General features: G+C 69.2%; 48 protein-coding genes and 1 pseudogene (1 of these 49 running past the window's edge). 29 read left to right on the forward strand and 20 right to left on the reverse strand.

Annotation, left to right across the window (positions count from 1 at the left end; genetic code table 11):
- Positions 1-291: 291 nt before the first annotated feature.
- The gene (locus ACBY01_RS10445; protein WP_416460769.1) at positions 292-1,359 is read right to left on the reverse strand and encodes an NAD(P)-dependent alcohol dehydrogenase; all 1,068 of its coding nucleotides are present in this window, start codon (positions 1,357-1,359) and stop codon (positions 292-294) included.
- A 174-nt stretch (positions 1,360-1,533) separates the two neighbouring features.
- Between ACBY01_RS10445 and thrS the strand changes: the two genes are divergently transcribed.
- Both thrS and infC read left to right on the forward strand, forming a co-directional pair.
- On the forward strand, positions 1,534-3,546 hold the full coding sequence (gene thrS, locus ACBY01_RS10450; protein ID WP_416460770.1) for a threonine--tRNA ligase: 2,013 nt from the start codon (positions 1,534-1,536) through the stop codon (positions 3,544-3,546).
- A gap of 161 nt (positions 3,547-3,707) precedes the next feature.
- Positions 3,708-4,241 carry a translation initiation factor IF-3 gene (infC, locus tag ACBY01_RS10455; RefSeq protein WP_229360573.1) on the forward strand — a complete coding sequence of 178 codons (534 nt, stop codon included), beginning with the start codon at positions 3,708-3,710 and terminating at the stop codon, positions 4,239-4,241.
- A gap of 250 nt (positions 4,242-4,491) precedes the next feature.
- Here the strand turns inward: infC and ACBY01_RS10460 are convergent, their stop codons facing one another.
- Positions 4,492-4,896, reverse strand: a complete 405-nt coding sequence (locus ACBY01_RS10460; RefSeq protein WP_416460771.1) for a winged helix-turn-helix transcriptional regulator — start codon at positions 4,894-4,896, stop codon at positions 4,492-4,494.
- A gap of 82 nt (positions 4,897-4,978) precedes the next feature.
- Here ACBY01_RS10460 and ACBY01_RS10465 point away from each other — a divergent pair, with 82 nt between their 5' ends.
- The gene (locus ACBY01_RS10465) at positions 4,979-5,713 is read left to right on the forward strand and encodes an SDR family NAD(P)-dependent oxidoreductase (RefSeq protein ID WP_416460772.1); all 735 of its coding nucleotides are present in this window, start codon (positions 4,979-4,981) and stop codon (positions 5,711-5,713) included.
- 130 nt (positions 5,714-5,843) lie between these two features.
- Here the strand turns inward: ACBY01_RS10465 and ACBY01_RS10470 are convergent, their stop codons facing one another.
- The 4 genes from ACBY01_RS10470 to ACBY01_RS10485 form a co-directional block, all read right to left on the reverse strand.
- Entirely contained in the window at positions 5,844-8,615 is a 2,772-nt protein-coding gene (locus ACBY01_RS10470; RefSeq protein WP_416460773.1) for a [protein-PII] uridylyltransferase, read from the reverse strand.
- Between the two features lie 23 nt (positions 8,616-8,638).
- On the reverse strand, positions 8,639-9,196 hold the full coding sequence (gene grpE, locus ACBY01_RS10475) for a nucleotide exchange factor GrpE (protein WP_416460774.1): 558 nt from the start codon (positions 9,194-9,196) through the stop codon (positions 8,639-8,641).
- A 15-nt stretch (positions 9,197-9,211) separates the two neighbouring features.
- A complete protein-coding gene (hrcA, locus tag ACBY01_RS10480; RefSeq protein WP_416460825.1) occupies positions 9,212-10,252 on the reverse strand; it encodes a heat-inducible transcriptional repressor HrcA in 1,041 nt (346 codons plus the stop codon).
- A 225-nt stretch (positions 10,253-10,477) separates the two neighbouring features.
- The gene (locus ACBY01_RS10485; protein WP_416460775.1) at positions 10,478-10,999 is read right to left on the reverse strand and encodes a DUF6438 domain-containing protein; all 522 of its coding nucleotides are present in this window, start codon (positions 10,997-10,999) and stop codon (positions 10,478-10,480) included.
- 85 nt (positions 11,000-11,084) lie between these two features.
- Here ACBY01_RS10485 and rph point away from each other — a divergent pair, with 85 nt between their 5' ends.
- The 3 genes from rph to ACBY01_RS10500 all read left to right on the forward strand — a co-directional run bounded on the left by rph (position 11,085) and on the right by ACBY01_RS10500 (position 13,481).
- Positions 11,085-11,801 carry a ribonuclease PH gene (rph, locus tag ACBY01_RS10490; protein WP_416460776.1) on the forward strand — a complete coding sequence of 239 codons (717 nt, stop codon included), beginning with the start codon at positions 11,085-11,087 and terminating at the stop codon, positions 11,799-11,801.
- Complete coding sequence (gene rdgB / locus ACBY01_RS10495) at positions 11,798-12,427, forward strand: RdgB/HAM1 family non-canonical purine NTP pyrophosphatase (protein WP_416460777.1); 630 nt, start codon at positions 11,798-11,800, stop codon at positions 12,425-12,427. Before rph ends, rdgB begins: the two co-directional genes overlap by 4 nt.
- A gap of 274 nt (positions 12,428-12,701) precedes the next feature.
- Positions 12,702-13,481 (forward strand): SDR family NAD(P)-dependent oxidoreductase, encoded by a 780-nt coding sequence (locus ACBY01_RS10500; RefSeq protein WP_416460778.1) that lies wholly within the window; start codon positions 12,702-12,704, stop codon positions 13,479-13,481.
- Between the two features lie 52 nt (positions 13,482-13,533).
- On the opposite strand, the gene ACBY01_RS10505 is transcribed toward ACBY01_RS10500, so the two are convergent.
- Positions 13,534-14,301 (reverse strand): penicillin-binding protein activator LpoB, encoded by a 768-nt coding sequence (locus tag ACBY01_RS10505; protein WP_416460779.1) that lies wholly within the window; start codon positions 14,299-14,301, stop codon positions 13,534-13,536.
- Positions 14,302-14,535: 234 nt separating this feature from the next.
- On the reverse strand, positions 14,536-15,075 hold the full coding sequence (locus ACBY01_RS10510) for a CAP domain-containing protein (RefSeq protein ID WP_416460780.1): 540 nt from the start codon (positions 15,073-15,075) through the stop codon (positions 14,536-14,538).
- Positions 15,076-15,119: 44 nt separating this feature from the next.
- Between ACBY01_RS10510 and hemW the strand changes: the two genes are divergently transcribed.
- Positions 15,120-16,283: a radical SAM family heme chaperone HemW gene (hemW, locus tag ACBY01_RS10515; protein WP_416460781.1), complete on the forward strand. Its 1,164-nt coding sequence runs from the start codon at positions 15,120-15,122 to the stop codon at positions 16,281-16,283.
- 127 nt (positions 16,284-16,410) lie between these two features.
- Here hemW and ACBY01_RS10520 read toward each other — a convergent pair whose 3' ends face one another.
- On the reverse strand, positions 16,411-17,610 hold the full coding sequence (locus ACBY01_RS10520) for a penicillin-binding protein activator (protein ID WP_416460782.1): 1,200 nt from the start codon (positions 17,608-17,610) through the stop codon (positions 16,411-16,413).
- 13 nt (positions 17,611-17,623) lie between these two features.
- Between ACBY01_RS10520 and rsmI the strand changes: the two genes are divergently transcribed.
- The 4 genes from rsmI (at position 17,624) to ACBY01_RS10540 (ending at position 20,671) form a co-directional block, all read left to right on the forward strand.
- Positions 17,624-18,460 (forward strand): 16S rRNA (cytidine(1402)-2'-O)-methyltransferase, encoded by an 837-nt coding sequence (gene rsmI / locus ACBY01_RS10525; RefSeq protein WP_416460783.1) that lies wholly within the window; start codon positions 17,624-17,626, stop codon positions 18,458-18,460.
- Positions 18,457-18,810 (forward strand): YraN family protein, encoded by a 354-nt coding sequence (locus ACBY01_RS10530; RefSeq protein WP_416460784.1) that lies wholly within the window; start codon positions 18,457-18,459, stop codon positions 18,808-18,810. The genes rsmI and ACBY01_RS10530 overlap by 4 nt, the downstream gene beginning before the upstream one ends.
- Before the next feature lie 262 nt (positions 18,811-19,072).
- Positions 19,073-20,029 (forward strand): glutathione synthase, encoded by a 957-nt coding sequence (gene gshB / locus ACBY01_RS10535; protein ID WP_416460785.1) that lies wholly within the window; start codon positions 19,073-19,075, stop codon positions 20,027-20,029.
- Positions 20,030-20,065: 36 nt separating this feature from the next.
- Complete coding sequence (locus ACBY01_RS10540) at positions 20,066-20,671, forward strand: DedA family protein (RefSeq protein WP_416460786.1); 606 nt, start codon at positions 20,066-20,068, stop codon at positions 20,669-20,671.
- 103 nt (positions 20,672-20,774) lie between these two features.
- Here ACBY01_RS10540 and ACBY01_RS10545 read toward each other — a convergent pair whose 3' ends face one another.
- The gene (locus ACBY01_RS10545) at positions 20,775-21,692 is read right to left on the reverse strand and encodes a tyrosine recombinase XerC (RefSeq protein WP_416460787.1); all 918 of its coding nucleotides are present in this window, start codon (positions 21,690-21,692) and stop codon (positions 20,775-20,777) included.
- A gap of 57 nt (positions 21,693-21,749) precedes the next feature.
- Between ACBY01_RS10545 and ACBY01_RS10550 the strand changes: the two genes are divergently transcribed.
- The 5 genes from ACBY01_RS10550 to ACBY01_RS10570 all read left to right on the forward strand — a co-directional run bounded on the left by ACBY01_RS10550 (position 21,750) and on the right by ACBY01_RS10570 (position 29,238).
- Positions 21,750-23,222 (forward strand): diguanylate cyclase domain-containing protein, encoded by a 1,473-nt coding sequence (locus tag ACBY01_RS10550; RefSeq protein WP_416460788.1) that lies wholly within the window; start codon positions 21,750-21,752, stop codon positions 23,220-23,222.
- A gap of 47 nt (positions 23,223-23,269) precedes the next feature.
- A complete protein-coding gene (locus tag ACBY01_RS10555; RefSeq protein ID WP_416460790.1) occupies positions 23,270-25,441 on the forward strand; it encodes a primosomal protein N' in 2,172 nt (723 codons plus the stop codon).
- Between the two features lie 236 nt (positions 25,442-25,677).
- On the forward strand, positions 25,678-27,189 hold the full coding sequence (locus ACBY01_RS10560; protein ID WP_416460791.1) for a S1C family serine protease: 1,512 nt from the start codon (positions 25,678-25,680) through the stop codon (positions 27,187-27,189).
- Entirely contained in the window at positions 27,189-28,757 is a 1,569-nt protein-coding gene (locus ACBY01_RS10565) for an alpha/beta hydrolase (RefSeq protein WP_416460792.1), read from the forward strand. Before ACBY01_RS10560 ends, ACBY01_RS10565 begins: the two co-directional genes overlap by 1 nt.
- Positions 28,744-29,238 carry a GNAT family N-acetyltransferase gene (locus ACBY01_RS10570; RefSeq protein WP_416460793.1) on the forward strand — a complete coding sequence of 165 codons (495 nt, stop codon included), beginning with the start codon at positions 28,744-28,746 and terminating at the stop codon, positions 29,236-29,238. The genes ACBY01_RS10565 and ACBY01_RS10570 overlap by 14 nt, the downstream gene beginning before the upstream one ends.
- Position 29,239: 1 nt before the next feature.
- On the opposite strand, the gene ACBY01_RS10575 is transcribed toward ACBY01_RS10570, so the two are convergent.
- On the reverse strand, positions 29,240-29,914 hold the full coding sequence (locus tag ACBY01_RS10575; RefSeq protein ID WP_416460795.1) for a dienelactone hydrolase family protein: 675 nt from the start codon (positions 29,912-29,914) through the stop codon (positions 29,240-29,242).
- 224 nt (positions 29,915-30,138) lie between these two features.
- Between ACBY01_RS10575 and ACBY01_RS10580 the strand changes: the two genes are divergently transcribed.
- The 7 genes from ACBY01_RS10580 to ACBY01_RS10610 all read left to right on the forward strand — a co-directional run bounded on the left by ACBY01_RS10580 (position 30,139) and on the right by ACBY01_RS10610 (position 38,083).
- Positions 30,139-30,708, forward strand: a complete 570-nt coding sequence (locus tag ACBY01_RS10580) for a F0F1 ATP synthase subunit delta (RefSeq protein ID WP_416460796.1) — start codon at positions 30,139-30,141, stop codon at positions 30,706-30,708.
- A gap of 2 nt (positions 30,709-30,710) precedes the next feature.
- Positions 30,711-32,240 (forward strand): F0F1 ATP synthase subunit alpha, encoded by a 1,530-nt coding sequence (gene atpA, locus ACBY01_RS10585; RefSeq protein ID WP_416460797.1) that lies wholly within the window; start codon positions 30,711-30,713, stop codon positions 32,238-32,240.
- A 138-nt stretch (positions 32,241-32,378) separates the two neighbouring features.
- A complete protein-coding gene (locus ACBY01_RS10590) occupies positions 32,379-33,260 on the forward strand; it encodes a F0F1 ATP synthase subunit gamma (RefSeq protein WP_416460798.1) in 882 nt (293 codons plus the stop codon).
- Positions 33,261-33,283: 23 nt separating this feature from the next.
- Complete coding sequence (atpD, locus tag ACBY01_RS10595; protein ID WP_416460799.1) at positions 33,284-34,756, forward strand: F0F1 ATP synthase subunit beta; 1,473 nt, start codon at positions 33,284-33,286, stop codon at positions 34,754-34,756.
- 48 nt (positions 34,757-34,804) lie between these two features.
- Complete coding sequence (locus ACBY01_RS10600; protein WP_416460800.1) at positions 34,805-35,056, forward strand: ATP synthase F1 subunit epsilon; 252 nt, start codon at positions 34,805-34,807, stop codon at positions 35,054-35,056.
- 247 nt (positions 35,057-35,303) lie between these two features.
- Positions 35,304-36,773: a TadA family conjugal transfer-associated ATPase gene (locus ACBY01_RS10605; protein ID WP_416460801.1), complete on the forward strand. Its 1,470-nt coding sequence runs from the start codon at positions 35,304-35,306 to the stop codon at positions 36,771-36,773.
- Positions 36,774-36,898: 125 nt separating this feature from the next.
- Positions 36,899-38,083, forward strand: coding sequence for a retropepsin-like aspartic protease (locus ACBY01_RS10610; RefSeq protein ID WP_416460802.1), 1,185 nt, complete (start codon positions 36,899-36,901; stop codon positions 38,081-38,083).
- A gap of 22 nt (positions 38,084-38,105) precedes the next feature.
- On the opposite strand, the gene ACBY01_RS10615 is transcribed toward ACBY01_RS10610, so the two are convergent.
- The gene (locus tag ACBY01_RS10615) at positions 38,106-38,978 is read right to left on the reverse strand and encodes a DUF4253 domain-containing protein (protein ID WP_416460803.1); all 873 of its coding nucleotides are present in this window, start codon (positions 38,976-38,978) and stop codon (positions 38,106-38,108) included.
- A gap of 107 nt (positions 38,979-39,085) precedes the next feature.
- Complete coding sequence (locus tag ACBY01_RS10620; RefSeq protein ID WP_416460804.1) at positions 39,086-39,271, reverse strand: hypothetical protein; 186 nt, start codon at positions 39,269-39,271, stop codon at positions 39,086-39,088.
- Positions 39,272-39,321: 50 nt separating this feature from the next.
- Here ACBY01_RS10620 and ACBY01_RS10625 point away from each other — a divergent pair, with 50 nt between their 5' ends.
- Positions 39,322-40,140 carry a class I SAM-dependent methyltransferase gene (locus tag ACBY01_RS10625; RefSeq protein ID WP_416460805.1) on the forward strand — a complete coding sequence of 273 codons (819 nt, stop codon included), beginning with the start codon at positions 39,322-39,324 and terminating at the stop codon, positions 40,138-40,140.
- Positions 40,141-40,346: 206 nt separating this feature from the next.
- On the opposite strand, the gene phaR is transcribed toward ACBY01_RS10625, so the two are convergent.
- Positions 40,347-40,910 carry a polyhydroxyalkanoate synthesis repressor PhaR gene (phaR, locus tag ACBY01_RS10630; RefSeq protein ID WP_416460806.1) on the reverse strand — a complete coding sequence of 188 codons (564 nt, stop codon included), beginning with the start codon at positions 40,908-40,910 and terminating at the stop codon, positions 40,347-40,349.
- Between the two features lie 13 nt (positions 40,911-40,923).
- On the opposite strand from phaR, the pseudogene ACBY01_RS10635 reads away from it, so the two are divergent.
- The 4 genes and pseudogenes from ACBY01_RS10635 to ACBY01_RS10650 all read left to right on the forward strand — a co-directional run.
- Positions 40,924-41,979 (forward strand): annotated as a pseudogene (locus tag ACBY01_RS10635) (alpha/beta fold hydrolase); the annotation flags it as partial.
- A gap of 63 nt (positions 41,980-42,042) precedes the next feature.
- Complete coding sequence (locus tag ACBY01_RS10640) at positions 42,043-43,218, forward strand: acetyl-CoA C-acetyltransferase (RefSeq protein ID WP_416460826.1); 1,176 nt, start codon at positions 42,043-42,045, stop codon at positions 43,216-43,218.
- Positions 43,219-43,388: 170 nt separating this feature from the next.
- On the forward strand, positions 43,389-46,445 hold the full coding sequence (locus tag ACBY01_RS10645) for a TonB-dependent receptor domain-containing protein (RefSeq protein WP_416460807.1): 3,057 nt from the start codon (positions 43,389-43,391) through the stop codon (positions 46,443-46,445).
- 67 nt (positions 46,446-46,512) lie between these two features.
- The gene (locus ACBY01_RS10650; protein WP_416460808.1) at positions 46,513-47,502 is read left to right on the forward strand and encodes a 2OG-Fe(II) oxygenase; all 990 of its coding nucleotides are present in this window, start codon (positions 46,513-46,515) and stop codon (positions 47,500-47,502) included.
- On the opposite strand, the gene alr is transcribed toward ACBY01_RS10650, so the two are convergent.
- Complete coding sequence (gene alr, locus ACBY01_RS10655) at positions 47,497-48,522, reverse strand: alanine racemase (RefSeq protein ID WP_416460809.1); 1,026 nt, start codon at positions 48,520-48,522, stop codon at positions 47,497-47,499. The two genes, ACBY01_RS10650 and alr, sit on opposite strands and share 6 nt — an antisense overlap.
- Before the next feature lie 170 nt (positions 48,523-48,692).
- Here alr and ACBY01_RS10660 point away from each other — a divergent pair, with 170 nt between their 5' ends.
- Positions 48,693-49,907, forward strand: coding sequence for an MFS transporter (locus ACBY01_RS10660; RefSeq protein ID WP_416460810.1), 1,215 nt, complete (start codon positions 48,693-48,695; stop codon positions 49,905-49,907).
- Between the two features lie 202 nt (positions 49,908-50,109).
- Here ACBY01_RS10660 and metH read toward each other — a convergent pair whose 3' ends face one another.
- The 5 genes from metH to ACBY01_RS10685 all read right to left on the reverse strand — a co-directional run.
- A complete protein-coding gene (metH, locus tag ACBY01_RS10665) occupies positions 50,110-52,782 on the reverse strand; it encodes a methionine synthase (protein ID WP_416460811.1) in 2,673 nt (890 codons plus the stop codon).
- A 22-nt stretch (positions 52,783-52,804) separates the two neighbouring features.
- Positions 52,805-53,329 (reverse strand): GNAT family N-acetyltransferase, encoded by a 525-nt coding sequence (locus ACBY01_RS10670; protein ID WP_416460812.1) that lies wholly within the window; start codon positions 53,327-53,329, stop codon positions 52,805-52,807.
- A complete protein-coding gene (locus ACBY01_RS10675; protein WP_416460827.1) occupies positions 53,326-54,387 on the reverse strand; it encodes a homocysteine S-methyltransferase family protein in 1,062 nt (353 codons plus the stop codon). The genes ACBY01_RS10670 and ACBY01_RS10675 overlap by 4 nt, the downstream gene beginning before the upstream one ends.
- 92 nt (positions 54,388-54,479) lie before the next feature.
- Positions 54,480-55,421, reverse strand: a complete 942-nt coding sequence (gene metF, locus ACBY01_RS10680) for a methylenetetrahydrofolate reductase (RefSeq protein WP_416460813.1) — start codon at positions 55,419-55,421, stop codon at positions 54,480-54,482.
- Positions 55,418-56,321, reverse strand: the 3' portion of a protein-coding gene (locus ACBY01_RS10685; RefSeq protein WP_416460814.1) for an ArsR/SmtB family transcription factor. 56 nt of this gene lie beyond the right edge of the window; the window shows 904 of its 960 coding nt (coding positions 57-960); the start codon falls outside the window, past its right edge — the gene reads right to left on this strand; the stop codon is at positions 55,418-55,420. The genes metF and ACBY01_RS10685 overlap by 4 nt, the downstream gene beginning before the upstream one ends.

Below are 56,321 nucleotides of genomic sequence, written 5' to 3' on the forward strand. Positions count from 1 at the left end.
CGCGCGCGCCTACAACAACACCCCCAGAAAGTGCCTCGGCTTCCGTACCCCCGCCGAGGCGTTCCAACTGTTGCACTTCGAATGTGAATCCACATGCTGACTTTCGTCAGCATGACGAGATTGGATGGGATCATGCAAAGATCCCGCGAAGGTCGTGGCCCACTTCATCGCCTGCGCCTGCGGCTTGGTGGATCCCGGCATGCGCCGGGATGACGGACGTCGAGCGGGTATCTGACGCCCGAAGAGAAAAGAAGAAGGGCGAGGCGCACTCGGCACCCCGCCCTCCCCGGATCACGCCGCCTGCTTGAGCGCCGCCATGTCGATCACGAAGCGGTACTTCACGTCGCTCTTCACCATCCGCTCGTACGCGGTCTCGATGTCCTGCATGTCGATCATCTCGATGTCGGCGGTCAGGCCGTGCTCGGCGCAGAAGTCGAGCATCTCCTGGGTCTCGGCGATGCCGCCGATCAGCGAGCCGGCGAGCGCGCGGCGGCGGAACACCAGGTTGCCGACCGCGGGCGACGGGTGCGGATCTTCCGGCACGCCGACCAGCGTCATGGTGCCGTCACGCTTCAACAGCGCCAGAAACTGGTCGAGGTCGTGGCTGGCGGCGACCGTGTTCAGGATGAAGTCGAAGCTGCCGGTGTGCTCGGCCATCGCGTCGGCGTCCTTGGACACGATCAGGTCCTTGGCACCCAGCCGCTTGGCGTCCTCGCGCTTGTTGGGCGAGGTGCTGAACACATGGACCTCGGCACCCATTGCCGCCGCGATCTTGACGCCCATGTGGCCGAGACCGCCCAGGCCGACGATGCCGACCTTCTGCCCCGGTCCCACCTTCCAGTGTTTGAGCGGCGAATAGGTGGTGATGCCCGCGCACAGCAGCGGCGCGACCGCGGCGAGATCGTCCGCCCGGTGGCCGACCTTGAGCACGAAGCCCTCGTCGACGACGATGTGGTCGGAATAGCCGCCGAAGGTGTGGCCGCCCAGCACCGGATCGGGGCCGTTGTAGGTGCCGACGAAGCCGGTGCCCTCGCAATACTGCTCCTCGCCTCCGCGGCAGGAGTGGCACTCGCCGCAGCTGTCGACCATGCAGCCGACGCCGGCGATATCGCCGACCTGGAACTTGGTGACGTCGCCGCCGACGGCGGTCACGCGGCCGACGATCTCATGGCCCGGAACGCAGGGGTAGAGCGTCCCTTCCCACTCGCCGCGCGCGGTGTGGAGGTCGGAATGGCAGACGCCGCAGAACAGGATGTCGATCGCGACGTCGCGCGGACCGGGATCGCGACGTTCGAACGAAAAGGGCGCGAGCGGGGTGTCGGGCGACAGCGCGGCAAAGGCGTTGGCGTTGCTGGGCATGGAGGATCCTTGCAGATTCGGAGATTGGGCACACGGAAAGCTACCGCGCGGTAGCGATATGGGTGCGCCGCAGCATCGTTTACACCCGCCGAGGGTGACCAACGCGCGCGACTTGTCTAAAGCAGCCCTGCCACGACATAGACCGCGGCCCCTCCAACCAGAGAAGTGATCCCCATGTCCGCAATGTTCCGCATCACGCTGCCCGACGGTTCCGTCCGCGAGGTAGCGCCGGGGACTACCCCCGCGGACATCGCGCAGGCGATCGGGCCGGGCCTGCGCAAGGCGGCGATCGCCGCACGCGTCGACGGCGAGGTGCGCGACCTGCAGCGCCCGTTCGAGGGCGACGCGCAGCTCGCCCTGCTGACGGGCAAGGACGAGGCCGACGCGCTGGAACTCGCGCGCCACGACTATGCGCACGTGCTGGCCGAAGCGGTGCAGAACCTGTTCCCGGGAACGCAGATCACCTTCGGTCCCGCGACCGAGGACGGCTTCTACTACGACTTCGCCCCCAAGGACCGGCCCTTCACCGAAGAGGACCTGCCGGCGATCGAGGAGGAGATGCGCCGCGTCATCGCCCAAAACGAGCCGCTGATCCGCGAGGTCTGGACCCGCGAGGCGCTGATCGCGCGCTGGCGCGACAAGGGCGAGACGTTCAAGGCCGAATGGGCCGCCGAGCTTTCCGACGACCAGGAGCTGACCGTCTATCGCGCCGGCAAGGCCGAGGACGCCTGGCTCGACATGTGCCGCGGTCCGCACCTGGAATCGACCGGCAAGCTCGATCCGCAGGCGTTCAAGCTCACCCGGGTTTCGGGCGCCTATTGGCGCGGCGACCAGAAGAACGCGATGCTGAGCCGCATCTACGGCACCGGCTGGCTCAACAAGAAGCAGCTTGCCGAGCACCTCACCCGGCTGGAGGAAGCGGCCAAGCGCGACCATCGCAAGATCGGCGCGGAAATGGACCTGTTCCACCTCCAGCCCGAGGCGCAGGGCTCGGTGTTCTGGCACCCCAAGGGCTACCTCATGTGGCGCCAGCTGGAGGCCTATATGCGCCGCCGACTCGATGGGGCGGGGTACGACGAGGTCAAGACGCCGCAGCTGATGGACGCGCGCCAGTGGGAGCAGTCCGGCCACTGGGGCAAGTATCGCGAGAACATGTTCGTCGTGCCCGACGAGGTGCCGAACACCGAGGACGAGGGTGCGGTGATCTCCGGCGACGCCGACCTGATGGCGCTGAAGCCGATGAACTGCCCGGCGCACGTGCTGATCTTCCGCCAGGGGATCAAGTCGTACCGCGACCTGCCCATCCGCATGGCCGAGTTCGGCTGCTGCCACCGCAACGAGCCGCACGGCGCGCTGCACGGCATCATGCGCGTGCGCCAGTTCACCCAGGACGATGCGCACATCTTCGTGCGCGAGGACCAACTGGTGGAGGAAGTGCGCCGTTTCTGCGAGCTGCTCGACAGCGTGTATCGCGACCTGGGTTTCGAGGACTATGCCGTGAAGCTGGCGCTGCGCCCCGAAAAGCGCTTCGGCAGCGATGCGATGTGGGACAAGGCCGAGCACGAGCTGCGCGAGGCGGTGCTCGCCTCCGACCTGCCCGAGGCGATCAAGGCCAACTTCGAGGAGCTGGAGGGCGAAGGCGCCTTCTATGCCCCCAAGCTGGAGTTCCACCTGACCGACGCGATCGGCCGCACCTGGCAGGTCGGCACCATCCAGTCGGACCGGGTGCTGCCCGAGCGGCTGGATGCGAGCTATGTCGGCGAGGACGGCAACCGCCACCGTCCCGTCATGCTCCACCGCGCGATCCTGGGCACGTTCGAGCGCTTCCTGGGCATCCTGATCGAGCATCACGCCGGCCGCTTCCCGCTGTGGCTGGCGCCGGTGCAGGCGGTGGTCGCGACGATCGTGTCGGACGCCGACGGCTATGCGCAGGAAGTCGCCGATAAGCTCAAGGCGGCGGGCCTGCGCGTCGAGACCGACCTTCGCAACGAGAAGATCAACTACAAGGTGCGCGAGCACAGCCTTGCCAAGGTTCCCAACCTGCTGGTGGTGGGCAAGCGCGAGGCGGAGGAAGGCACCGTCGCGCTGCGCCGGCTGGGCAGCCAGGGCCAGCAGATGCTGAGCCTGGACGAGGCGGTGGCGATGCTGGCGGGCGAGGCGGTGGCACCCGACCTTCGCCGCGACTGATCGTCCGGGCGGGGCGCCGAACGGCGTCCCGCCGGTGGCTTTCGGAAGAATTTCGGCCCCTTTCGGGTCGACTTCCGCGCGTCTGAACTTTTCATGGGCGCCTGCGTCCCCTACATAGAGACTCGAACCAACCTGAAGGAGCTACACCTATCCGTCCGCCCATGATGCGCCGTCCGATGGCGCCCCCGCCGATGAACGGCCCGCGTTTCAACGAATTCATCCAGTCGCCCAAGGTCCGCGTGATCGACCAGGACGGCGAGAATCTGGGTGTGATGTACACGCGCGAGGCGATCGAGCAGGCCGCGGAGGTCGGGCTCGACCTGGTCGAGGTGTCGCCCAACGCCGACCCGCCCGTCGCCAAGTTCCTGGACGTCGGCAAGTTCAAGTACGAGGCGCAGAAGAAGGCGAACATCGCCCGCAAGACCCAGAAGACGCAGGAGATCAAGGAGATCAAAATGCGTCCGAACATCGACGATCATGACTATGATACGAAGATGAAGAAGGTCCACGACTTTCTGGGCGAAGGCGACAAGGTCAAGATCACGCTGCGCTTCCGCGGCCGCGAGCTTTCGCACGGCCAGCTGGGCATGCAGCTGCTCCAGCGCGTCCAGCAGGACGTGCTCGAGATCGGCAAGGTCGAAGCCTATCCCCGCATGGAAGGCCGCCAGATGCTGATGGTGCTCGCACCGAAGTAAGCGCGGACTTTCCGGCAAGAACGGCCAAGCGGGCGGCGGTTTCGTCGCCCGTTTTCATTTGGGTATGTGGCCGGGTGGAGCAAGCGGACGCGCCTGCGGAAGGGCACCGCCCTCCTGACGAACCCGCCTGCCACGTCATACCCCCGCCTCGTGCAACGGCCATTCGACGTCAGCAAACTGCGGCTTCAAACTGTTTGAATCGGCACGCGCCACCGGGAAGCCGGGATGAGCGCGCCTGCCGAAGGGGTGGCTACGCGTCTTTTTTGCGACCCCAGCTATCACGCTGTGCGAAGATCTTCTGCATCTCCGCCATGTTCTCGGTACCCCAGCTACATAAGGGCTCTAGCGCCTGGGCGAGGCTCTCGCCGAGGGGCGTCAGCGTATAGTCGACCCGCGGTGGCACCTCCTTATAGTCGTTTCTGCGCAGCACGCCGTCCGTTTCCAGCTCCTTCAACTGCTGGATCAGCACCTTGTCGCTGACATCGCGCACGGCACGCTTGAGCTCGCCGTACCGCGTCGGGCCGCGCAGCAGGAAGTACAGGATGAGCGGCTTCCACTTGCCGGAGATGACCTTCAGCGTGGCGTCGAGCCCGCAGGTGAAACCGGGCGCGACTGCGACACCCTCTTGCGTAGCGGCTTCGGGCGGATCGGACATTTTAGGCACTTACCAAAAGGTGCATACTTGTTGCTAGGTAGGCGGCCGACCAGTTTCGTGCAACCAAGATTTGGAGGCACGTATGAACCGATTGGAAGGCAAGACCGCGATCATCACTGGCGGCGGCACCGGCATTGGCCTGGCGTCCGCGAAACGCTTCATCGAGGAAGGCGCATTCGTCTACATCTTCGGCCGCCGGCAGGAGAAACTGGCTGCCGCGGTGGCTGCGCTTGGCGGCAATGCCCGCGCAGTGGCGGGATCGGTGACGAACGCCGGCGATCTCGACCGGCTGTTCGATACCGTGGAGCAGGAGCGCGGCACGCTCGACATCCTGTTCGCCAATGCCGGGACCGGCGCGCTGGTGCCGCTGAGCGACATCTCGCCCGAACATTATGACGAGACCTTCGACATCAATGTGAAGGGCACGATCTTCACAGTGCAGAAGGGCCTGAAGCTCATGGGCAAAGGGGGTTCGATCATCCTCACCGGCTCGACCACGGGGGTGATGGGAACGCCTGCTTTCAGCATGTACAGCGCGTCGAAAGCGGCTGTTCGCAACCTCGCGCGCAGCTGGGCGCAGGATCTGCGCGGTACCGGCATCCGGGTGAATGTCCTGTCGCCGGGGCCGACGCTGACCGAACTCGCGGCCGAGGTCGTGGGTCGAGACGCGATGATCGAGATGGGGGCGACTACCCCGATCGGTCATGTCGGCGAGCCATCCGAAGTCGCGGCGGCGGTCGCGTTTCTCGCCTCGTCGGACAGCAGCTTCATGACCGGAAGCGAGTTGTTTACCGATGGCGGCTTCGCCCAGGTCTGAACGATCTCGCCGGGGGGCGCCCCTGCCCGCTGCCCCCCGGCGGGCGGGCGCGACGCCCTCATGTCCGGCCGGGTCCGCCTGAGCTGAAGGCGTCGCGCTCCATGCCTCGGTCTGGCCTGACGCGCGCTCCCTACGCCGCCGCCTCCGCCGCTCCCCCCGCCGCCTCCAGCAGCCGTGCCTCGAGTGCGCGGAGGCGGGCGGTGCCGGTGATGCGGTCGCCGGTCAGGTCGGTGAGGTAGAAGGTGTCGACCGCGCGCTCGCCGAAGGTGGCGACGTGCGCCGAATGGATCGTGACCTTCGACTGGAACAGCGCATGCGCGAGATGGTGGAGCAGCGCCGGACGGTCGCGCGCGTTGACCTCGACGACGGTGAATCGGTTCGAGGCCTGGTTGTCGATCAGCACGTTGGGGGTGATGGAGAAGGCACCGGCGCGCGGGTGCGGCAGCGGCTTGGCGGAGAGGCGTTCGGTCAGGCGCGCGCGGTTGGCGAGCGCGTCGGCGATGCCGGTGCGCAGCCGCTCGAGCTGCGCATCGTCGTCGAAGCGGCCGCCTTGCGGGTTCTGGACGAGGAAATTGTCGAGTGCCATGCCCGCGCGCGTGGTGTGAATGCGCGCGTCGATGATGTTGCCGCCCGCCGCATGGATCGCGCCGGCGATGCGATAGAACAGCCCGGGATGGTCGGCGGCGTGCACCGTCACCAGCGTCGCGTCGCGCTCGGGATCTGCGACCGTGTCGATCGCCAGCGGCGCGCCGCCCGCCCCGTCCACCAGCTGCGCGTTGCGCTCCAGAACGTCGCACGGCTCGGCCACCCAATAGGCTTCGGGCAGCTGGTCGACGAGGGCCGTCATCCGCTCGGGCGACCAGCCGAGCGCTTCCTGGAGCCGCTCCTGCTTGGCGGCGATCCGCTCGCCGCGGCCGCGCTGCTTGTGGCCCAGCCGCAGCACTTCCTCCGCCGAATCGAACAGCGTCGAGAGCAGCTGCCGCTTCCAGCCGTTCCAGATGCCCGGCCCCACCGCGCGGATATCGACGATGGTCAGCACCAGCAGCATGCGCAGCCGTTGCGGGCTCTGCACCATCTCGGCGAAGTCGAGGATCGTCTTGAAGTCCGACAGGTCGCGCTTGAACGCGGTCGCCGACATCAGCAGGTGGTGGCGCACCAGCCAGGCGACGGTATCGGTCTCGGCCGCGGTCAGCCCGAAGCGCGGCCCGAGCCGCTCGGCGACGGCGGCGCCCAGGATCGAATGGTCGCCGTCGCGCCCCTTGGCGATGTCGTGCAGGAACACGGCGACGTAGAGCGCGCGTCGCTGGACGATGCCCGGGAACAGCGCGGTCGAGAGCGGATGGTCCTGCGCCAGATCGCCGCGCTCGATGCCGTTGAGCAGCCCGATCGCACGGACGGTGTGCTCGTCCACCGTATAATGGTGGTACATGTCGAACTGCATCTGCGCGACGACGCGGCCGAAGTCGGGCACCAGCCGGCCGAGCACCCCCGCCTCGCTCATCCAGCGCAGCACCTTCTCCGGCGTCCGCGGGGAGGTCAGCACGTCGAGGAACAGCGCATTGGCACGCGGATCGCGGCGGTGATCGGTGATGAGGTGCGCGTCGCGCGCGACGACGCGCAGCGCCAGCGGGTGGATCTCGACGTCGTGAAGATCGGCGAGCGCGAAGATCTCCACCAGCCGGATCGGATCCTCGACGAAGAAGCGGTCGCTGGGCAGCGCCAGTCGCCCGCGATCGAGCATGAAGCCGTGGAGCTTGCTCGGCCGGCGGCGCAGCCGCGGCAGCCCGAAGCGCCGCCCGCGCGCGGCGAAGGTCTCGTCAAGATGCGCGAGGAACAGCCCGCTGAGATAGCCGACGCGCTTCGCCTGCAGGAAATAGAACTGCATGAAGCGCTCGACCTTCGACTTGCCGGGGCGGTCGGCGTAGCGCATCCGCTCGGCTATCTCGCGCTGGACGTCGAAGGTCAGCCGCTCCTCGGCGCGGCCGGCGATCAGGTGGAGGTGACACCGCACCGCCCACAGGAAATTCTCGGCGCGCTGGAACTGGCGATATTCCTGGCGCGTGAACAGCCCGCGCTCGACCAGCTCAGCGGCGCGGCGCACGCCATAGGCGAACTTGCCGATCCAGAAGAGCGCGTGGAGGTCGCGAAGCCCGCCCTTGCCCTCCTTGACGTTGGGTTCGACGACGTAGCGGCTGTCGCCCATCTTGACGTGGCGCGCCTCGCGCTCGGCGAGTTTCTCGGCGACGAACTGGCGGGCGCCGTCGGCCTGCACCTCGGCCATGAAGCGCGCCGCCGCCTCGTCGTAGAGCGCGGCGTCGCCCCACAGGAAACGCCCCTCCAGCAGCGCGGTGCGCACCGTATGGTCTGCCCGCGCCTGGCGGATCATCTCGTCGAGCGAACGGGACGAATGGCCGACCTTCAGCCCGATGTCCCACAAGGCGTAGAGCACGGATTCGATGACCTGCTCGCACCACGGCGTCTGCTTCCACGGCGTGAGGAAGCCGATGTCGACGTCCGAGAAGGGCGCCATCTCGCCGCGCCCGTAGCCGCCGACCGCGACCATCGCCATGCGCTCGGCAGCGGTCGGGTTGGCGTTGGGATGCAGCCGGGTGACGACGAAATCGAGCAGCAGCTGCAGGATGCGGTCGGTCAGGTACGCCCCGGCCGCTGCGGTCTGGAGCCCCTGAGTCGGTTTCTCGAAGAAGCGGCGCGCGATCTCCGCGCGGCCGCGGTCGAGCGCGTCGCGCAGCAGCGCGCTGGCGGCACGGCGCAGCGCACCGGTGTCGGGGGCATCGAGCGCGGCGAGCCGCTCCGCCACCACCGCACGATCGACGATCGCGCGACGGTTGGAGAGGTGCTCGAACCGCGGCAGGTTGAGCGCGCTGGGCGCACCCGGAGTCATCGGAACGGTGCCCCCGATGCGGATCAGGCCTCTGGCTTCTTGGCGACGCCGACCAGCGCCGGGCGGAGCAGCCGATCCTTGATCATGTAGCCGGTCTGGATTTCCTGCACGATCGTGCCGGGCTCGGCCTCGGCATGCGGCACTTCCAGCATCGCCTGGTGGCGGTTGGGGTCGAGCGTCTCGCCCTCGGCAACGATGCGCGAGATGCCGTGGCGGGCGAACACGCTGTCGAGCTCGCGACCGGTGGCCTCCAGGCCGGTGACCAGCCCCTTCATCTTCTCGTCCTCGCGCAGCTCGGCGGGGATCGCCGACAGCGCGCGCGAGAGATTGTCGGCGACCGACAGGATGTCGCGGGCGAAGCCGGTCGCGGCATAGGCGCGCGCGTCGCCGACTTCCTTCTCGGCGCGACGGCGGACGTTCTGGATGTCCGCACGCGCATAGAGCAGCTGCGCCTTGGTCTCGGCGAGCTCGGCCTCCAGCTCGGTGCTACGATCGTGCTCGGCCACTTCGGGCGCTTCCTGCGCGGTTTCCTCGCGCAGGTCTTCGGCGGTGTCGTTCGGCGTATTCTCTTGCTCGGTCATTCTCTCTCTCGGGCATCAGGCCAGCAGACGCGCCAGCGTCGTGGCAGTGAAGTCCACCATGGGCACGACTCGCGCGTAGTTCAACCGCACAGGGCCGATCACCCCCACCACGCCGACCACGCGGCCGTCGAGCGCGCGCACCGGTTTCGCGATCACGGAAGAGCCGGACAGCGCGAACAGCTTGTTCTCCGAACCGATGAAGATGCGCGCCGCGTCGCCCTCGCTCGCCGAGGCGAGCAGGCGGGCGATCTCCTCCTTGCCCTCCAGCTCCTCGAGCAGCTGGCGGACGCGATCGAGGTCGGCGGTGGCGGCGGGGTCGAGCAGCCGCGCCTGGCCGCGCACGATCAGCACCGGGCGGCGATCGCCGTCCTCGCTCCACAGCGCGAGGCCGCGCGACACCAGGGTGCGCGCCGCCTCGTCGAGCGCCGCGCGCTCGGCGCGGATCTCGTGCTCGATGCCGACGCGCGCCTCGGCCAGCGTCTGGCCGCTCAACCGTGCGGTGAGATAGTTGGACGCCTCGACCAGTGCCGAAGGAGTCATGCCCGGCGGCAGCTCGACGACGCGATTCTCGATCGAGCCGTCGGAGCCGACCAGCACGGCGAGCGCGCGATCGTGGCCGAGCGGGGCGAAGTGGAACTGGCGCATCACCACGTCGCGCTTGGGCACCATCACCATGCCCGCGCATGCCGACAGGCCGGACAGCGCGGCGGTGGTGCCGGCCAGCGCCTGTTCGATCGGACCGACGGTGCCCACCTGCGCCTCGATCGCGGCGCGTTCCTGCGCCGAGGGCTCCATCGCGTGCATCATGCCGTCGACGAACAGCCGCAGCCCCTGGTCGGTCGGCATCCGCCCGGCGCTCGTATGCGGCGCGGCGAGCAGCCCCGCCTCCTCCAGATCCTGCATCACGGTGCGGATCGACGCGGACGACAGGTTGAGGCCGGAGAGCTGCGCGATGGTGCGCGACCCCACGGGCATGCCGGAATCGAGATAGGATTCGACCACCAGGCGAAACACGTCGCGCGCGCGGTCGGTCAGCTCGGTGATCGGCGGGGTCATGGGCGTCATGTAGGGGCTGCCGCGCGACGGCTCCAGACGCGAATTGGCGCGCGGAGCCATGCCCTCCTCTTCGTACCCCGGCGGAGGCCGGGGGCCAGTTGGAAAGGTCCCTGAAAGGGACAGCGCCCCTCGCCCAAGACGCCGCAACTGGACCCCGGCCTTCGCCGGGGCACGAAGAAGAGACGGGCGCAGCGGCCCGCGCTTCAGCGTGGAGCGGAGCCTGCCTCAGCGTCCCGCGGCGCGCTCGCCGATGAACGCCCCGATCGGCAGCAGCTCGGGTGCGGTGCGCACCGCCGTGCGCATGTCCTGCCCCTCGCCCATCGCGCAGCCGTAATAATAATAGAGGTGGTGCGTTCCCTCGGCCCCGTCCGACCAGGTGACGTCGGCCGACGGCATGTCGGTGGCTGGATTGGGACACAGCGCCGAGCCGGGCTCGTAGCGCTGCTCGCCCTGCGCCGGGCGATAGGGCGCGAGCCGGTCGGCGAAGGCGCGATATTGCGCCGGTGTCAGCGTGAAATCGCGGCTGCCGGTGACGGCGGTGAACTGCTTGCCCTCGAAGCTGCCGGTGCCGTCGGGCCGCACCGTCACGCTGTAGACCGGGCAGGTGCCGAAGCAGCGGCCGGTCTCGTAGCGGATCGTCTCGCCCGCCATCGCCGCCTCGCTGCCCGCCGACGCGGTGCCGCCGCCGTTGGGGGTGCATGCCGCCAGCGCCAGTGCGGCGCCTGCCATCGTCATCAACCGGATCAAGCTGTATCTCCCTCTTGTCCTCGGACTGGCGGAACGCCCGTCGCCGGTCTAGGTGCCCGCAAAGATCTTGCAGGAGACTGAATTCATGCGCCCATCCGGCCGCGCCCCCGACGAGATGCGCACCATCTCGATCCAGCCCAACTTCACCCGCCACGCCGAAGGATCGGTGCTGGTCGCCTTCGGCGAGACCAAGGTGCTGGTCACCGCCTCGGTCGAGGAGCGCGTGCCGCCGTTCCTGCGCGGCAAGGGCGAAGGCTGGGTGACGGCGGAGTACGGCATGCTGCCGCGCGCCACCCACACCCGCGGCAGCCGTGAGGCCGCCAAGGGCAAGCAGTCCGGCCGCACGCAGGAAATCCAGCGGCTGATTGGCCGCTCCCTGCGCGCCGTCTGCGACCTCAAGGCGCTGGGCGAGCGCCAGATCACGATCGACTGCGACGTGATCCAAGCCGACGGCGGCACCCGCACCGCCTCGATCTCCGGCGCCTGGGTGGCGCTGCGCATCGCGGTGGACGGGCTGATCGCGGCGGGCAAGCTCGCCAACGACCCGATCAGCCGCCAGGTCGCGGCGGTCAGCTGCGGCATCTACGAAGGCACGCCGGTGCTCGACCTCGACTACCCCGAGGATTCGGCCGCCGACGCCGACGCGAACTTCGTGCTGACCAGCGACGGCAACATCGCCGAGGTGCAGGCGACCGCCGAGGGTGCCTGCTACGAGGAGGAAGCGCTGCTCCGCCTGCTGCGCCTCGCCCGCATCGGCTGCGGCGAGATCTTCGCTGCCCAGCTGAAGGCCGCCGGCCGGTGAGCGGCGAAGGCCTGGAGCCCCAGGCGATCCGCAAGCTCGCTCCCGGCAAGCTGGTGATCGCCAGCCACAACCCCGGCAAGGTGCGCGAAATCGCCGAGCTGCTCGGCCCCTATGGCATCGAGCCGATCTCGGCGGGCGCGCTCGACCTCCCCGAGCCCGAGGAGACCGGCACGACCTTTGTCGCCAATGCCGAGCTGAAGGCGCGCCAGGCGGCCGACCTGTCGGGGATGCCGGCGCTGGCCGACGACAGCGGGCTGTGCGTCGAGGCGCTCGGCGGCGAGCCGGGCATCTTCTCCGCGCGCTGGGGCGGCGAGGGCAAGGACTTCGACCTGGCGATGCGGCTGGTCGAGGAACGGCTGGCGACGCTGGGTCCGGACGTCAGCCGCGACGCGCATTTCGTCTGCGCGCTCGCGCTCGCCTGGCCCGACGGCCATGTCGAGTGGTTCGAGGGGCGCGTCGACGGCACGCTGGTGTGGCCGCCGCGCGGCGACCGCGGCTTCGGCTACGACCCGATGTTCGTCGCCAACGGCATGGACGAGAGCTTCGGCGAGATCGATCCGCAGCAGAAGCACGCGATGAGCCACCGCGCCGACGCGTTCCGCCAGTTGGTGGCGGCGGTTCTCTGACCCTCGACGGCGGTCGCTTGCAGGCGCGGCGACCGCCGCCTAGGCTCCGCGTGATCTCACAGGAGCGCACGATCATGGTCCGGCACCTCCGCTAAGGCGGACATTCGCGACATCCGCTTGTGCTCCCGCGAAGGCGGGAGCCCAGGGCGCCAAGCACTGCCGTTGCGCTGCTTGGCCCTGGGTCCCCGCTTCCGCGGGGACACGGCCATGAGTGTCCCGCAGGTTTCGCCTTGGCGCACCCGCCCGCGAACCCCACCGGACCAGAGGATCGAACATGCCCAGACTGCAGGGAAAGACGTGCGTCGTCACCGGCGCCGCACGCGGCATCGGCCGCGCCATCACCGAAGCCTTTCACACCGAAGGCGCCACCGTTTGCGTCACCGACCAGGACGCCGCAACCGGCGCCGCCACTGCTGCGGCGATCGGCTGCGCCTTTTTGCCCCTCGACGTCGCCAGCGAGGCGGATTGGGCGCGGCTCGCCGAGGAAGTCCCCACCGCCGACGTCGTGGTCAACAACGCCGGCATCACGGGCTTCGAGGAGGATGCCGGCCCGCACGATCCCGAGCATTGCACGCTCGACCGCTGGCGCGCGGTGCACCGGGTCAACCTCGACGGCACCTTCCTCGGCTGCCGCTACGCGATCGGCGCGATGAAGGCGCGCGACACCGGCTCGATCATCAACGTCTCGTCGCGCTCGGGACTGGTCGGCATCCCGCTCGCTGCCGGCTATGCGTCGTCGAAGGCGGCGATCCGCAACCACAGCAAGACGGTGGCGCTCTATTGCGCGCAGCAGGGCTGGTCGATCCGCTGCAACTCGATCCACCCCGCCGCGGTGCTCACCCCGATGTGGGAGCCGATGCTCGGCGCCGGTCCCGATCGCGACGCGCGCATGGCCGCGCTGGTCGCCGACACACCGCTGCGCCGCTTCGGCACGCCGCAGGAAGTCGCTGCGCTGGCGGTGCTGCTTGCCTCCGACGAGGCAGGGTACATCACCGGGTCCGAACTCAGCATCGACGGCGGGCTACTCGCGGGATCGGCGGCCGCACCCGGGTGATCCCGTGCCGCCCTGCGGCGACAGGAGGATCACTCGATTCCCTGCCGCTCGCCTATCGCGCCTGGGGCGCGGCCGCAGAGGCATTGGCCGGCAGGCCGCCCATCTCGGACACCAGCTTGGTGTACGCGTCGAGGTAGGCGAGCACGATCACTTGGCCGATCGCGGTGTTCGAATAGCCGCTGGCGCCTACTGCTGCGAAGCCGTCCCACCAGCTACCCGCGCCACTGCCCGCGAACGAGATGTCGGATTTGCGGTAATAGCCCTCCGCCATCGCCTGCTCCTCGGTCGTCCGCGAATTGACGAGACTGAGCGTGACGTTGGCTTCTTTCTTGTTGATGCTGACATTGCCCGCGGCGCGGCCGAAGCCGCCGAGCCGGTTGCCGAGCAGTCCGCCGATCGCTCCGCCGATGTTGTTCCCGCCCGAGCGCTTGTTGCCGGTGACGATGTCGGGCTGGAGGAAATAGTCCGCGGCACGGACCTGCCCCTTGCCCAGGTTGGCGTTGGCCTGGAGTTCGCCGTCGTCGGCCAGCGCCCGCTCCATGTTCCGGCTCGCCATCGACCGGCCGCGATTGACGATGGTGAAGCATCCGGAGCGCTGGACGAAGATCCTGAGGATCGCTTCGGGGCTGCCGAGGTTGAACTCGCGCCACCACGGCGTGTCGGGTTCAACGATCGCGACGCTGCCGAGATTGCGGGTGCAGCGCGGGATGTCCGCCTGCCCCTGCGCCTGTGCCTTGCGCCCCGACGACTGTGCCATCGCCGGCTCCGCGACCAGCGCCGCGAGCATGGTGAGACCTGCGACGATCGAACCGGATTTCATCTAAAGCCCTCCCGTTGTTTCCGCCATCCTGCCACAGGGCAGAGTAAGAAGGGAAGTCCGAGGGCGAATCTTATCCCACCGGGCCGAAGACAAGATTTGAATCTACGAGTTTACTTCGCGCGCCAGTGCACAAATCACTGATTCTTCAAAACTAATCCTCGCAGGACCTTCGGTCTGCGTCGGCCGGCTCAGCACGCGACGATCCGGTACGGACCTGCGAACGCGAGTCGCGGCTCAATACACCCGCTCGCCCATCAGATTGCCCGGCGGATCGTAGCGGCAGACCAGAAAATCGTCGCGTCGATTGCTCGCGAGTGCGCAGCCGTAGCGCAGCGTCCGCCGCGACACGATCTGCCCGTAATGCGCCACATCCTGCCATCGGCCGGTGCGCGAGAAATTGGGCACCGGCCGATGGAGATACTCGCGCCTCTCGGCCACCCAATGGCCGATCATCTCGTCGTAACGGTAAGCCCCGCGCGTGCCGGTCCACAGATTCTCGCCGACGCGGTGCAGCGCCTGCGACTCGGGCGAATGTGCGAACCGGCCGGTCTTCGCCAGCGTCTGCGCATAGGCGCGCGCGCCGGCGGCAAGTTCGTCCGACCAGACGAGCGGCGGCAGCCCGACGGCGGCGCGCGCGGCGTCGTGCCCCTGCCGCATCGCCTGGCGCAGCAGCGCCGGGCCGCGCGGGGCCGTCCCGCCGAACGCACGCGGCTCGACCACGCGCTCCGCCCCTTCGGGCGACGAACAGGCGGCGAGCGCTGCGAGCGCCAACACCGCGAACCTTTGCCTCCATCGCATCGGCGCCATATGGGGCGGCGATGCCCGCGGAACACCCCTCCCCCGGAGCGCCGCTGGCGCTCTACGTCCACTGGCCGTTCTGCGTCTCCAAATGCCCCTATTGCGACTTCAACAGCCACGTCCGCGAATCGGTCGACCAGCAGGCGTGGCGCGACGCGCTGCTCGCCGACCTCGCCTATGAGGCGGCACGACTGCCCGGGCGGCGGCTCGCCTCGATCTTCTTCGGCGGCGGCACGCCCTCGCTGATGCCGCCGGCGACCGTGGCCGCGCTGATCGAGGCGGCGACCGGCCATTGGCCGGCCGAGCCGGAGGTCGAGATCACGCTAGAGGCAAATCCCTCGTCGGTGGAGGCGGCGCGCTTCGCCGACCTCGCCGCCGCCGGGGTCAACCGCGTGTCGCTGGGGCTGCAGGCGCTCGACGATGCGGCGCTCCGCTTCCTGGGCCGTGCGCACGGCGTCGACGAGGGGCTGGCAGCACTGGCGACCGCGCAGCGCGCCTTCGGGCGGGTGAGCTTCGACCTGATATACGCACGTCCCGGCCAGAGCTTGGCGCAATGGGAGGCGGAACTCGACCGGGCGCTGGGGTTCGGCACCGAGCATCTTTCGCTCTACCAGCTGACGATCGAGCCCGGCACGCGCTTCGCGACGCTCGCCGCGAAGGGAGCGCTGACGCTACCCGACGAGGACTTGGCCGCCGACCTGTGGGAAACCACCCAGGCGCGCACCGCCGCTGCCGGGCTGCCGCTCTACGAGGTGTCGAACCACGCGCGCCCGGGCGCGGAGAGCCGTCACAACCTGACCTATTGGCGCTACCGCGACTATGCGGGCGTTGGCCCCGGAGCGCATGGGCGGCGGGACGGCATTGCGACCTTCCGCCGCAAGAAGCCGGAGAACTGGCTCGCCGCCGTGGACCGCAACGGCCACGGTGCCGAGAGCGAGGTCGCGCTCACGCCCACCGAACGCGTCACCGAGGCGCTGGTGATGGGCCTGCGGATGCGCGAGGGCATCGACCTCGCGCGGGTCGCCAGCTTGGGGGCGACCACGATCGACGCGGTGGTGGATCTGGCTGCCGTCGACCGGCTGGCGGTGCAAGGCCTGGTCACCCGCGAAGACACCCGGCTGGCGCTGACGCCCGCGGGGATGCCGCTGCTGGACGCGGTGCTGCGGGAAGTGGCGCGGGGATAGCTCCTGTAACCCGGCGCAGGCCGGGGCCCAGTTGGGAAGGCCGTGGAGAGGGTCGACGCCCTTCGATGCGCATCGCACCTGGGCCCCGGCCTTCGCCGGGGTACAGATTGGGGTTTTCGGCCGTCGTCTAATCGAAGGCGCGCGGTGCAGGCGAGACCGTCACCGTGGCGCCGCCGCGGACCTCCTGCACCTCCAGCGCGCGCTCGGCGATGCCGTCGCGGCCGAAGCGGAAGGCGCCGTCGAGCCCGGCGAAGCCGGTGCTCTCGGTCAGCTTGCTTTCCGGGAAGCGCTCGCCGACCTTCCAGTCGCGGGCGATGCGGATGGTGAGCAGTACCGAATCATAGCCCAGGCTCGACAGCCGGTAGGGCGCATTGCCGAAACGGGTGCGGTACTTGGCGGCGTACTGGCGATAGAGCCCGTCCGAGACGCTGGCGAACCAGGCGCCGTTGAGCGCCGCGTTGCCGCCGACCGCCGAGTCGGTGTTCCACAGCTCGGTGCCGAGCACGCGGGCGGTCGCGGCGTCGCGGCGCAGCACCGGCACCGCGGTCGCGGCCGTGCCCGCGCTGTCGGCGATCAGCACCGCCTGATAGGGCGAGTTCTTGGGCAGGCGGGTGACCGCCGCCGCGATCCCGCCATTGCCGCGGTTGTAGGTCTGGAGCGACACCACCTGGCCGCCGGCGCTTTCCACCGCGCGCAGGAAGGCGGTGGAGGCGCGCTGGCCGTAGACGCCGGTCGGCACCAGCCCGGCGAAGCTGGTGATGCCGGTCTGCTTGGCATAATCGACCACGCGGGTGATCGACTGCGACGGCGAATAGCCCATCACATAGGCGCCGTTGCCCGCGGCGCTGGCGTCGTTCGAATAGCTGAGCACCGGCACGCCGGCGCGCTTGGCGATCGGCGCGACCGCACGCACGTCTTCGGACAGCAGCGGGCCGAGGATCAGCCGGTTGCCGTCGGCCAGCGCGCGCTGCGCGGCGGCGGCAGCACCGGTCGCGGTGTCGTAGGTGGTGATGCGCACCTGCTCGCTACGCGAGTCGAGCAGCGCGAGCTGGGTCGCGTTGGCGATGCTCTGGCCGACGCCGGCGTTGGGCCCGCTCAGCGGCACCAGCAGCGCGACGCGGTGGCGCTGGGTGTCCTCGGGAATGCCCGGCTGCACGGGTTCGGGACGGGTGCCCGGGGTCGGCTGCTGCTTGGGCGGCGGCGGCACCCGATCAGGCACGCCGCGCGGCACCAGCGTCTGACAGCCCGCCAGCAGCATCGCTCCCGCGACGACCGACGTGCGGATCAGCCGACGCATCCATTGCGGTCCGGTTGCCGCCTCTGCCATGACATTCCCCCTGATGAACGCACCACTATCCCCCGGCCTGTACATCGTCGCGACCCCGATCGGCAATCTCGGCGACCTCTCCCCTCGCGCGGCAGCGGTGCTGGCCGCCGCCGACGTGATCGCGGTGGAGGACAGCCGCGTCACCGCTGGCCTGCTCCGCCACATCGGCACTAGGCGGCCGATGGTGCCCTATCACGACCATAATGCCGAAGGGGTCCGGCCCGGGCTGGTCGCGCGCATGGGGCACGAGGCGGTGGCGCTGGTGTCCGACGCGGGCACGCCGCTGATCTCCGATCCCGGCTACAAGCTGGTGCGCGACGCGCGTGCGGCGGGGCATCTGGTGGTGACGGTGCCGGGGCCGTGCGCAGCGATCTCGGCGCTGACGCTCGCCGGGCTGCCCACCGACCGGTTCTTCTATCTGGGCTTCCTGCCGCCCAAGCAGCACGCCCGCGCCGAGGCGATCGCCGAGATCGCCGCCGTACGCGCGACGCTGGTGCTCTACGAAAGCGGCCCCCGACTGGCGGCAACGCTGGGCGCATTGGCCGAGGGACTCGGTGACCGCGAGGCGGCGGTGGCGCGCGAGATCACCAAGAAGTTTGAGGAATGCGTGACGGGCACGCTGTCCCAGCTCGCCGAGCGCTATGCCGAGGCACCGCCCAAGGGCGAAATCGTGATCGTCGTCGCGCCGCCGGGCGAAGCACCGCCCGCCGACGCCGACACGGCCGATGCGGCGCTGGCCGAGGCGCTCACCCGCTTGCCCGTCTCCAAGGCGGCAGGTGAGGTCGCCAAGAAGCTCGGCCTGGACCGCAAGGAGCTCTACGCGCGGGCGATGGAGCTGAAGGGGCAATGAGGGACCGCCGCGCGGCCGAGGCGCAGGGCCGCGCGGGCGAGCGCTGGGCGGCGTGGTATCTGCGGCTGAAGGGCTGGCGAATCCTCGACCGGCGGGTGCGCACGCGCTTGGGCGAGGTCGACCTTATCGCGCGGCGCGGATCAATCGTGGCGTTCGTGGAGGTGAAGGCGCGCGGGAGTGCGGCGGCGCTGGACCTCGCCATCGACGAGCGCCGGCTGCGCCGGGTGGCGGCCGCGGCGGAGATGCTGATGCCCCGCTATGCCGGGCCGGGCGACGACATCCGCATCGACGTGGTGCTGGTCGCGCGCGGGGTGCCGGTGCGGCATATCGAGAATGCGTGGATCGGGTGAGCGAAACCGGGACGGCCGCTCCATCCCCCCACCCGCAGCCCCCACCGTTCGCCTCGAGTAGCCGTCGAGCTTGTCGAGACGGCGTATCGAGAGGTCGGCGCGCGCGGCTCTCTCGATACGGGCTCTCGACAAGCTCGATCCCTACTCGAGACGAACGGGTTCTGGAGAATATCAGGCCGGTCCGGACGACCAGCCCGCCCCTCCAACGCGTGACATTCCCCGCCCCCGCGCCTACCTCCCGCGGGCAACCAGGAGTGCCCGCATGCCGCTGACCGTCGCCGTCCAGATGGATCCGCTCGATTCGATCAACATCGCCGGCGATTCGAGCTTCGCGCTGATGCTGTCGGCGCAGGAACGCGGCCATCGGCTGTTCCACTATGCGGCGGAGGACCTGAACTACGAAGCCGGCCGCGTGTGGACGCGCGCGCATCCGGTGACGGTGCAGCGGGTCGAGGGTAACCACTTCGCGTTCGGCGATCCGGTGAAGCTCGATCTGGGCGACGAGGCCGACGTGGTGCTGATGCGCCAGGACCCGCCGTTCGACCTGGGCTACATCACCGCGACCCATCTGCTGGAGCGGATCGCCGACCGGACGCTGGTGGTGAACGACCCGGCGCAGGTGCGCAACGCACCCGAAAAGCTGTGGGTGCTCGACTATGCCCACTTCATGCCGCCAACGCTCATCACGCGATCGGTCGAGGAAGCGCGCCTCTTCCTCGCCGAGCATCGCTCGATCGTCGTGAAGCCGCTCCACGGTAACGGCGGCAAGGCGATCTTCAAGATCGACGCCGACGGCCAGAACCTTTCGTCGCTGATCGAGGTGTTCAACACCGCCTATCGCGAGCCGCACATGGTGCAGGCGTTCCTTCCCGAGATCGTGGAAGGCGACAAGCGCATCGTGCTGGTCGACGGCGAGGTGGCGGGCGCGATCAACCGCATGCCGGGCGAGGGCGAGATCCGGTCGAACCTGGCGGTCGGCGGATCGGCGGCGAAGACCGAACTGACGGAGCGCGAGCGCGAAATCTGTGCCGAGCTCGGACCGGAGCTCAAGCGGCGCGGGCTGCTGTTCGTCGGCATAGACGTGATCGGCGGCAAGTGGCTGACCGAGATCAACGTCACCTCCCCCACCGGCATCGTCGCGATCGACCGCTTCAACGGCACCGACAGCGCGGGCATGATCTGGGATGCGATCGAACGCCGCGTCGCCGCGCGCAGCTGAACCCACCGAATCGCCGCGTCGCGCGTTGGACAGGCAATGACCGACTTCATCCTCGATGCGATCGCCTGGGGCGGTTATTTCGGCATCGCCCTGCTGATGGCGCTCGAAAACGTCGTGCCGCCCGTTCCCTCGGAAGTGATCATGGGGCTGGGCGGCATGGCGGTCGCGCGCGGCACCATGGCGATGGTGCCGCTGGTGTTCTGGGGCACGGTCGGCTCGGTCGCGGGCAACTACTTCTGGTATGCGGTCGGCCGGCACTTCGGCTATCAGGGGCTCCGCCCCTTCGTGCGCCGCTGGGGCCGCTGGCTGACGCTGGAGTGGGAAGACGTAGAGAAGCTCCAGCGCTTCTTCCACGCGCGCGGCGGCTGGGTGGTGTTTGTGTTCCGCTTCATGCCCACCTTCCGGACGATGGTGTCGCTGCCCGCCGGCATGGCGTGCATGCCGCACTGGCGATTCGCGCTGGCGACCTTCGCGGGCAGCGCGATCTGGAACACGGTGCTCGGCTGGGCGGGGCTGTACTTCGGCTCCAACTTCCGCGAGCTTGATCGCTACGTCGGGCCGGTAACGATCGCCCTGGGCGTGCTGATCGCGCTAGGCTACGTCTATCGCGTCGTGACGTGGAAGCCGCGGGCGGAGCGGTAGGTCGGGGGCAGGCTTCCGTACCTCGTCATCCTGACGAAGCACAGAAAGCGTCGGTCCGTGGTCCTGAGCTCCTGCCTGCGCAGGAGCCCGGAACCCGCACGCATCACGCCCGCGGATGGGCGTTGCGGTAGACGTCGAGCAGATACGCCGCATCGACCGCGGTGTAGACCTGGGTCGAACTGAGGCTCGCATGGCCGAGCAGTTCCTGCAGCGCGCGCAGGTCGGCGCCGCGGCCGAGCAGGTGGGTGGCGAAGCTGTGGCGCAGCGCATGCGGCGTGGTGCGGTCGCCCAGCCCCAGCCGGACACGGGCGGCGCGTACCGATCGGCGGACGACGCCCGCCGCCAGCGGGCCTCCTTTGGCGCCGCGGAACAGCTCGGCATCGCGCGCGGTGCCCCAGGGGTTGAGCCGGACGTAGGACTCGATCGCCTCGCGCACCGGCGGCAGCAGCGGCACCATCCGCGTCTTGGCGCGCTTGCCGGTGACCGCGATCGTCTCGCCCAGCGGCAGCACCGCGCCGGTCAGCCCCAGCGCCTCGCCGATGCGCAGGCCGGCGCCGTAGAGCAGCAGCAGCACCGCCCAGTCGCGCGCGGCGATCCACGGCGCGGCCGCCTCCTCCGACACGTCCTCCGCCAGCGCGATCGCCTCGTCCGGGGAGATCGGCCGCGGCACGCCCTTCTTCACGCGCGGTCCCTTCACCCGCGGCAGCGACGCGCCCTCGCCCCCCACCCAGGCGAGGAAGCCGCGCACCGCCGACAGCTCGCGCGCGGCCGAGGCGTTGCCGAGTCCTTCGCTGCGGCGATGCGCGAGGAAGGCGCGCAGATCGGCGGCACTCAGCGCCCTCAGCACCGCCTCGTCGACCGGCCCGCCGCGATGCGCGCGCAGGAAGGCGAGCAGCCGCTCGGCCGTCGCCTGATAGGCGCGCACCGTGTTCACCGACCGGCGGCGGTCGCGCGCCAGATGACGGCCGTAGCGCAGCGGCAGCGGCGCGTTCCCGGTCTCCGTCGCGTCGCTCGTTTCCACCCGCCGCCTTTTCGAAAAGATACGAAAAATCAACCCGTCGCCCGATAGGCCGGGGCCATGCCGGAGCGACTGTACAATGCTGCGCGCGAAATCGCGATGTCGCCTGCGGAGGTCCAGACGCTGCTCGCCGCGGCGCCCGAGGCGGCGTTCGACAGGATCGCGCAGATCGCCAAGCGGCTGGTCGACACGCCGATCGCCGCGGTGAACCTGATCGAGGGCGATCGGTTCTGGGTGAAGGCAGGCTATGGCCTTCCCAGGCAGCCGCTGCCGCGTGCCGAGGCGTTCTGCGACGTGACGGTGCAGACCGACGCGCCGCTGGTGGTCGACGACGCCGCCGGCGATCCGCGCTTCCGCGATCTGGCGGTGGTGACGACGAACGATCCGGTGCGCTTCTACGCCGGGGTGCCGCTGCACGTCACCAACCGCGCCCGCCGGATCACCGAGCCGGTGGGGACGCTGTGCGTCATGGACCTGGCGCCGCGTACCCTCGCACCCGCCGCGCTCGCCGCGTTGCGCCAGCTCGGCGACGTGCTGGAGACGCTGATCGAGGCCGAGGTCGCGACCGCCGGCGCGGTCGCGGTGGCGCGCACCGCCGCCGAGCAGAGCCGCCAGCTGCGCCGCCAGGACCTAATCTTCCGCCAGGCCGAGAAGCTCGCGCTGATCGGTTCCTGGTGGTTCTCGCTCGACACGCACGAGACCGTCTGGTCGGAAGGAATGTACCGCATCTACGAGGTGCCGGAGGGCCAGCGGCTGTCGGTGGACGAGGCGCTTTCCTATTTCAGCGACTTCAGCCGCGAGCGGCTGTCCGCGATGGTCGCGCGGACGATCGAAACCGGCGAGCCCTTCACGCTGGAGATGGACTTCGTCTCCGCCACCGGCCAGCACCGCCGCGTGCGCTCGGTCGGGCAGGTCGAATATGAAGGCGGCCGCCCCAGCGGTGTGTCGGGGATCATGCAGGACGTCACCGAGCACTGGCAGCTGGAGGAGCGGCTCCGCCGGTCGGCCGACACCGACGAAGTCACCGGCATCGCCAACCGCGCGGCGTTCAACCGCGCGCTCGCGGAGGCGATCGACCACGCCCAGGCCCGGCAAAGCCCGACGGCGCTGCTGCTGATCGATCTGGACGAGTTCAAGGGCATCAACGACACCCACGGCCACAATGTCGGCGACGACGTGCTGCGCGCGGTGGGCCGTCGCCTGACCGATTCGCGGCTGCGCGGCAGCCTGGCCGCGCGATTGGGCGGCGACGAGTTCGCGCTGATCGTCACCGATCCCGAACTGAACGCCGACCTCCCCGGTCTCGCCGAGCGGCTGCTCGCCGTGCTGCGCCAGCCGGTGACGACCGTCGACGGCGCGGTGCCGACCTCGGCGACGATCGGCTATGTGCGCTACGCCGACTGCCTGGGGTCGCTGCGCGGGTTCGTCCATTGCGCCGACAAGGCGCTGTACGCGGCCAAGCGCGCGCGGCGCGGCTCGGCGCGTGCCTATGATGCCAAGGACGGCGGGAGCGGCGACATCCCTGCCGACTGACTCGGGCGATTCCCAATCGCGCCGCGCGTCCCTATCTCGGGCGCTGCATGATTTCCTCGCGCGCCCGTGTCCTCGTCCTCAACGCCGCCCTCGGCCCCCTCGACTATCGCGTGCCGCACGGCATGGCGGTGGAGCCCGGCTCGATCGTGATCGCCCCGCTCGGGCCCCGCCAGCTGCTGGGCGTGGTGTGGGAGGCGGAACGGCTGCCGGCCGAGGAGGTGGGCGACAACCGCCTGCGCCCGCTGCTGGGCGTGGTCGACGCGCCGCCGATCCCGGCACCATTGCGCCGGCTGATCGAGTGGACCGCCGACTATTATCTCGCCGCCCCGGCCGCGGTGCTGCGCATGGCGCTGTCCTCCACATCGGCGCTGGAGGGCGCGAAGCTCGCCACCGAATATCGCGCGACCGGCGAGGTGCCCGACCGGCTGACGCCGCAGCGCGAGCAGGCGCTGGAGCGGATCGGCGACCGCCAGGGGCTGGTGCGCGAGCTGGCGACGATGGCCGACGTGTCGGAGGCGGTGGTGCGCGGGCTGGTCAAGGTCGGCGCGATCGAGGCGGTGAGCGTCGACATCGACGTGCCCTATCCGACTCCGGATCCCGACCACGGCGTGCCGGTGCTGTCCGAACAGCAGGCCGAGGTCGCCGGCGTGCTGCGCGACGCGGTCGACACCCAGCCGTTCCAGCCCTTCCTGCTCGACGGGGTGACGGGTTCGGGCAAGACCGAGGTCTATTTCGAGGCGATCGCCGCCGCCATCGCCGCGGGCAAGCAGAGCCTGGTGCTCTTGCCCGAGATCGCGCTGACCGAACCGTTCCTCAAGCGCTTCCACGCGCGCTTCGGCTGCGAGCCGGTGGCGTGGCATTCGGACCTGCGCTCCACCCAGCGCCGCCGTGCCTGGCGGGCGATCGCCACGGGCCAGGCGCTGGTGACGGTCGGCGCACGCTCGGCGCTGTTCCTGCCCTATGCCAACCTCGGCCTGATCGTCGTCGACGAGGCGCACGAGACCAGCTTCAAGCAGGAGGACGGCGTCCATTATCACGCGCGCGACGTGGCGGTGATGCGCGGGCTGTTCGAACGCTGCCCGGTGGTGCTCGCCTCCGCGACGCCCGCGATCGAGACTCGCCACCAGGTCGCACTCGGCCGCTACACCGAACTCAAGCTGCCGGGCCGCTACGGCAAGGCGGAGCTGCCGGCGATCGAGCCGATCGACCTGATCGCCGAGCCGCCGATCCGCGGCCGCTGGATCGCGCCCAAGCTGGTCAACGCGATCGACGAGACGCTGGCGCGCGGCGAGCAGGCGCTCTTGTTCCTCAACCGCCGCGGCTATGCGCCGCTCACCCTATGCCGATCGTGCGGGCACCGCTTCCAATGCCCCAACTGCACCGCGTGGATGGTCGAGCACCGGCTGATCCACCGATTGTCCTGCCACCATTGCGGGCACATGATCCCGACCCCGCGCAAATGCCCGGAGTGCGATGCCGAGGACGCGCTGGTCGCCTGCGGCCCCGGCGTCGAGCGTATCGCCGACGAGGCCGCCGCGCTGTTCCCCAACGCGCGCATCGCCATCGTCACCTCCGACACGCTCTGGTCGCCCGCCAAGGCCGCCGAGTTCGTCAATCGCATGGAGGCGGGCGAGATCGACCTGGTGGTCGGCACCCAGCTGGTGACCAAGGGCTATCACTTCCCGAACCTGACGCTGGTCGGCGTGATCGACGCCGACCTGGGCCTCGCCGGCGGCGACCTGCGCGCGGCCGAACGCACCTTCCAGCAGATCATGCAGGTGGCCGGGCGCGCCGGGCGCGGCGAGAAGCCGGGGCACGTCTTCATCCAGACTACCGCCCCGGACGCGGCGGTGATGCGCGCGCTGGTGTCGGGCGATGCCGAGAGCTTCTACGCCGCCGAGACCGAGGCGCGGCAGGAGGCGGAGGTGCCGCCGTTCGGCCGCTATGCCGCGATCATCGTCTCGTCGGAGGACAAGGACGCCGCCAACGACGCCGCCCGCCGCATCGGCCGCGCCGCGCCCGAGGTGGAGGGAATGCACGTCTTCGGCCCCGCCCCCGCCCCGCTTGCGATGCTGCGCGGCCGCCACCGCTTCCGCCTGCTGGTCCATGCGCGCCGGCAGCTGGACGTGCAGGACGTGATCCGCGGCTGGCTGGGCAGCGTGGAGTGGCCGAGCAAAGTGCGGGTGGCGGTGGACGTGGACCCGTATAATTTCCTGTAGCCATTTATTCGTCATCCTGACGGAAGTCAGGATCCATTGCCGCTCCCGTCGGAGGGGTAAGGACAACCGCCACCCGCACCACCAGAGGCGCGCCCTTCGAACACCATTGGCGTCACGCGAATGGATCCTGACTTCCGTCAGGATGACGGGGGGAGCCGGGATCGCCTCGCCCCGCTTGAACGCGGCCCCGCTTTCCCCGAAACAGGCGCCGCACTTTGGAAAGACGGGATTGCCGCGTGGCGCGACTGCTGTGGATGCTGATGTTGCTGGTCGCCTGGGCGGCGCCGGCGCGGGCCGACGATATCTCCGCCTCCGCGCGCGGCGTCGTGCGGGTCGTCACCCTGGCGGTGGTCGACGACGAGGTGGTGGGCTTCGGCCACGGCAGCGGCTTCGCGGTCGGCCCCGACCGGATCGTCACCAACGCGCACGTCGTCGAGCTGGAGGGACGGTACCCCGGCGCCGTCGTGATCGGCGTGGTGCCGTCCGAGGGCGACAAGTCCTACCAGGGCAGGCTGATCGCGGTCGATCCGGAGCGCGACCTAGCGCTGATCGAGGTACAGGGGCTGAAGCTTCCCCCGCTCGCGCTCTACAACGGGCCGATCGGCGAGGGTGAGGCGACGGTGGCGCTCGGCTATCCCGGCAACGTCGATCTGGCGACGGCGCAATCGGCGTCGGACTTCATCACGCCGCTGTCGCCGGTGCGCTCGGAAGGCGTGTTCTCGGGCATGCGGCGGCTCGGCACCACGGGCGTGCTGCTCCACACCGCCAGCATCGCGCGGGGTAATTCGGGCGGGCCGCTGCTCGACCGCTGCGGCCGCGTGCTCGGCGTCAACTCGGCGCTGACCCGCGGCGACGACGGCGACGCGAGCTTCGGCTTCGCGATCGCCGGCAGCGAGCTGTCGGGCTTCCTGCGTGAGGCCGGACAGCAGGCGATCGCGGTCGGCACGACCTGCATCGGCATGGAGGAACTGCTGGCACAGGATCGCGCCGCGTCCGCCGACGCCGCGCAGCAGGATGCCGCCCGCGCCCGCGTCGCCGCCGAGCGCGCCGCCGCCGAGCGCGCGACCGCGATCGAAAGCGCGCGCGAGCGCAACGAAGCGACTCGCGAGAACTTCATGGCCGGCGCCGCGGTGCTGCTGGTGCTCGCCGCACTCGCCGGCGGCGGTGCCGGGCTGATGGCGAGCCGCGGCAAGCGGCGCGAGGCGATCTGGGCCGGCGCAGGCGGCGGCGTGCTGCTGATCGGCGCCGTGGCGCTGTTCGTCAGCCGGCCGTCGTTCGATCCCGATTCGGTGCCGGCTCCGACAAAGCCCGCCACGTCCGCCGCGGGCCTCACCGGCAAGCTGCTCTGCACGCTGGTGCCCGAGCGCAGCCGCGTCACCGTCTCCGTCACGCCCGAGGTGGCGATGGACTGGCAGGCGAACGGCTGCATGAACGGCCGCACGCAGTATGCCGAGGCGCAGAACAGCGGCTGGGAACGCATCCTCGTCCCCGACGAGGAGCAGACCGTGTCGGTGCTGCGCTACGAGCCCGCCACCGGCACCTACATCAACACCCGCTACCTGCTGAACGGCGAGCGCATGGCCGAGGCGCGACGGCTGCGCCAGGGCGTCGACCTGAAGCAATGCGCGGGCGAGAGCGCGGGCCGCGCGAACCTCGCCACGCAGCAGGCGGCGATCCGCGCCGCCCTGCCGCAGCTGCCGAACGAACGGCTGGTCTACAGCTGCCATGCCGCACGGGGGACCCACTGATGCTGCGCACCACGACGCTCGCCGCCGCACTGCTGCTGTCGGGCACCGCCCTTTCCGCGCAGGAGGCTCCGCCGCTCGCGATCCCCGTCGCCGCCGCCCCCGAGCTCGGCGCGACCAATGCCGGCCGGCTGCTGGTGTTCGCCCGCGCCGTCGAGCCCGGCGCCAAGCCCGAGGAGGCGCTCGACGTCTCCCCCTTTTCGCCCAACGCCACCTATGTCGCCGCGCGCGAGGTGAGCGACCTGCGGCCGGGTACGCCCGCACTCGTCGACACCGGCACCGATGCCTATCCCGCCGCCTTCGCGACGCTGCCCGCGGGCACCTATCGGGTGCAGGCGCTGCTCGATCGCGACCACAGCTATGCCTATGGCGGGCGCGAGGCGGGTGACCTCCTGTCGAAGGTCGTGACGGTGACGCTGCCCGGGCCGGTGCCGACGCTGCTGCTCGAACATATCGAGCCGGCGGCGGACGACGCGGCGATGCTCGCCCGGCTGCCCGCCGAGCGGCGCAAGCCGCTGGAGGCGGCGCTTACCCGAGTCGAGCCGGTCGCGGTGCACAGCACCCTGCTCACCCGCTTCCACGGCACGCCGACCAGCATCAAAGGCTGGGTGGCGCTGCCGCCCGGCTATGCCGAGGGCAAGGGCACCTACCCCACCGTCTATTCGGATGGCGGCTTCGGCAGCACGCTCTCCTCGGCGCGGCTGAGTGCGGCGAGCATGACGGCGATGATGGCCAAGGGCGACGTCCCGCCGATGATCTGGGTCTATCTCGACCATCACATCGCCACCGGCACCCACGAGTTCGCCGATTCGGCGAACAACGGCCCCGTCGGCCAGGCGCTGGTCGAGGAAGTGATTCCCGAACTCGAAAAACGCTATTGGATGGATGCGCGGCCGAGCGGGCGGTTTCTCACCGGGCACAGCTCGGGCGGCTGGTCGACGCTGTGGCTGCAGGTCGCCTATCCCAAGACGTTCGGCGGCAGCTGGCCGACCGCGCCGGACCCGGCCGACTTCCACGACTTCACCAACGTGAACCTCTACGACGACGCCAATTTCTACGCCGGGCCGGACGGCAAGGACCGGCCACTGGTCCGCCGCGACGGCAAGGTGGTGGCAACGCTGCGCCAGTTCGGGCGGCTGGAGCAGGTGCTCGGCCCCTATGGCGGACAGTTCGCCAGCTTCGAATGGGTGTTCTCGCCGCGCGGCGCCGACGGCCGCCCGCTGCCGGTGTTCGACCGCGCGACCGGCGCGATCGACAAGCAGGTCGTCGCCTATTGGCGCGACCATTACGACGTGGCGCACATCGTCGCGCGCGACTGGCAGACGCTCAAGCCCGACCTCGACGGCAAGCTCCACCTGACGGTGGGCACCGCCGACACCTTTTACCTCGACGGGCCGGCGCACCGGCTGAAGGCGGTGCTCGACGGGCTGGGCGCGAAGTCCTCGTTCCGGTTCGTGCCGGGCAAGGACCACGGCAATCTCTACGAGGCGGACGGCGACCGCTCTGCCCTCACGAAGGAAATTGCCCGCGAAATGTACGCGGTGGCGAGGCCCGACCGTGGCGAGCGCTGACCAACCCGTCGCTTTCCACACGGGCGAGCTCGACCGGGCGGACGTCCAGGCGCTGCTCGCCCAGCATCTCGCCGGCATGCACGCCCAGTCGCCGCCGGAGTCGGTTCACGCCCTGCCACTGGAAGGTCTGCGGAGAAGCGATCTGACCTTCTTCTCGGCGCGCGATGCCGACGGGGCGCTGCTCGGCGTCGGCGCGCTGCGCGAGCTCGACGCCGGACACGGCGAGATCAAGTCGATGCGGACCGTCGACGCGGCCCGCAACCGCGGCATCGGCGCCGCGATGCTGGGGCACCTGCTGCACGTCGCACGCGAACGCGGCTACGCGCAGGTGAGCCTGGAGACGGGAACGCCCGACGGCTTCGCCCCCGCGCGCCGGCTCTATGAACGGCATGGCTTCACTCGCTGCCCACCGTTCGCCGATTATCGCGAGGACCCGTTCAGCTGCTGCATGACGCTGGCGCTGGCCGGGCCCTCCGCCTGACTCACCCGCCGTTGGCACGGAACAGGTCGAGGGTGCGCTGGCGGGCGAGCTTCGCCGCGGCCGGCGCATAGTCGTCGCGGCGGTCCGAATTGAAGCCGTGGCCGGCGTCGTAGATATAGATCGTCGCATTGTCCGGCGCGGATGCGGCGAGCGCCTCGACGCCGGCGATCGGGATGCCGGGATCGTCGCGACCGAAATGGGCGATCGTCGGCACCTTCGGCACTTCGTTCGAACCGGGCACCAGCCGGCCGTAATAGCTCGACACCGCCGTCAGCCCCTTCAGCCGGGTGGCGGCGAACCAGGCGACCGAGCCGCCGTAGCAATAGCCGACGGCGAACACCGGCCCCGCATCCCGCAACGCGTCGATGCACGTCTGCACGTCGGCGACGGAGGTCTCGATCGGATGGATGTCGCGCGACAGCTCGACGCCGCGCTGCAGCCCCTCGCCGCCGTACGGCGCTTCGAACCCCGGCGCCTCGCGATCGAACAGCGCGGGCGCCAGCACCTCGTAGCCGTCCGCGGCGAAGCCCTCGCACAGGTCGCGGATGTGATCGGTGATGCCGAAGATCTCCTGGATCAGCACCAGGCCGCCGCGGCGCGTGCCCTGCGGCTCGGCACGGTAGACGCCGATCTCGGCACCGTCGGACATGGTCATGCGGATCATGCTGCCGGTCATCGCACGCGCTCCTTCAAGGTAGGACAACGGGTTAGGCGCGTTCCGCCGCGAAGGAAACCGCAGCGCCGCAGCCGGGCGCGACCGCGATCCGGACCGGCGCGCGGCTTGCATATCCGCCCCCCCTTTGCTAACCGCGCGCCAGCCATTCAGGGGGGCGTTCATCCGGCACTGCCCTGTTCCCCATGGCGTAAGCGCCTTCTTTGGAATGTTGGGATAGGGATCGCGTGGAGACTTCCGGCGGCAATCTAAGCGGTGGCATCCAGGCAAGCCTGGCCGGCCGCTATGCGACCGCGCTGTTCGAACTGGCGCGCGACGACCAGTCGATCGCGACGGTGGAACAGAGCCTGGGCGGCGTTCGCCAGGCACTCGACGAATCGAGCGACTTCCGCGCGCTCGTGGGAAGCCCGCTGGTCGCGCGCGACGCCGCGACCAAAGCGGTCGAGGCCGTGGCCGACTCGATCGGCGTCGACCCCACCACCAAGCGCTTCCTGGGTGTGCTGGCGCAGAACCGCCGGCTGAAGGAGCTGCCCGCCGCGATCCGCGCGTTCCGGGCGCTCGCCGCACAGCATCGCGGCGAAGTGACCGCCGAGGTCGCCTCCGCGCATCCGCTTTCCGACGATCAGGTCGACCAGCTGAAGCAGCAGCTTCGCACGCGCGTCGGCCGGGACGTCTCCGTCGACCTGAAGGTCGACCCCTCGCTTCTGGGCGGGCTTGTCGTGAAGATCGGCAGCCTGATGATCGACAGCTCGATCAAGACCCGTCTGAACACCCTCGCGCACGCGATGAAAGGCTGAACATGGATATCCGCGCCGCAGAAATCTCCAAGGTCATCCGCGACCAGATCGCCTCGTTCGGCAGCGAGGCGCAGGTCTCCGAAATCGGCCAGGTGCTGTCGGTCGGCGACGGCATCGCGCGCATCTACGGCCTCGACAACGTCCAGGCGGGCGAGATGGTCGAGTTCGCCAATGGCGTGCAGGGCATGGCGCTCAACCTCGAAGCCGACAACGTCGGCGTCGTGATCTTCGGCTCGGACGCCGAGATCCGCGAGGGCGACACCGTCAAGCGCACCGGCACCATCGTCGACGTCCCCGTCGGCAAGGGCCTGCTCGGCCGCGTGGTCGACGGTCTGGGCAACCCGATCGACGGCAAGGGCCCGATCGTCGCCGAGAAGCGCAGCCGCGTCGAGGTGAAGGCGCCGGGCATCATCCCGCGCCAGTCGGTCAGCGAGCCCATGCAGTCGGGCCTCAAGGCGATCGACGCGCTCGTGCCCGTGGGCCGCGGCCAGCGCGAGCTGATCATCGGCGATCGCCAGACCGGCAAGTCGGCCGTCGCGATCGACACCTTCATCAACCAGAAGACCGCCAACGCCGGCGACGACGAGTCGAAGAAGCTCTACTGCGTCTATGTCGCGGTCGGGCAGAAGCGGTCGACCGTCGCGCAGCTGGTCAAGACGCTCGAAGAGAATGGCGCGATGGAATATTCCATCGTCGTCGCCGCGACCGCGTCCGACCCGGCGCCGATGCAGTTCCTCGCGCCCTACACCGGCACCGCGATGGGCGAGTATTTCCGCGACAACGCGATGCATGCGCTGATCGTGTTCGACGATCTGTCGAAGCAGGCGGTCGCATATCGCCAGATGTCGCTGCTGCTGCGCCGTCCGCCGGGCCGCGAAGCCTATCCGGGCGACGTCTTCTACCTGCACAGCCGCCTGCTCGAGCGCGCGGCCAAGATGTCGGACGCGAACGGCGGCGGCTCGCTGACCGCGCTGCCGATCATCGAGACGCAGGCGGGCGACGTGTCGGCGTACATCCCGACCAACGTGATCTCGATCACCGACGGCCAGATCTTCCTCGAGACCGACCTGTTCTTCGCGGGCATCCGCCCGGCGATCAACGTCGGCCTGTCGGTCAGCCGCGTCGGCTCGGCCGCACAGACCAAGGCGATGAAGAAGGTCGCGGGCTCGATCAAGCTGGAGCTCGCCCAGTATCGCGAGATGGCCGCGTTCGCGCAGTTCGGCTCGGACCTCGACGCCTCGACCCAGAAGCTGCTCAACCGCGGCGCGCGCCTGACCGAGCTGCTCAAGCAGCCCCAGTTCTCGCCGATGCCGTTCGAGGAGCAGGTCGCGTCGATCTTCGCCGGCACCCAGGGCTATCTCGATGCCGTGCCGGTCACCGACGTCGTCCGCTTCGAGCAGGCGATGCTTTCGGACCTGCGCGCCAATCACCCGGGCGTCCTCGCCAAGATCCGCGACAGCAAGGATCTGGGCGACGAGGCGAAGTCGGGCCTGAAGGCAGCGCTCGACAGCTTCGCCAAGACGTTCGCGTAAAGGCTGACGGCACAACAGACACACCCGTCACCCTGAACTTGTTTCAGGGTCCATCGTGCCCCAAGCGGCGGCGATGCGATTGGAGAGATGGATGCTGAAACAAGTTCAGCATGACGGTTTGGGGAAGTGACGAACTAAATGGCCTCTCTCAAGGCACTCAAGGTCCGGATCAACTCGGTCAAATCGACCCAGAAGATCACCAAGGCGATGAAGATGGTCGCCGCCGCCAAGCTGCGCCGTGCGCAGGAGGCGGCGGAGGCCGGCCGTCCCTATGCCGAGCGGCTGGAGACGGTGGTGTCGAGCCTCGCATCGCGCGTCGCCGTCGGAGAGGGCAGCCCCAAGCTGCTCGCCGGCACCGGCCGCGATCAGGTCCACCTGTTCGTCGTCGCCACCTCCGACAAGGGGCTGGCCGGCGCGTTCAACAGCAACATCGCCCGCCTCGCTCGTCGTCGTGCGCTGGAGCTCCAGGCGCAGGGTAAGACCGTCAAGTTCTACACCATTGGCCGCAAGGGCCGCGGCGTGCTGGCGCGCCAGTTCCGCGACGGCTTCGTCCACTCGGTCGAGCCCGGCGATCTCGGCAAGCTCGGCTTCGCCGACGCGCGCGGCTATGCCGACGACCTGATCGCCCGCTTCGAAGCCGGCGAGTTCGACGTGGCGCACCTGTTCTACGCCAACTTCAAGTCGGTGCTGACGCAGGAGCCGACCGAGCAGCAGCTGATCCCGGTGGCGATCCCCGCCGCGGCCGAGGCGACCACCGCCGCCGATGCGGTGGTCGAGTACGAGCCGGACGAGGAGCAGATCCTCGCCGACCTGCTCCCCTCCAACGTCGCGGTGCAGATCTTCCGCGCGCTGCGCGAGAACGCCGCGTCGGAGCAGGGATCGAAGATGACCGCAATGGACAATGCGACGCGCAACGCGGGCGACCTGATCAAGCGCCTGTCGATCCAGTACAACCGTGCGCGCCAGGCCGCGATCACGACCGAGCTGGTCGAGATCATTTCCGGCGCGGAAGCGCTCTAAGTTCCGAAGGCAAGGAAGAGACAATGGCAACCGCCGCAGAGACTTTCGCCCCCGTGGCGACCACCAACAACGTCGGCCGCATCAGCCAGGTGATCGGCGCGGTCGTGGACGTGACCTTCGACGGCGCGCTGCCGGCGATCCTCTCCGCGCTGGAGACCGACAACAACGGCAATCGCCTGGTGCTCGAAGTCGCCCAGCACCTGGGTGAGAACACCGTCCGCACCATCGCGATGGACGCGACCGACGGCCTGACCCGCGGCCAGACGGTGACCGACACCGGCTCGCAGATCCGCGTCCCCGTCGGCCCCAAGACGCTCGGCCGCATCATGAACGTCGTCGGCGAGCCGATCGACGAGCGCGGCCCGGTCGGTGCGGAAACCACCGCCCCGATCCACGCCAAGGCCCCGGAATTCGTCGACCAGTCGACCGAGAGCGCGATCCTGGTCACCGGCATCAAGGTCATCGACCTGCTCGCGCCGTACGCCAAGGGCGGCAAGATCGGCCTGTTCGGCGGCGCCGGCGTCGGCAAGACCGTGCTGATCCAGGAGCTGATCAACAACATCGCCAAGGGCCACGGCGGCACGTCGGTGTTCGCCGGCGTCGGCGAGCGCACCCGCGAGGGCAACGACCTCTACCACGAGTTCCTCGACGCGGGCGTCATCGCCAAGGATGCCGACGGCAACGCCATTTCGGAGGGCTCGAAGGTCGCGCTGGTCTATGGTCAGATGAACGAGCCGCCAGGCGCCCGCGCGCGCGTCGCCCTGTCGGGCCTGACCATCGCGGAATATTTCCGCGACCAGGAAGGCCAGGACGTGCTGTTCTTCGTCGACAACATCTTCCGCTTCACCCAGGCGGGCGCGGAAGTGTCGGCGCTGCTGGGCCGCATCCCGTCGGCGGTGGGCTATCAGCCGACGCTGTCGACCGACATGGGCGCGCTGCAGGAGCGCATCACCTCGACCAACAAGGGCTCGATCACCTCGGTCCAGGCCGTGTACGTCCCCGCGGACGACCTTACCGACCCGGCACCGGCGACCTCGTTCGCCCACCTCGACGCGACGACCGTGCTCAACCGCGCGATCTCCGAACTCGGCATCTATCCGGCGGTCGATCCGCTCGATTCGACCAGCCGCGTGCTCGAGCCGCGCATCGTCGGCCAGGAGCATTACGAGACCGCGCGCGCCGTCCAGGCGATCCTGCAGAAGTACAAGTCGCTGCAGGACATCATCGCGATCCTCGGCATGGACGAGCTGTCGGAAGAGGATAAGCTCACCGTCAGCCGCGCCCGCAAGATCCAGCGCTTCCTCAGCCAGCCGTTCCACGTCGCCGAAGTGTTCACCGGCATCCCGGGTGCGTTCGTGCAGATCGAGGACACCATCCGCTCGTTCAAGGCGGTGGTGAACGGCGAGTACGACCACCTGCCGGAAGCAGCCTTCTACATGGTCGGCGGCATCGACGACGCGGTCGCCAAGGCCGCGAAGATGGCGCAGGACGCCTAAATAGGCTCGAACAGCGCCTCCCTTCGGGGAGGCGCCGAGGATGACAAGATGCTGCACTTCGAACTCGTCACCCCCGAGAAGCTCGTCCGCTCGGAGGAAGTCCATATGGTGGTGGTGCCCGGCACCGAAGGCGACTTCGGCGTGCTGGAGGGCCATGCCCCGCTGATGTCGACGGTCCGCGACGGCGTGCTCCAGATCTTCCGCACCGCCGGCGGCGAGCCGGAGACGCTGCCGATCGTCGGCGGCTTCGCCGAGGTCAACGACCGCGGCCTGACGGTGCTGGCCGAACAGGCCGGCTGACCGTCCACGACAGGCTGCACGTTGGCGGCCCGTCCCTCCCCTGCGGCGTGCAGCGGGAGGGGCGGGCCGCCGTCGTTCGGGGGCACCGCTCCGCCGCGGGCGGTTAGGCAATTGTCAAAGCTTGCGCGTTAGAAATCGTCCTGCCCGGCGGTATCGGGCGTTGAGGACGTGACAAGTGAGTGCATTCGGTCGACGGAATCATCTCGGTAGTCCCGCGGGGCGCCCCCAGTTCGGGGTCGCCCGGCCGATGCAGGACTCCACGGTCGCGCGCCCGGCGGACACCGAGGGCGCAGGCCAGTTCCCGCCGATCACCGACATTCCCCTCCCCGGCGCCGAAGCGTCTCCCCTCGCCGCGCCCGAGTTCGACGGCCCCGCGCTGCATGCGGACGCGATGCAGCGCCTCGCCGATCGCCAGGCTTCGTCGGGCGAGGCCGGCAACAGCCGCGTCGAGGGGTTCGAAAGCTCGATCCACCGCATCAAGGAACAGGTGCTGCCGCGCCTGCTCGAACGCGTCGACCCGGAAGCCGCAGCGACGCTGTCGAAGGACGAGCTGGCCGAGGAATTCCGCCCGATCATCGGCGAAGTGCTCGCCGAGCTGAAGCTCACCCTCAACCGGCGCGAGCAGTTCGCGCTGGAAAAGGTGCTGGTCGACGAACTGCTGGGCCTTGGGCCGCTCGAGGAACTGCTCGCCGACCCGGCGATCAGCGACATCATGGTCAACGGCCCCGACCAGACCTTCGTCGAGCGCAAGGGCAAGCTCGAGCTGGCCAACATCGCGTTCCGCGACGAGGAGCATCTGTTCCAGATCGCGCAGCGCATCTGCAACTCGGTCGGCCGCCGCGTCGACCAGACCACGCCGCTTGCCGACGCGCGCCTGAAGGACGGCAGCCGCGTTAACGTGATCGTGCCGCCGCTGAGCCTCAAGGGCACGGCGATCTCGATCCGCAAATTCTCCGCCAAGCCGATCACCATCGACATGATGGCCGGATTCGGGTCGATGAGCGCCAAGATGGCGACCGCGCTCAAGATCGCGGGCGCGAGCCGGTTCAACGTCGTCATTTCGGGCGGCACCGGCTCGGGCAAGACGACGATGCTCAACGCCCTGTCGAAGATGATCGACCCGGGCGAGCGCGTGCTGACGATCGAGGACGCGGCCGAACTCCGCCTTCAGCAGCCGCACTGGCTGCCGCTCGAAACCCGCCCGCCCAACCTGGAGGGTCAGGGCGAGATCACCATCCGCGACCTCGTCAAGAACGCGCTGCGTATGCGCCCGGATCGCATCATCCTGGGCGAAATCCGCGGCGCCGAGTGTTTCGACCTGCTCGCGGCGATGAACACCGGCCACGACGGCTCGATGGCGACGCTCCACTCCAACTCGCCCCGCGAATGCCTGGCGCGTATGGAGAACATGGTGATGATGTCGGACATCAAGGTGCCCAAGGAAGCGATCAGCCGGCAGATCGCCGACTCGGTCGACCTGATCGTCCAGGTCAAGCGCCTGCGCGACGGCTCGCGCCGCGTGACCAACATCACCGAGGTGATCGGCATGGAAGGCCCGGTGATCGTCACCCAGGAGCTGTTCAAGTTCGAGTATCTCGACGAGTCGGCCGATGGGAAGATCATCGGCGAGTATCGCTCGATGGGACTGCGCCCCTACACGCTCGACAAGGCCAAGCAGTACGGCTTCGACCAGGCGCTGCTGGAGGCATGCCTGTAAGGCGGCGCGCTTCCCCCGTCCTGCCGACGAGGGTCGGCATCCGTTGCCGCGCCTGTCGTCGGAGTGAGGCCGGGAGCGCGAGCCGCGGGGTGGTGCGACTCGCCCTCGCCCTCTAGTTTGCCGGAATGCGCCAAGCGCTCGCCCTGTTCGCGGCGATTGTCGTCGCCGCCTCGCCAGGGGCCGACGCGCCCGCCCGGCCCCCGCGCGCGCCGACCGAAACGCTGGCGAAGAACAGCGCCGAGCGCTGGGTGCCGTTCGAGCTCACCCCCGCCAACCACCTTCGCTTCGCGATGCGGATCGCCGGCCGGCCGGCGAGCGCGCTGCTCGACACCGGCGTCAGCCACTCGATCCTCGACAGCGGCTTCGCCCGGCGCATCCGGCTCAAGCCGGAGCGTCAGGGCACCGCGTCGGCGCTCGGCGGCGATCTCGCACTGGGCTGGACGCGCGTCCCGCGGCTGGCGCTCGGCGGGCTGCGCGCCGGCGACCGGCCGATGGCGATGCTCGACCTGTCGCAGGTGCAGACCGGCGACGGCCGGCCGGTCGATGCTCTGGTCGGCGCCGACCTGCTCGGCGACCACGCGCTCGACATCGATTTCGCGCGTCGCCGCTTCCGTCTGCTGCCGAGCGGCGCGCAGCCGTTCGCCGGGGCCAGCGCCCCGCTGTCGCGCCGTGCCGACGGGCTCTACGTCACCGAGGCGACGCTCGGCCGCGAGTCGCTACGCCCGGTGATGGTCGACACCGGCGACGGCACCAGCATCAGCATCACGCGCGCCCAGTGGCAGGCGTCCCGGCTGCCGCAGCGCGGCCTGACCTCGACGCTGTCCTATGGGCTTGCCGGCCCCGTCGAAGCCGATCTGACGGTGACCGACGCGGTACGGCTGGGCGGGGCCGCACCGACCGACCTGGAACTGCGCGTGGAGGGCAAGGACTTCGCCGAGCGCACCGGCATCCCCAGCCGCATCGGCGTCGGCTTTCTCCGCCGCTTTCGCGTGCTGCTCGATCCCGGCGCCGGCCGGCTGCTGCTTGGCCCGATCGCGGGCGCCGCCGACTCGCCCCGCTCCACCAGCGGGCTGCTGCTCGGCTATGAGGCGCAGCGGCTGCGCGTGCTCCACGTCATGCGCGGCAGCCCCGCCGCGCGCAGCGGCTGGCGCGCCGGCGAGCAGATCTGCCAGGTGGACGGCGCCCCGGTCCGCGAAGCCGCGGTCGGCATCGCCGACCTCGCCTGGGCCGCCGCCCCGCCCGGCCGCAAGGTGCGCCTCGGCCTGTGCGACGGCATCGAACGAACGCTCACGCTGGCGAAATTCTACTAGCGGCCGGTTGCGCTTCCACAGGTCAGTCCCACCAGAAGAACCACCAGTCACTGGTCATGAGCGTTGCCGCTAGGGCCGAGAGGGTGCCCACGCCCTGGTCGACGATGTCGGGGCAGTATCCGTAAAGTTGGCGTGCGAGATCCATCGCCTCCTCCCGGGTGGCCGGTCGACGCCGGACCCGGACGTTCATGGTATCACCATTGATGCCGACGAGTTCCGCGCCGTAGCGCTCGTGCCACAAGCGCAAGGCCGCGACGTGGTACTCCGGCGGCGGACAGGCGTTCCAATCGCCCCAGCGCAAATACGCGGGCACTTCCCAGCTGAGGCGTGCTGGGGTGCGCAGCAGATGGACGCGATCCAGAACTTTGCCGGCGAGGTCGGTGGCCACGGTGAGCCCGACCGCTGCATCCGTCCCGTGCTCGGCCATGTCAGCCGGCCATTCCCCTTGGGGCGCAAGCAGGTCCTCAGCGGAATAGGCGCCACCCCAATCCTGAAGGTCATCGGGGAAGCGGATCTTCGCGGCGAGCTTCAGAATGGCTTCCGGCGACCTGGGCGAAGGCATGGGTATCGGGCTACGGCCGAACACGGCGGGATCATCAATGCTGAACTGCTCCGCGATCCGCGCAAGGCTGTCATCGTCACCCACGACAACAGGCCAACCGGAATTTCCTGCTCTCAGTCGTTCCCATTCGGCGAGTGCTTCGGCGCCGGGAACGGTCGTACGTTCGTACGGCAACGCTGCCATCATTTTTCTATACGAGACAGACTTGCGGAGCTCATCCTGTCCCTTCGGCTGCGCACCCACATCGGGCGCCTGCGCACGAACTCGTGAAAAAAAGGCACCAGTTGCGGCCGCGCCGATGGCACTCATACCAAGCAGCACCCGCCGACTCATCCTGAACATGTTCCTTGGCCTCCCCTGCGTCCGGAGGCGGGAGAAAGGCAGACCTACGGTGCAGCGTCAACGCCGAGCTACCGCCCGGCATGCCTGCACATCATCCCTCACCCCGTCAGCGCGAGCGCGCCCAGGATCACGGCGCACAGGATCGCGGCCATCTGGATGCCGGGCCACGGCATCACGCCGACCCGGTCGAGGTCGCTGCGGCGCGCCCGTCGCGCGTCGGCTACGCCGCTGGCGACCGCCACTGCCGCCAGTGCGGCCGCTCCGCTCCAAAGTCCCGCTTGCATCCGTCGCGCTTAGCCGCACAACGGGCGTTCGTCACCTCTGGAGGTTTCCGATGCGCCCGATGCTGCCGATCCTCGCCCCCGCCTTCGTCGTTGCCGCCGTAGCGGCTCCCATCGCCGCGATCGCCATCGCGGCTCCGCAGACGCCCAAGCAAGCGCTTGCCGCCGCGATCGCGTCGCCGTCGCGCACGCCCACCAACGTCGCGCGCGACCGCTACCGCCACCCGGCCGAGACGCTCGCCTTCTTCGGCGTGAAGCCCGGCGACACGGTGGTCGAGGTGTGGCCGGCGGGCGGCTGGTATACCGAAATCCTAGCCCCCTATCTGGCACGCAACGGCAGCTATTATGCCGCCGCCCCGCTCCCCAACGGCGCCAAGGGCGTGCAGGCGCTCCAGGCCAAGGACGCGTCTCGCTATGCGAAGGTGCGGATCGCCGGCTTTCCCGCCAAACCCGGTGACGCCACCGTGCCCGACGGTAGCGCCGACGTGGTGCTCACCTTCCGCAACGTCCACAACTGGCGCTTCGGCGGCGCCGACCAGGCGCAGGCGATGTTCGACGCGATGTTCCGCATGCTCAAGCCGGGCGGCACGCTGGGCGTGGTCGAGCACCGGCTGCCCGAGGCGCGCGATGCCGCCGCCGAGGAGAAGAGCGGCTATATGAAGGAAAGCTCGGTGATCGGCTTCGCCAACCGCGCCGGCTTCACGCTCGCCGGCCGCTCCGAGGTCAACGCCAACCCGCGCGACACCGCCGACTGGGAAAAGGGCGTCTGGACGCTGCCGCCGAGCTATCGACTGGGCGACACCGACCGCGCCAAATATGCCGCGATCGGCGAGAGCGACCGGATGACGCTGCGTTTCGTCAAGCCGCGCTAACCGGGGGCCATTCCTATTGGCCCATACGAAACTGCGCAAGCGCGGCGCCAGACGCCAGACGCCAGACGCCAGACCGCCGTATCCCTGCGCAGGCAGGGATCCAGGGCCAAGGAGAACAACCTCCGGCAGTGTATGGGACCCTGGGCTCCTGCTTCCGCAGGAGCACGACGGAGCGCGAAGGGTCCCGGTCGTCCCCGGGGCCGGGCTCACTTCGCCAGCTTGTCGACCTTTTCCTGCAGCCGGGCGAGTTCGGCGCGGAGCGCTTGCATCTCGCTCTCGCTGCCCCCTTCGCCGGCCGCCGGCGCGACGTTGCCGTTGGCCGGTGACGCGGGCTTGAACGCCGAGGTCGCCGCCTCGAACATCGCCATGTTGCGCTTGGCGATCTCGGCCAGCGGCGAGTTGGCGAAGGCGCCTTCGACCGCGGACTTGAACTGCTCCTGGTTGCGGCGGAAGCTCTCCATCGACGCCTCCAGATACCCCGGCACCACCGCCTGCATCGAATCGCCATAGAGCGAGATCAACTGGCGCAGGAAGCTGACCGGCAGCATCGTCTGCCCGCGGCTTTCCTCCTCCATGATGATCTGGGTGAGGACGTTGTGGGTGATGTCCTCGTCGCTCTTGGCGTCGACGACCTTGAAGTCGCGGCCTTCGCGAGTCATCGCGGCGAGATGGTCCAGGGTGATGTAGGACGAAGTCTCGGTGTTGTAGAGACGCCGGTTGGCGTATTTCTTGATGATGACGGGCCCGCCATCCGACACGGTCTTTTTCATGCAGAACCCCTGAATGTCTGAGCCATCACTATCACCGTTTCATGCCGCGCTGCAACGCGGCCCGCGGCCGCTGCCGTTGTTCCTGGAGATGCTGCGCGAGCAGACCGAAGGCGCGCTCGAGCGCCGCGCCGCAGCGCTGGCGGGCCTGCGCGCCTATCAGCAGGCGCCGCGCCGGCCGCGGCCGCCAGCCCCCCCGGCGATCGCGCGCAGCGGCCGCGCGACGCTGCTCGACTATGGCGGCACGGGGCGGCCGGTGGTGATCGTTCCCTCGCTGATCAATCCGCCGTTCGTGCTCGATCTGGCCGAGGGCAATTCGCTGCTGCGCTGGCTGGCGACGCAGGGGATGCGGCCGCTGCTGGTCGACTGGGGCAGCCCCGATCCGGACGCGCGGGACGAGGACGTCGATTCGCACGTCACCGACCTGCTGCTGCCGCTGCTCGACGCGCTCGGCGAGCCGCCGGTACTGGTCGGCTATTGCCTGGGCGGCACGATCGCCGCGGCCGCCGCGACGCTGCGGCCCGCGGCCGGGCTGGCACTGATCGCCGCCCCGTGGCGCTTCGCCGGCTTCGGCGACGCGGCGCGCGCGGAGATCGCCGCCCTATGGCAGGCGGCCGAACCGACCTGCGATGCCCTCGGGCTGGTGCCAATGGAGGTGCTGCAGGCCGGCTTCTGGCGGCTCGACCCGGCGCGCACGATCGCCAAGTTCGAAGGCTTCGGCACGCTCGCCCCCCACGACCCCAAGGCGCGCGCCTTCGTCGCGCTGGAGGACTGGGCCAACGCCGGTGCGCCGCTGACCTATGCGGCGGGACGGCAGCTGTTCGAGTGCTTCTTCGCCGCCGACCTGCCGGGCCGCGGCGCGTGGCAGATCGCGGGACGGACGATCACGTCCGCCCCCTCCTGCCCCGCGATCGACTTCGTCGCGCGCGGCGACCGCATCGTGCCCGCGGCGAGCGCGGCGGGGCTGCCCGTGCGGCACGACGTCGCGGCGGGGCATGTCGGCATGGTGGTCGGCAGTCGCGCGCCCGCACTGCTGTGGCAGCCGCTCGCCGACTGGATAAGCCGGGTGCCAGTGGTTAAACTGTCGTCAAAGCCCCGCACCAACGCGGCCGTCGCTATGAGAGGACCCTGCCGAATGACCGAGATCGTGATCGCCGCCGCCAAGCGAACCCCGGTCGGCAGCTTCCTGGGCGCCTTCGCCACCACGCCCGCGCACGAGCTCGGCCGGCAGGCGATCGAGGCCGCGCTCGCGCAGGCCGGCGTCGCGCCCGAGGACGTGTCGGAGGTGATCCTGGGCCAGGTGCTCACCGCCGGGCAGGGGCAGAACCCGGCCCGCCAAGCGTCGATGGCTGCCGGCATTCCCAAGGAAGTGCCCGCCTGGGGCGTCAACCAGGTCTGCGGATCGGGTCTGCGCACCGTCGCGCTCGCCTATCAGGCGATCCTCACCGGCGACGCTTCGATCGTGGTCGCCGGCGGGCAAGAGAGCATGTCGCTGTCCGCCCACGCGCAGGCGTTGCGCGCAGGCAGCAAGATGGGCGACGTCACGCTGGTCGACACGATGATCAAGGACGGCCTCACCGACGTCTTCAACGGCTATCACATGGGCATCACCGCCGAGAATCTGGCGGCGCAGTACGAGGTCAGCCGCCAGGAGCAGGACGGCTTCGCGGTCCGCTCGCAGAACCTCGCCGAGCAGGCGCGCGGCGAAGGCCGGTTCAAGGACGAAATCGCCCCGGTGACGGTGAAGGGGCGCAAGGGCGACACGATCGTCGCCGACGACGAATATATCCGTGCGGGCGCCACGATCGACGCGATGGGCGGGCTGCGTCCGGCGTTCAAGAAGGACGGCACCGTCACCGCCGGCAACGCCAGCGGCATCAACGACGGCGCCGCCGCGCTGGTGGTGATGTCGGCCGAAGAGGCCGAGCGCCGCGGCATCACCCCGCTCGCGACCATCAAGAGCTGGGCCTCGGCCGGCGTCGACCCGTCGATCATGGGCATCGGCCCCGTCCCCGCCTCGCGCCGCGCGCTCGAAAAGGCCGGCTGGACCGTCGACGACCTTGACCTCATCGAGGCGAACGAAGCGTTCGCCGCCCAGGCGCTGGCGGTCGGCAAGGACATGGGCTGGGACGCCGACAAGGTGAACGTCAACGGCGGCGCGATCGCCATCGGCCACCCGATCGGCGCCTCGGGCGCGCGGGTGCTCACGACGCTGCTCTACGCGATGCAGAAGCGCGACGCGAAGAAGGGCCTCGCCACGCTGTGCATCGGCGGCGGCATGGGCATCGCCATGTGCGTCGAGCGCAAGTGACGCTCGACTAACATTACGGAGGACGGCGCTCTGTGACAGATATGTGGCGCCTGAGACACAGTCGCCACGTTAATCGCAGGTACAGGCTCCGTGCCCTTGCGTTCCGAGCCCGCCTCCCCTTTGCTTAGCCTCATTCTGGCACGTTGGCCGGGCTGAATGAGGCATAAGGCATGAACATCTCTAGACTTCTCACTGCGACCGCGCTGGCGGGGCTGAGCGTTGCGGCACCCAGTTTCGCTTGGGCGCAGGACGCGGCCGACGAGCCGGTCGGCATCGCCGGTCCGAGCGAGCAGGTCACGGAAGACACGGCCGAAGCGGGTCAGCCCATCGTCGTGACGGGGTCGCGCATCGCGTCGCCGAACCTGACGTCGGTAACGCCGATCCTCAGTGTTACGGGTGAAGAACTGCGTCAGAGCGGCCAGGTCTCGATCGGCGACGCGCTGAACGATCTGCCGGCACTGAACAGCACCTTCAGCCAGTCGAACTCGACCCGCTTCCTGGGTACCGCAGGCCTGAACCTGCTCGATCTGCGCGGCCTCGGCACGGTTCGCACACTCACCCTCGTGAATGGCCGCCGCCACGTCGGCAGCGATATCCTTAGCAACGCATCATCCGTCGACGTCAACACGATTCCGACAGATCTGATCGATCGCGTCGAGCAGGTCACCGGCGGCAGTTCGGCCATCTACGGTTCGGACGCGATCGCAGGCGTCGTGAACTTCGTCCTCAAGGAGAACTATGAGGGCCTTGGCCTTCGTGCGCAGGGTGGCATCAGCGAGCACGGCGACGCCGGCGCCTACTCGGCCAGCCTGGTCGCCGGCAAGAACTTCGCGGAGGGCCGCGGCAACATCGCGATCAACGGCAGCGACGGCGTTCCCGATCGCGTGCTCTATCGCGATGTCCGCTCGGTTGCGGTGTCGAGCGGTGGCCTCATTCTGTTCGGTCCGGGCAGCAACAACCGTTGCGGGACCGACCTGACCGGCGCGGCGTACACCTGCTCCTACTTCTTCCAGCCGGACGGCAGCCTCGTCCCGCAGACCGGCGCCCGCGCCGGCCTGGCCCCGAACGGCTCGTTCGTGGGCGGCAACGGTGAAACGCTCCGTGAAGGCAAGCAGTTTCAGTTGCTGCCGCAGCTCGATCGCTATGCGGCAAACCTCATCGGCCACTTCGACGTTTCGGAAGCGTTCGTACCGTTCATCGAGGCGAAGTACGTCCGCACGAACGTGGTCGGTACCGGCACCAGCGGCCCTGCCTTCTATCAAGGCAACACGCTGGATGGCTTCTACGAGCGTCCGCGCCTCGACAACCCGTACCTCTCCGCCGCAGCACGCGCCACGGTGGCGGAGCAGTTGTTGCTGGGCGGTACCAATCCGTACACCCGTGCGCCGCTGACGGACGCAGAGCGCGCTGGGATCGCTGACGGCTCGTTCCGTTTCGCGGTTCGCCGCAACCTCCTCGACCTCGGCGTCCGCACGGAAGAGTCGCGGCGTGAGACGTACCGCTTCGTCGGCGGCTTCCGCGGCACGTTCAACGACGACTGGAACTACGAGGTTTCGGCCAACTACGGCGAGTTCAAGGAGCGGACGCGCGTTCTCGGCAACCTGAACGTGCAGCGCGCGCTGCTGGCGATGGACGCGGTGCGGGATCCCGCGACCGGCAACATCGTCTGCGGCTCTCAGCTGGACCCGGACCGCGCGTACGACGACTTCGGCGGCGACCCTGCCGTTCGCGCGGCCGACATCGCCGCGTGTCAGCCGCTGAACCCGTTCGGCGCGGGCAACATCTCGCAAGCTACGCGCGATTATGTGCTGTCGGACACCACCTCGGTCGGCAAGATCACCCAGTTCGTAGGGTCGGCATTCGTGTCGGGCACGTCGAGCAAGTGGTTCGAACTGCCGGGTGGACCGGTCGGTTTCGCGATCGGCGCCGAATATCGCCGCGAGACGGCAGACTTCCGTGCCGATCCGCTCGTTCAGTCGGGCTACACTTTCTACAACGCGCTGACGCCGTATGAATTCCCTGACTTCGAGGTGAAGGAAGCCTACGGCGAGCTTCGCCTGCCGGTGCTGCGCGATCTGCCGTTCGCACGGGAGCTGTCGATTTCGGCGTCCGGTCGCGTCAGCGACTACAGCCGTGGCTCTGCCGGCACCGTCTTCGCCTACAGCGTCGGCGGCGAATACCGTCCGATCGAGGACGTCCGCTTCCGCGCGAACTACTCGCGCTCGGTCCGCGCTCCGAACCTCACCGAACTCTACTCGTCGGTGGGCCAGAACTTCGCGCCGGGGTTCGTTGATCCCTGCTCGGCACGCAACTTGGCGACCGGGTCGGAGAACCGTGCAGCGAACTGCGCCGCGGCCGGCCGTCCCGCGAACTACGATTACGTCTATCAGTCCTCGCTTGACTTCCTGAGCGGCGGCAACCCTGACCTGAAGGAAGAGACGTCGGACAGCTACACCTATGGTGTCGTCATCGAGCCGACGTTCGCCCGCGGTTTCTCGCTGTCGGTCGACTACTACAACATCAAGGTCAACGACGTGATCACGTCGCCGTCTGCGCAGCAGATCGCCAATGCCTGCTATGATGCGTCCGATCTCGACAACCAGTTCTGCGCCCTCATCCAGCGCGCAGGTGCTGACGGCGGTCCGGACGGCGAGATTCCGTTCCAAATCCTGGAAGGCACGCTGCGGGCTACGCTGCTGAACTATGCTGCGCTGCAGGTGCGGGGTATCGATACTCAGATCGCGTATCGCACTAACTTCGGCGAGAACAACTCGATCGGTGCGAAGCTCAACTGGACCCATCAGCTGGAGAACAGCGAGTTCCTGGATCCGACCGATCCGGGTCGTGCCAACCGTCTGATGAGCGAGCTTGGCTATCCGAAGGATGCGTTCAACTTCGATCTGGACGTGAAGCTCGACAAGTTCTTCCTGAACTATCAGGCCCGCTATCTCGGCAAGATGACCTACGGTGCTTACGAGGACACCAACTCGCTGCAGGGCCGTCCGCCGCAGAATGCCGACTACGCCACGGTGGAATACTATCCGGAAGTGGTCTACATGGATGCTCGATTCGGCTTCAACGTCGACGATAACTCCATGTTCTACCTGGGCGTCGACAACTTCACCGACCGCCTGCCGCCGCTCTATGCGACGGGCACGGCAGAAGGCAGCGGCATCTACAACAACCGCGGCCGTTACTTCTACGGCGGCGTGGCAGTGAAGTTCTGATCCTGACGCATCGTTGATTTTGGAGGAGCCGGTAGGAAACTACCGGCTCCTTTGCTATCGAGGAAAGATGACAGTCGGCGAGCCTTTTGCTGCACGGATCGAGCCGCTGCTTCGAAGCGGACGAACTCGCGACGCTATCCTGGTCGCCGAACGCGAGGCGGCTGCCGGGGATCGGGACGCACTGTTCCAACTCGCCGTGTGGCGACTGATCGGCGAACCTCTCCCACGCGATCTCGCGATCGCACGCGAGCATCTTCGCATGGCGCGCGACGCCGGACATGGCGGTGCCGCGCATATGGAGGTCGCCCTAATCGCCAACGGCAGCGGCGCGCCAGCGGACTGGGGTCAGGCGTACACGCTATTCGAAAACCTATCCCGACACGATGCGGCGGCCAGCGCTCAAATTGAGCTGTTGAAGGCGATGCGAGTCGACGGGCTCGGGATGCCGACCAAGCTTCCCTACCCCGAAATCCTTTCGATACGCCCGCAGGTCAGCTTTTACCGCCAGTTCCTCAGCGAAGCAGAGTGCGCCCATATCGCCAAGGCGAGCGCGTCCTTTCTGGAGCCATCGCTCGTCGTTGATCCTGCCAGCGGGCGACAGGTTCCGCATCCGATCCGGACCTCCGACAGCACGGTCATCAGCCCGACGCGGGAGGATATGGTCATTCGCACGATCAATCTTCGGATCGCCGCCGTCACGCAGACTGATGCAGCGCAAGCGGAGGCGTTGACGATCCTGCGCTACCGGCCGGGACAGCAATATCGCCTGCACCTCGACACATTGCCGAACACGGGCAACCAGCGCATCCGAACGGTGCTGCTGTATCTGAACGGCGGCTTCTCTGGCGGAGAGACTCAGTTTCCGGAGATTGACCTGACGGTTGCCCCCAAAGGCGGCGATGCGATCGTCTTCGACAATGTCACGGAAGACGGACGACCCGACCTTCGCGCCAAACACGCCGGCTTGCCCGTCCGAGCCGGGGCCAAATGGGTGGCCACGCGCTGGATCCGGGCCCGAGCGTTCGATCCCTGGCGAGGCCCCGAACTGACTCTATAGCCACACCCTGTCGAACCGGCTGCCCAGACCGGTGAGCAGCTCGTACTGTGAGCGGCCGGAGGCGGCGGCGGCGCGGTCGAGGGCGTAGTCGATCGTCAGCCAGTCGCCTTCGGCCACCTCGGCGGCGGAGACGTCGACGATCAGCAGGTCCATCGACACCAGCCCGCGCACCGGGCAGGCGCCGTCGCCTGCGAACACCGTACCCACGCTCGAAAAACCGCGGCCGTAGCCGTCGGCATAGCCGATGTTGAGAATCGCCAGTTCCTGGTCCGCCGGCGCGCGATAGGTGGCGTTGTAGCCGGCGGTTTCGCCGGCCAGCATCCGGCGGCGCTGGAGCACCTGCGCCTGCGGAGCCACCACCTGACGGAGCCCCGCCGCCGCCGGGCACGGTACCCCGCCGTACAGCGCCAGCCCCGGCCGGGTGAGATCGAAGCGATAGTCGGCGCCCAGGAAGATGCCGGCGCTGTTGGCGAGGCTGGTGCGCTGCGCCGGCACCCGCGCGGCGACCGCGGCGAACCGGTCGCGCTGGAGGGCGTTCAGCGGGTGGTCCTCGTCCGCGCAGGCGAGGTGGCTGAGCAGGGTCACGATCTCCAGCCCCGCGAATGCCGTCGCCGGCGCATCCCAGCGCAGCCCCAGCCGGTTCATGCCAGTATCGACCATCACGTCGCACGGTCCGCCGCCGCTCTCGCGCCAGCGCGCGGCCTGAGCGGGCGTGTTGAGCACCGGACGGACATGCCGCCAGCGGCGGGCGTCGCTTAGATCCTCCGGACGCGCGCCGTGCAGCACCGACACCGACGGCGCGAGGTCGGCGACCGCCGCGGCCTCGGCCCAGGTCGCGACGAAGAAGTCGCGGCAGCCGGCCTCGCGCAGCCGGCGCACGACGTCGCGCGCGCCCAGCCCATAGCCGTCGGCCTTCACCGCAGCGCCGCACGCCGCGGGGCCGCTTCGCTCGGACAGGGTGCGCCAGTTGTGGACGAGTGCGGCGCCGTCGAGCCGCAGGCGGAGGGGGGCATCGGTCACGCCACGCGCCTAGACCCTGCACGCGCCAGCGTCGAGGGGCGGCTCCCCGCCCCGGCCTCATACCGCCACCGGCCCGCCGCCGCCGCCGCTCTACCGCCACCGCCAAGCCACTTCTGCTTGCGTTTGCGCAAACCAGCATTGCCGATGCTGCGCTTGCACGGCGGTGCAGCATGACCCACCTGCCGGCGATGCTTGCCCCCTCCCCCACCCCGGTGCGCAGCGCCGCGCTGGTCCAGTTCGCGCTCGCCACCGGCGGCTTCGCGATCGGCACCACCGAATTCGCCGCGATGAGCCTGGTCCCCTATTTCGCCCCCGGCCTCGGCATCACCGAGCCGGTCGCAGGCCATGTCATCAGCGCCTATGCGCTGGGGGTAGTCGCCGGCGCGCCGCTGATCGCGGTGCTCGGCGCGCGGCTGTCGCGGTTCGCGCTGCTGATCGGGCTGATGGGATCGTTCGCGCTGTTCAACGGGCTGAGCGCACTCGCGCCGACCTATGGCTGGATGCTGGTCTTCCGCTTCCTCAGCGGCCTGCCGCACGGCGCCTATTTCGGTGCAGCGTCGCTGGTCGCCGCCTCGCTGGTGCCGCCGCAGCAGCGGACGCAAGCGGTCGGGCGGGTGATGCTGGGGCTGACCGTCGCGACGATCCTGGGTGTGCCCGCGGCCAATGCGCTGGGCCAGAGCGTCGGCTGGCGCTGGGGGTTCGGCGTGGTCGCGGTGCTGGCGCTGACCACTGTCGCGCTGCTGGTGGCGCTGGCGCCGCGCGATGCCGCCGATCGCAGCGCCAGCCCGCTCGCCGAGCTGCGCGCGCTCCGCCGCGGGCAGGTGTGGCTGACGCTGGCGATCGGCGCGGTCGGCTTCGGCGGGATGTTCTGCGTCTACACCTATGTCGCCTCGACGCTGCTCGAGGTGACGCGCGTGTCGCCGGCGACCGTGCCGGTGGTGCTGGCGGTGTTCGGCACCGGCATGACCGCGGGCAATCTGATCGTGCCGCGGTTCGCCGACCGCGCGCTGATGCCGACGGTGGCGGTGGTGCTGTTGTGGAGCGCGGCGATGCTCGCGCTCTACAGCTGGGCGGCGCAGTCGCTGTGGACGATCGTGCCGAGCGTATTCGCGATCGGGCTCGGCGGAGCGCTCGGCACCGTGCTGCAGACGCGGCTGATGGACGTGGCGGGCGAGGCGCAGAGCCTGGCGGCCGCGCTCAACCATTCGGCGCTCAACCTCGCCAACGCGATCGGGCCGTGGGTCGGCGGGCTGGCGATCGCCGCCGGCTGGGGCTGGGCCTCGACCGGAATGGTGGGCGCGGTGCTGGCGCTCGGCGGGCTGCCGATCTGGGCGGTTTCGGTGGCGCTCGACCGGCGGCGTGCGGCGGTTTCGCGGGCGGCCTGAAGCAACCCGTCATCCTGACGGAAGTCAGGCTCCATTGCCGCTACCGCAGGAAGCGCGAGCGTAGTGCGAATGGATGCTGACTTTCGTCAGCATGACGGTGAAAAGCTGCCGTACTCCCGCGCAGGCGGGAGTCCAGGGCCACTCACGACGCCGCCCGCGACTCCTGGGCTCCCGCCTTCGCGGGAGCACGGTGAGGGAAGCCTCAGTCCAAATTCGGCCGCAGCCAGCGCTCCGCTTGCTCGACGCTGACGCCACGCCGCGCGGCATAGTCCTCCAGCTGGTCGCGTCCGACGCGGGCGACGCCGAAATACTGGCTGTCCGGGTGGCCGAAGTAGAAGCCGGACACCGCCGCCGTCGGGAGCATCGCGAAGCTCTCGGTCAGCACCAGCCCGGCGCGCTCGCCCGCGTTCAGCATGTCGAACAGCATCGGCTTGAGGCTGTGCTCCGGACAGGCCGGATAGCCCGGCGCGGGACGGATGCCGCGATACTGCTCGCGGATCAGCGCCTCGTTGGTCAGCTGCTCGTCGGGTGCATAGCCCCACAGCGTGGTGCGGACATGCTGGTGCAGCCGCTCCGCGAATGCCTCCGCCAGACGGTCGGCCAGTGCCTTCAGCAGGATGTCGTTGTAGTCGTCGTGCGCCGCCTTGAAGCGGGCGATGTGCGGATCGATGCCGTGGATGCCGACCGCGAAGCCGCCTATCCAGTCGCCTGCGGGGTCGATGAAGTCGGCCAGGCACATGTTCGCCCGCCCCTCGCGCTTGGCGATCTGCTGCCGCAGCATCGGCAGGCGCACGCTCGCCTCGTTGGTCGGATCGAGGTCCGGGGTGTGCAGGTCCGCCGGGAAGGTCGCGCCGTCCGGGCTCACCTGGTCGTCGCGGTGCCGGGTCCGGACGAGGATGTCGTCGCCGTCGCGATGGCACGGCCACAGCCCCGCCACGCCGCGCGCGGTCAGCCACTTTTCCGCGACGATCGTGTCGAGCATCGTCTGCGCATCGGCATAGAGCCCGCGCGCGCTCTCCCCCACCACCGCATCGTCGAGGATCGCGGGGAAGGTGCCGGCGAGTTCCCAGGCACGGAAGAACGGCGTCCAGTCGATATAGTCGCGCAGGTCGGTGAGGTCCCAGTCGTCATACTGGTGGATGCCGGGCCGCGCAGGGGCCGCCGGCTTCTGCGCGAAGTCGGCGACGAAGCCGGCCGCGCGCGCATCGGCGATCGGCAGCAGCGCGCTCTGCCCTTTGCCCTCGCGCGCGGCGCGTACGGCAGCATAATCCTCGGCAACCTTGACCACATAGTCGTCGCGCTGGGTGTCGCTCACCAGCGTGGTCGCGACGCCGACCGCGCGGCTCGCATCGAGCACGTGCACCACCGGCCCGTCATAGGCGGGCGCGATGCGCAGCGCGGTGTGCACCTTGGACGTGGTCGCGCCGCCGATCAGCAGCGGCATCGCCATCTTCGCGCGCTTCATCTCCTCGGCCACGGTCACCATCTCGTCGAGCGAAGGCGTGATGAGCCCGGACAGGCCGATCATGTCGGCGTCGTTCTCCTTGGCCGACTCGAGGATCTTGGACCAGGGCACCATCACGCCTAGGTCGACCACCTCGAAGCCGTTGCACTGGAGCACGACGCCGACGATGTTCTTGCCGATATCGTGGACGTCGCCCTTGACGGTGGCCATCACGACCCTGCCCTTGCCCTTGGCGCCGGGCTCCTTGGCGGCTTCGATGAACGGCAGCAGGTGCGCCACCGCCTTCTTCATCACGCGCGCGGACTTCACCACCTGCGGCAGGAACATTTTGCCCGATCCGAACAGGTCGCCGACCACGTTCATGCCGTCCATCAGCGGGCCTTCGATCACTTCGATCGGCCGTGCGAACTGCTGGCGCGCCTCTTCGGTGTCGTCGACGACGTGCGCATCGATGCCCTTGACCAGCGCATGTTCGAGCCGCTTGGCGACGTCCCATCCGCGCCATTCCGCCGCCTGCTTCTCCGCCGCCGCATCGGTGCCGCGGAAGCGCTCGGCGAGCGCCACCAGCCGCTCGCCGGCCTCCGGATCGCGGTTGAGGATCACGTCCTCGCAGGCGGTGCGCAGCTCCGGCTCGATCTGGTCGTAAACGTCAAGCTGGCCGGCGTTGACGATCGCCATGTCCATGCCCGCCGGAATGGCGTGGTACAGGAACACCGAGTGCATCGCCTTGCGCACCGCCTCGTTGCCGCGGAACGAGAAGGAGAGGTTCGACAGGCCGCCGGAGATATGGACGTGCGGGCAGCGCGCCTTGATCTCGCGGCACGCCTCGATGAAGTCGACGCCGTAGTTGTTGTGCTCCTCGATACCGGTCGCGACCGCGAACACGTTGGGGTCGAAGATGATGTCCTCGGGCGGGAAGCCGATGCCGACCAGCAGCTTGTAGGCGCGCTCGCAGATCTCGACCTTGCGCGCCTGGGTGTCGGCCTGGCCGACCTCGTCGAACGCCATCACCACCACGGCGGCGCCATAGGCCATGCACTTGCGCGCGTGGTCGAGGAAGAGCTCCTCGCCCTCCTTCATGCTGATCGAGTTGACGATCGGCTTGCCGGACACGCACTTCAGCCCCGCCTCGATCACGTCCCATTTGGAGCTGTCGACCATCACCGGGATGCGGGCGATGTCGGGCTCGGCCTGGATCAGCTTGAGGAAGGTGGTCATGGCGTGGTGTGCGTCGAGCAGCCCCTCGTCCATATTGACGTCGAGCACCTGCGCCCCCGCCTCGACCTGCTGGAGCGCGACGTCGACCGCGGCGGCATAGTCGCCCGCCATGATGAGCTTCTTGAAACGCGCCGATCCGGTGACGTTGGTGCGCTCGCCGATGTTGACGAAGTTGGTGGAGGAGAGGGTCATGGATCGAGCTTCGCGAAAGAGATCAGAGAGGGCGGGCGAGGACGAGGTCGTCGTACAGCGTACCGCCGACGTCGAACCGGCGCGTGCCGACGGGCGCGAACCCGTGCTTGCGATAGAAGGCGAGCGCCCGCGCGTTGCGCTCATACACGCCCAGCAGCAGGCGCCTACTGCCCTGTGCGGCCGAAACCACCTGCTGCAGCAACGCCGCCGCCATGCCGTCGCCCTGAAAGCGGGACAGCACATAGATACGCTTCAGTTCGGCGTCGTCTTCGCGCGCGCCCGGCAGGTCCGGCCGCGTCGACAGCGCATAGCCGACCGGTGCCGCGCCCGCATCGAGCTCCGCCAGCCAGGCACGCCCCCCGTCGTCGAGATAGCGCGCATAGGCATCCGGCGCATGCGCCCGCGCGCAATGCGCGACGATCTCCGGCCCGCGCAGCACGCCGGCGAAACTCTCCAGAAAGGTCGCCGCCCCGACGAGCGCCAGCGCGCCGCAATCCTGCGACGTCGCCTCGCGCACGCGCCACGGCGTTGCCGCGTCGTCGCTCACGCCGCCATCGTGAACGGCTCGAGCCCGGCCAGCCGCGTGCGCACCGGCGCCGTCGGGATGGCGCGCGGCGCGAGCCCCTGCACCGCCTCGGCGATCGCCCGGATATGCGCCGGGGTCGATCCGCAGCAGCCGCCCAGCACGTTGACCTGGCTGTTCTCCGCCCAGTCGCGCACCAGCCCCGCAGTGGTTGCCGGCGCCTCGTCATAGGCGCCGAGCTCGTTGGGGAGCCCCGCATTGGGATAGACCATGATCAGCGTGTCGCAGAGCTTCGACAGCGTCGCGACGTGCGGGCGCAGCTGCTCGGCACCGAACGAGCAGTTGAGCCCGATGGTGAGCGGCCGCGCATGGCGCACCGCGTGCCAGAACGCCTCGACCGTGTGGCCCGAGAGGTTGCGGCCGGACAGGTCGGTGAGCGTCATCGACAGCATGATCGGCAGGTCGCGGCCGAGATCGTTGCCCGCCTCGATCGCCGCCTTGATCCCCGCCTTGGCGTTGAGCGTGTCGAACACCGTCTCGATCAGGATGAAGTCGGCGCCGCCCTCGACCAGCGCGTCGATCTGCTCGCGGTACACGTCCTTCAGAGTGTCGAAGTCTATTTCGCGATAGCCGGGATCGTTGACGTCGGGGCTCAGCGACAGCGTCTTGTTGGTCGGGCCGATCGCCCCGGCGACGAAGCGCGGGCGCCAAATTCCTTTCTCAGCGTCCTTGGCCTGGAACTCGTCGGCGACGCGGCGGGCGAGCTTCGCGCTCTCGACGTTGATCTCGCGCACCAGATGCTCGGCACCGTAATCGGCCTGGCTGATGCGGTTGGCGGAGAAGGTGTTGGTCTCGGCAATATCCGCTCCCGCCTCGAAATAGGCGCGGTGAATCGCCTCCGGCACCTCGGGCTTGGTCAGCGCGAGGATGTCGTTGTTGCCCTTCTGGTCGTGGACGAGGCCCAGGCTGCCGGCGTAATCGACCTCCGACAGCTTCCAGTTCTGGATCTCGGTCCCGAACGCGCCATCGGTGATCAGCACGCGCTTGGCAGCCTCGGCGAGCAGGGTTTCGCGGGGGGTCATGGTCATGATGCACGTCATCCCAGCGCAGGCTGGGATCTCCTCGTTAGAACGTCCTTGCGGCACGAGGCCCCAACCTTCGCTGGGGCGACGCCTCAGGCGGCGACCGCTCCCGCCGCCACCTTCGGTCGCAGCCCCAGCAGGTGGCAGATCGCGTAGCTCAGCTCAGCCCGGTTGAGCGTGTAAAAGTGGAAGTGGCGCACGTCGCCGGCATACAGCCGGCGCACCATCTCCGCCGCGACCGTCGCCGCGACCAGCTGGCGCGCGCCGGGATGATCGTCGAGCCCCTCGAACAGGCGATCCATCCAGTCCGGAATGGCGGCGCCGCACATGCCGGCGAACTTGCGCGTCTGGGCGACGTTCGACACCGGCAGGATGCCCGGCACGATCTCCGCCGTGATGCCGGCCGCGGTGGCGGCGTCGCGGAAGCGGAAGAAGGCTTCCGGCGTGAAGAAGAACTGGGTGATCGCGCGGGTGGCGCCGGCGTCGAGCTTGCGCTTGAGGTTGTCGAGATCGACGTCGCGGGTACCCGAATCCGGATGGCACTCGGGATAGGCCGCGACGGAAATCTCGAACGGGTGCCGCTTCTTGAGGCCGGCGACCAGATCGGCGGCATTGGCATAGCCGTCTGGATGGGACTGGAACGCCTGGCCCACGACGGGCGCGTCGCCGCGCAGCGCGACGATATGGCGCACGCCCGCCGCCCAATATTCTTCGGCGACCTGATCGATCTCGGCGCGGCTCGCCTCGACGCAGGTCAGGTGCGCGGCCGCCGCCAGGCTGGTCTCGCGTTGGATTCGCGCGACGGTGGCGTGGGTGCGCTCGCGCGTCGACCCGCCGGCGCCGTAGGTGACCGAGACAAAGCGCGGCCCGAGCGGCTCGAGCGTACGCACCGCCTCCCACAACGTCTCTTCCATCTTCGCCGACTTGGGCGGGAAGAATTCGAACGACACCGCGGCATCGCCCGCGAGGTCCGCGAACAGCGGTGCCTCCAGCGCGCGGCGCGCCTCTTCGAGCTGGTTCACCGAAATCGTCATGCCGCCTGTCTCTCCACCCGGGTGGCGCCGACCTTGCGCGCCAGCCACAGCTTCACCGTCAGTTCGCCGCCTTCCAGCGTCTCGGTCTGCACCGGCGCGAGCCCGGCCGCAGCGAACCAGCCGAGCATCTGCTCGTCCGAAAATCCCAGCCGCGCGTGCGCGTCGCGCGTGCGCAGGTCCTCGCGCTCATGCGGCGCGAAGTCGACGATCAGCAGCCGGCCGCCGGCCGCCAGCACCCGCGCCGCCTCGGCGATCGCCGCGCCGGGATGCTGGGCGAAGTGCAGCACATGGTGCAGGATCGCCGCGTCCGCATCGCCGTCCGCCAGCGGCAGGCGGTAGAAATCGGCCTGGCGCAGCTCGGCCTTGTCGAGGCCGCGCTCGGACAGCTTGGCGCGGGCCAGCCGCAGCATTTCCGAGCTGCGATCAATGCCGAGCGCATGGGTCGCCTGCGGCGCGAACAGCTCCAGCATCCGGCCGGTGCCGGTGCCGATGTCGACCAGCGTGCCGATCGCCTGCGCGCCCAGCGCCCGCGCGCATGCCGCCTCGACCTCGCTCTCGGCCACATGCAGCGAGCGGATCGCGTCCCATTCGCCGGCATGCGCCTCGAACCAGGCGGCCGCAGCCTGCGCGCGATCGGCGCGGACCGCGGCGAGCCGGGCGGTGTCGGCGAGCGTCCAGGGATCGCCCTCGCCCGGCGTCCAGGCGTCGATCGCAGCGAGCACCGGCGCCACGCGCTCGGGCGCTCCCAGCGCCACGAACACCCAGCTGCCCTCCTTGCGCCGCTCGGCAAGGCCGGCGTCGACCAGGATCTTGACGTGGCGCGACACGCGCGGCTGGCTCTGCCCGAGCACCTGCGCCAGTTCGCCGACCGACAGCTCCATCGACCGCAGCAGCGCGACG

The sequence above is a fragment of the Sphingomonas mangrovi genome, from assembly GCF_047975845.1.
Lineage (GTDB): Bacteria > Pseudomonadota > Alphaproteobacteria > Sphingomonadales > Sphingomonadaceae > Sphingomonas.

What these genes read in the sequence shown, in the direction of transcription:
- atpD (WP_416460799.1), top strand. Translation starts at nt 33,284, where the DNA reads ATGGCAACCGCCGCAGAGACTTTCGCCCCCGTGGCGACCACCAACAAC.
- gshB (WP_416460785.1), top strand. Translation starts at nt 19,073, where the DNA reads ATGCCGCTGACCGTCGCCGTCCAGATGGATCCGCTCGATTCGATCAAC.
- ACBY01_RS10605 (WP_416460801.1), top strand. Translation starts at nt 35,304, where the DNA reads ATGCAGGACTCCACGGTCGCGCGCCCGGCGGACACCGAGGGCGCAGGC.
- ACBY01_RS10500 (WP_416460778.1), top strand. Translation starts at nt 12,702, where the DNA reads ATGCCCAGACTGCAGGGAAAGACGTGCGTCGTCACCGGCGCCGCACGC.
- ACBY01_RS10520 (WP_416460782.1), bottom strand. Translation starts at nt 17,610, where the DNA reads ATGGCAGAGGCGGCAACCGGACCGCAATGGATGCGTCGGCTGATCCGC.
- hemW (WP_416460781.1), top strand. Translation starts at nt 15,120, where the DNA reads ATGCCCGCGGAACACCCCTCCCCCGGAGCGCCGCTGGCGCTCTACGTC.
- ACBY01_RS10625 (WP_416460805.1), top strand. Translation starts at nt 39,322, where the DNA reads ATGCGCCCGATGCTGCCGATCCTCGCCCCCGCCTTCGTCGTTGCCGCC.
- grpE (WP_416460774.1), bottom strand. Translation starts at nt 9,196, where the DNA reads ATGACCGAGCAAGAGAATACGCCGAACGACACCGCCGAAGACCTGCGC.
- ACBY01_RS10615 (WP_416460803.1), bottom strand. Translation starts at nt 38,978, where the DNA reads ATGAGTCGGCGGGTGCTGCTTGGTATGAGTGCCATCGGCGCGGCCGCA.
- ACBY01_RS10610 (WP_416460802.1), top strand. Translation starts at nt 36,899, where the DNA reads ATGCGCCAAGCGCTCGCCCTGTTCGCGGCGATTGTCGTCGCCGCCTCG.
- atpA (WP_416460797.1), top strand. Translation starts at nt 30,711, where the DNA reads ATGGATATCCGCGCCGCAGAAATCTCCAAGGTCATCCGCGACCAGATC.
- ACBY01_RS10470 (WP_416460773.1), bottom strand. Translation starts at nt 8,615, where the DNA reads ATGACTCCGGGTGCGCCCAGCGCGCTCAACCTGCCGCGGTTCGAGCAC.
- ACBY01_RS10675 (WP_416460827.1), bottom strand. Translation starts at nt 54,387, where the DNA reads ATGACCCCCCGCGAAACCCTGCTCGCCGAGGCTGCCAAGCGCGTGCTG.
- metH (WP_416460811.1), bottom strand. Translation starts at nt 52,782, where the DNA reads ATGACCCTCTCCTCCACCAACTTCGTCAACATCGGCGAGCGCACCAAC.
- rph (WP_416460776.1), top strand. Translation starts at nt 11,085, where the DNA reads ATGCGCCCATCCGGCCGCGCCCCCGACGAGATGCGCACCATCTCGATC.
- ACBY01_RS10590 (WP_416460798.1), top strand. Translation starts at nt 32,379, where the DNA reads ATGGCCTCTCTCAAGGCACTCAAGGTCCGGATCAACTCGGTCAAATCG.
- thrS (WP_416460770.1), top strand. Translation starts at nt 1,534, where the DNA reads ATGTCCGCAATGTTCCGCATCACGCTGCCCGACGGTTCCGTCCGCGAG.
- ACBY01_RS10505 (WP_416460779.1), bottom strand. Translation starts at nt 14,301, where the DNA reads ATGAAATCCGGTTCGATCGTCGCAGGTCTCACCATGCTCGCGGCGCTG.
- ACBY01_RS10575 (WP_416460795.1), bottom strand. Translation starts at nt 29,914, where the DNA reads ATGACCGGCAGCATGATCCGCATGACCATGTCCGACGGTGCCGAGATC.
- rsmI (WP_416460783.1), top strand. Translation starts at nt 17,624, where the DNA reads ATGAACGCACCACTATCCCCCGGCCTGTACATCGTCGCGACCCCGATC.
- ACBY01_RS10465 (WP_416460772.1), top strand. Translation starts at nt 4,979, where the DNA reads ATGAACCGATTGGAAGGCAAGACCGCGATCATCACTGGCGGCGGCACC.
- ACBY01_RS10550 (WP_416460788.1), top strand. Translation starts at nt 21,750, where the DNA reads ATGCCGGAGCGACTGTACAATGCTGCGCGCGAAATCGCGATGTCGCCT.
- ACBY01_RS10640 (WP_416460826.1), top strand. Translation starts at nt 42,043, where the DNA reads ATGACCGAGATCGTGATCGCCGCCGCCAAGCGAACCCCGGTCGGCAGC.
- ACBY01_RS10620 (WP_416460804.1), bottom strand. Translation starts at nt 39,271, where the DNA reads ATGCAAGCGGGACTTTGGAGCGGAGCGGCCGCACTGGCGGCAGTGGCG.
- hrcA (WP_416460825.1), bottom strand. Translation starts at nt 10,252, where the DNA reads ATGACCCCGCCGATCACCGAGCTGACCGACCGCGCGCGCGACGTGTTT.
- phaR (WP_416460806.1), bottom strand. Translation starts at nt 40,910, where the DNA reads ATGAAAAAGACCGTGTCGGATGGCGGGCCCGTCATCATCAAGAAATAC.
- ACBY01_RS10460 (WP_416460771.1), bottom strand. Translation starts at nt 4,896, where the DNA reads ATGTCCGATCCGCCCGAAGCCGCTACGCAAGAGGGTGTCGCAGTCGCG.
- ACBY01_RS10555 (WP_416460790.1), top strand. Translation starts at nt 23,270, where the DNA reads ATGATTTCCTCGCGCGCCCGTGTCCTCGTCCTCAACGCCGCCCTCGGC.
- ACBY01_RS10565 (WP_416460792.1), top strand. Translation starts at nt 27,189, where the DNA reads ATGCTGCGCACCACGACGCTCGCCGCCGCACTGCTGCTGTCGGGCACC.
- ACBY01_RS10650 (WP_416460808.1), top strand. Translation starts at nt 46,513, where the DNA reads ATGACAGTCGGCGAGCCTTTTGCTGCACGGATCGAGCCGCTGCTTCGA.
- ACBY01_RS10445 (WP_416460769.1), bottom strand. Translation starts at nt 1,359, where the DNA reads ATGCCCAGCAACGCCAACGCCTTTGCCGCGCTGTCGCCCGACACCCCG.
- ACBY01_RS10540 (WP_416460786.1), top strand. Translation starts at nt 20,066, where the DNA reads ATGACCGACTTCATCCTCGATGCGATCGCCTGGGGCGGTTATTTCGGC.
- infC (WP_229360573.1), top strand. Translation starts at nt 3,708, where the DNA reads ATGATGCGCCGTCCGATGGCGCCCCCGCCGATGAACGGCCCGCGTTTC.
- ACBY01_RS10600 (WP_416460800.1), top strand. Translation starts at nt 34,805, where the DNA reads ATGCTGCACTTCGAACTCGTCACCCCCGAGAAGCTCGTCCGCTCGGAG.
- metF (WP_416460813.1), bottom strand. Translation starts at nt 55,421, where the DNA reads ATGACGATTTCGGTGAACCAGCTCGAAGAGGCGCGCCGCGCGCTGGAG.
- ACBY01_RS10530 (WP_416460784.1), top strand. Translation starts at nt 18,457, where the DNA reads ATGAGGGACCGCCGCGCGGCCGAGGCGCAGGGCCGCGCGGGCGAGCGC.
- ACBY01_RS10645 (WP_416460807.1), top strand. Translation starts at nt 43,389, where the DNA reads ATGAACATCTCTAGACTTCTCACTGCGACCGCGCTGGCGGGGCTGAGC.
- ACBY01_RS10660 (WP_416460810.1), top strand. Translation starts at nt 48,693, where the DNA reads ATGACCCACCTGCCGGCGATGCTTGCCCCCTCCCCCACCCCGGTGCGC.